Annotated in this window: 48 protein-coding genes and 1 other annotated feature (1 of these 49 running past the window's edge); of the genes, 3 read left to right on the plus strand and 45 right to left on the minus strand. The window is 45.2% G+C overall.

Annotation, left to right across the window (positions count from 1 at the left end; genetic code table 11):
- Positions 1-359: 359 nt before the first annotated feature.
- The 8 genes from AB4Z50_RS28320 to AB4Z50_RS28355 all read right to left on the minus strand — a co-directional run bounded on the left by AB4Z50_RS28320 (position 360) and on the right by AB4Z50_RS28355 (position 9,456).
- Entirely contained in the window at positions 360-896 is a 537-nt protein-coding gene (locus AB4Z50_RS28320; protein WP_441884624.1) for a hypothetical protein, read from the minus strand.
- 163 nt (positions 897-1,059) lie between these two features.
- On the minus strand, positions 1,060-1,587 hold the full coding sequence (locus AB4Z50_RS28325) for a GNAT family N-acetyltransferase (protein WP_441884626.1): 528 nt from the start codon (positions 1,585-1,587) through the stop codon (positions 1,060-1,062).
- A 149-nt stretch (positions 1,588-1,736) separates the two neighbouring features.
- Positions 1,737-3,461 (minus strand): assimilatory sulfite reductase (NADPH) hemoprotein subunit, encoded by a 1,725-nt coding sequence (gene cysI, locus AB4Z50_RS28330; protein ID WP_076269293.1) that lies wholly within the window; start codon positions 3,459-3,461, stop codon positions 1,737-1,739.
- A gap of 52 nt (positions 3,462-3,513) precedes the next feature.
- The gene (locus AB4Z50_RS28335; RefSeq protein ID WP_441884756.1) at positions 3,514-5,376 is read right to left on the minus strand and encodes an assimilatory sulfite reductase (NADPH) flavoprotein subunit; all 1,863 of its coding nucleotides are present in this window, start codon (positions 5,374-5,376) and stop codon (positions 3,514-3,516) included.
- A gap of 340 nt (positions 5,377-5,716) precedes the next feature.
- On the minus strand, positions 5,717-6,505 hold the full coding sequence (locus tag AB4Z50_RS28340; RefSeq protein ID WP_441884629.1) for an undecaprenyl-diphosphate phosphatase: 789 nt from the start codon (positions 6,503-6,505) through the stop codon (positions 5,717-5,719).
- Between the two features lie 51 nt (positions 6,506-6,556).
- The gene (locus AB4Z50_RS28345; protein ID WP_441884631.1) at positions 6,557-7,870 is read right to left on the minus strand and encodes a hemolysin family protein; all 1,314 of its coding nucleotides are present in this window, start codon (positions 7,868-7,870) and stop codon (positions 6,557-6,559) included.
- A 30-nt stretch (positions 7,871-7,900) separates the two neighbouring features.
- Positions 7,901-8,260 carry a Lin0512 family protein gene (locus AB4Z50_RS28350; RefSeq protein ID WP_076269289.1) on the minus strand — a complete coding sequence of 120 codons (360 nt, stop codon included), beginning with the start codon at positions 8,258-8,260 and terminating at the stop codon, positions 7,901-7,903.
- A 47-nt stretch (positions 8,261-8,307) separates the two neighbouring features.
- Positions 8,308-9,456, minus strand: coding sequence for a DUF3900 domain-containing protein (locus AB4Z50_RS28355; RefSeq protein WP_441884633.1), 1,149 nt, complete (start codon positions 9,454-9,456; stop codon positions 8,308-8,310).
- Between the two features lie 250 nt (positions 9,457-9,706).
- Here AB4Z50_RS28355 and AB4Z50_RS28360 point away from each other — a divergent pair, with 250 nt between their 5' ends.
- Positions 9,707-10,633 (plus strand): methyl-accepting chemotaxis protein, encoded by a 927-nt coding sequence (locus tag AB4Z50_RS28360; protein ID WP_441884635.1) that lies wholly within the window; start codon positions 9,707-9,709, stop codon positions 10,631-10,633.
- A gap of 128 nt (positions 10,634-10,761) precedes the next feature.
- Here the strand turns inward: AB4Z50_RS28360 and AB4Z50_RS28365 are convergent, their stop codons facing one another.
- The 21 genes from AB4Z50_RS28365 to AB4Z50_RS28465 all read right to left on the minus strand — a co-directional run bounded on the left by AB4Z50_RS28365 (position 10,762) and on the right by AB4Z50_RS28465 (position 31,157).
- The gene (locus AB4Z50_RS28365; protein ID WP_441884637.1) at positions 10,762-11,256 is read right to left on the minus strand and encodes a shikimate kinase; all 495 of its coding nucleotides are present in this window, start codon (positions 11,254-11,256) and stop codon (positions 10,762-10,764) included.
- A gap of 129 nt (positions 11,257-11,385) precedes the next feature.
- Positions 11,386-11,868 (minus strand): hypothetical protein, encoded by a 483-nt coding sequence (locus AB4Z50_RS28370; RefSeq protein ID WP_441884639.1) that lies wholly within the window; start codon positions 11,866-11,868, stop codon positions 11,386-11,388.
- Between the two features lie 255 nt (positions 11,869-12,123).
- Entirely contained in the window at positions 12,124-12,498 is a 375-nt protein-coding gene (locus AB4Z50_RS28375) for a VOC family protein (protein WP_441884641.1), read from the minus strand.
- Between the two features lie 184 nt (positions 12,499-12,682).
- Positions 12,683-13,762, minus strand: a complete 1,080-nt coding sequence (locus AB4Z50_RS28380) for a nitric oxide synthase oxygenase (RefSeq protein ID WP_441884643.1) — start codon at positions 13,760-13,762, stop codon at positions 12,683-12,685.
- A 14-nt stretch (positions 13,763-13,776) separates the two neighbouring features.
- The gene (locus AB4Z50_RS28385) at positions 13,777-14,610 is read right to left on the minus strand and encodes an EcsC family protein (protein ID WP_441884645.1); all 834 of its coding nucleotides are present in this window, start codon (positions 14,608-14,610) and stop codon (positions 13,777-13,779) included.
- A 77-nt stretch (positions 14,611-14,687) separates the two neighbouring features.
- Entirely contained in the window at positions 14,688-15,350 is a 663-nt protein-coding gene (gene modB / locus AB4Z50_RS28390; protein ID WP_441884647.1) for a molybdate ABC transporter permease subunit, read from the minus strand.
- Positions 15,351-15,400: 50 nt separating this feature from the next.
- Positions 15,401-17,482, minus strand: coding sequence for a HelD family protein (locus tag AB4Z50_RS28395; RefSeq protein ID WP_441884649.1), 2,082 nt, complete (start codon positions 17,480-17,482; stop codon positions 15,401-15,403).
- Positions 17,483-17,562: 80 nt separating this feature from the next.
- Complete coding sequence (locus AB4Z50_RS28400) at positions 17,563-17,853, minus strand: DUF1294 domain-containing protein (RefSeq protein WP_339209079.1); 291 nt, start codon at positions 17,851-17,853, stop codon at positions 17,563-17,565.
- 66 nt (positions 17,854-17,919) lie between these two features.
- Positions 17,920-20,460: an ATP-dependent helicase HrpB gene (gene hrpB, locus AB4Z50_RS28405; protein ID WP_441884652.1), complete on the minus strand. Its 2,541-nt coding sequence runs from the start codon at positions 20,458-20,460 to the stop codon at positions 17,920-17,922.
- 27 nt (positions 20,461-20,487) lie between these two features.
- On the minus strand, positions 20,488-21,312 hold the full coding sequence (locus AB4Z50_RS28410) for a hypothetical protein (protein WP_441884654.1): 825 nt from the start codon (positions 21,310-21,312) through the stop codon (positions 20,488-20,490).
- Between the two features lie 22 nt (positions 21,313-21,334).
- Positions 21,335-22,285, minus strand: coding sequence for a magnesium/cobalt transporter CorA (gene corA, locus AB4Z50_RS28415; protein WP_441884656.1), 951 nt, complete (start codon positions 22,283-22,285; stop codon positions 21,335-21,337).
- Positions 22,286-22,460: 175 nt separating this feature from the next.
- Complete coding sequence (locus AB4Z50_RS28420; RefSeq protein ID WP_441884658.1) at positions 22,461-22,904, minus strand: GNAT family N-acetyltransferase; 444 nt, start codon at positions 22,902-22,904, stop codon at positions 22,461-22,463.
- Positions 22,905-22,948: 44 nt separating this feature from the next.
- Positions 22,949-23,662 carry an adenosylcobinamide amidohydrolase gene (locus AB4Z50_RS28425; RefSeq protein ID WP_441884660.1) on the minus strand — a complete coding sequence of 238 codons (714 nt, stop codon included), beginning with the start codon at positions 23,660-23,662 and terminating at the stop codon, positions 22,949-22,951.
- A gap of 86 nt (positions 23,663-23,748) precedes the next feature.
- Positions 23,749-24,849 carry a threonine-phosphate decarboxylase CobD gene (cobD, locus tag AB4Z50_RS28430; RefSeq protein ID WP_441884662.1) on the minus strand — a complete coding sequence of 367 codons (1,101 nt, stop codon included), beginning with the start codon at positions 24,847-24,849 and terminating at the stop codon, positions 23,749-23,751.
- A 21-nt stretch (positions 24,850-24,870) separates the two neighbouring features.
- Complete coding sequence (gene cobS / locus AB4Z50_RS28435) at positions 24,871-25,683, minus strand: adenosylcobinamide-GDP ribazoletransferase (RefSeq protein ID WP_441884664.1); 813 nt, start codon at positions 25,681-25,683, stop codon at positions 24,871-24,873.
- Positions 25,665-26,645 (minus strand): adenosylcobinamide-phosphate synthase CbiB, encoded by a 981-nt coding sequence (gene cbiB, locus AB4Z50_RS28440; RefSeq protein ID WP_441884666.1) that lies wholly within the window; start codon positions 26,643-26,645, stop codon positions 25,665-25,667. Before cbiB ends, cobS begins: the two co-directional genes overlap by 19 nt.
- Positions 26,642-27,232 (minus strand): bifunctional adenosylcobinamide kinase/adenosylcobinamide-phosphate guanylyltransferase, encoded by a 591-nt coding sequence (gene cobU / locus AB4Z50_RS28445; protein ID WP_441884668.1) that lies wholly within the window; start codon positions 27,230-27,232, stop codon positions 26,642-26,644. The genes cbiB and cobU overlap by 4 nt, the downstream gene beginning before the upstream one ends.
- A 10-nt stretch (positions 27,233-27,242) precedes the next feature.
- On the minus strand, positions 27,243-28,319 hold the full coding sequence (gene cobT / locus AB4Z50_RS28450) for a nicotinate-nucleotide--dimethylbenzimidazole phosphoribosyltransferase (RefSeq protein WP_441884670.1): 1,077 nt from the start codon (positions 28,317-28,319) through the stop codon (positions 27,243-27,245).
- Positions 28,320-28,345: 26 nt separating this feature from the next.
- Positions 28,346-29,128 (minus strand): heme ABC transporter ATP-binding protein, encoded by a 783-nt coding sequence (locus tag AB4Z50_RS28455; RefSeq protein ID WP_441884672.1) that lies wholly within the window; start codon positions 29,126-29,128, stop codon positions 28,346-28,348.
- Entirely contained in the window at positions 29,125-30,162 is a 1,038-nt protein-coding gene (locus tag AB4Z50_RS28460; protein WP_441884674.1) for a FecCD family ABC transporter permease, read from the minus strand. Before AB4Z50_RS28460 ends, AB4Z50_RS28455 begins: the two co-directional genes overlap by 4 nt.
- 2 nt (positions 30,163-30,164) lie before the next feature.
- Positions 30,165-31,157: an ABC transporter substrate-binding protein gene (locus tag AB4Z50_RS28465; RefSeq protein WP_441884676.1), complete on the minus strand. Its 993-nt coding sequence runs from the start codon at positions 31,155-31,157 to the stop codon at positions 30,165-30,167.
- A gap of 1,109 nt (positions 31,158-32,266) precedes the next feature.
- Between AB4Z50_RS28465 and AB4Z50_RS28470 the strand changes: the two genes are divergently transcribed.
- Positions 32,267-32,710 (plus strand): FixH family protein, encoded by a 444-nt coding sequence (locus AB4Z50_RS28470; RefSeq protein WP_441884678.1) that lies wholly within the window; start codon positions 32,267-32,269, stop codon positions 32,708-32,710.
- A gap of 4 nt (positions 32,711-32,714) precedes the next feature.
- On the opposite strand, the gene AB4Z50_RS28475 is transcribed toward AB4Z50_RS28470, so the two are convergent.
- From AB4Z50_RS28475 to AB4Z50_RS28490, 4 genes are all read right to left on the minus strand, one after another.
- Positions 32,715-33,401, minus strand: coding sequence for a sulfite exporter TauE/SafE family protein (locus AB4Z50_RS28475; RefSeq protein WP_441884680.1), 687 nt, complete (start codon positions 33,399-33,401; stop codon positions 32,715-32,717).
- A complete protein-coding gene (locus AB4Z50_RS28480; RefSeq protein ID WP_441884682.1) occupies positions 33,398-35,674 on the minus strand; it encodes a heavy metal translocating P-type ATPase in 2,277 nt (758 codons plus the stop codon). The genes AB4Z50_RS28475 and AB4Z50_RS28480 overlap by 4 nt, the downstream gene beginning before the upstream one ends.
- 94 nt (positions 35,675-35,768) lie before the next feature.
- Entirely contained in the window at positions 35,769-37,640 is a 1,872-nt protein-coding gene (locus AB4Z50_RS28485) for an arginine--tRNA ligase (protein WP_441884684.1), read from the minus strand.
- Between the two features lie 46 nt (positions 37,641-37,686).
- Positions 37,687-37,923, minus strand: a binding site (T-box leader).
- A 76-nt stretch (positions 37,924-37,999) separates the two neighbouring features.
- Positions 38,000-38,536: a hypothetical protein gene (locus AB4Z50_RS28490; protein ID WP_441884686.1), complete on the minus strand. Its 537-nt coding sequence runs from the start codon at positions 38,534-38,536 to the stop codon at positions 38,000-38,002.
- A 120-nt stretch (positions 38,537-38,656) separates the two neighbouring features.
- Here AB4Z50_RS28490 and AB4Z50_RS28495 point away from each other — a divergent pair, with 120 nt between their 5' ends.
- Positions 38,657-39,022, plus strand: coding sequence for a VOC family protein (locus tag AB4Z50_RS28495; RefSeq protein ID WP_441884688.1), 366 nt, complete (start codon positions 38,657-38,659; stop codon positions 39,020-39,022).
- 119 nt (positions 39,023-39,141) lie between these two features.
- On the opposite strand, the gene AB4Z50_RS28500 is transcribed toward AB4Z50_RS28495, so the two are convergent.
- The 12 genes from AB4Z50_RS28500 to AB4Z50_RS28555 all read right to left on the minus strand — a co-directional run.
- Positions 39,142-43,575 carry an endo-1,4-beta-xylanase gene (locus tag AB4Z50_RS28500; protein WP_441884690.1) on the minus strand — a complete coding sequence of 1,478 codons (4,434 nt, stop codon included), beginning with the start codon at positions 43,573-43,575 and terminating at the stop codon, positions 39,142-39,144.
- A gap of 298 nt (positions 43,576-43,873) precedes the next feature.
- A complete protein-coding gene (locus AB4Z50_RS28505; protein WP_441884692.1) occupies positions 43,874-44,278 on the minus strand; it encodes a hypothetical protein in 405 nt (134 codons plus the stop codon).
- Positions 44,279-44,729: 451 nt separating this feature from the next.
- On the minus strand, positions 44,730-45,476 hold the full coding sequence (gene map / locus AB4Z50_RS28510) for a type I methionyl aminopeptidase (RefSeq protein ID WP_441884758.1): 747 nt from the start codon (positions 45,474-45,476) through the stop codon (positions 44,730-44,732).
- A 196-nt stretch (positions 45,477-45,672) separates the two neighbouring features.
- Positions 45,673-46,599, minus strand: coding sequence for an aminoglycoside phosphotransferase family protein (locus AB4Z50_RS28515; RefSeq protein WP_441884694.1), 927 nt, complete (start codon positions 46,597-46,599; stop codon positions 45,673-45,675).
- A gap of 171 nt (positions 46,600-46,770) precedes the next feature.
- Positions 46,771-47,130, minus strand: a complete 360-nt coding sequence (locus tag AB4Z50_RS28520; protein WP_441884696.1) for a rhodanese-like domain-containing protein — start codon at positions 47,128-47,130, stop codon at positions 46,771-46,773.
- A 58-nt stretch (positions 47,131-47,188) separates the two neighbouring features.
- Positions 47,189-48,265 (minus strand): CHAP domain-containing protein, encoded by a 1,077-nt coding sequence (locus tag AB4Z50_RS28525; protein WP_441884698.1) that lies wholly within the window; start codon positions 48,263-48,265, stop codon positions 47,189-47,191.
- A 214-nt stretch (positions 48,266-48,479) separates the two neighbouring features.
- The gene (locus AB4Z50_RS28530) at positions 48,480-51,257 is read right to left on the minus strand and encodes a VWA domain-containing protein (RefSeq protein ID WP_441884700.1); all 2,778 of its coding nucleotides are present in this window, start codon (positions 51,255-51,257) and stop codon (positions 48,480-48,482) included.
- The gene (locus tag AB4Z50_RS28535; protein WP_441884702.1) at positions 51,241-53,229 is read right to left on the minus strand and encodes a vWA domain-containing protein; all 1,989 of its coding nucleotides are present in this window, start codon (positions 53,227-53,229) and stop codon (positions 51,241-51,243) included. Before AB4Z50_RS28535 ends, AB4Z50_RS28530 begins: the two co-directional genes overlap by 17 nt.
- Positions 53,230-53,317: 88 nt before the next feature.
- Complete coding sequence (locus AB4Z50_RS28540; protein ID WP_441884704.1) at positions 53,318-54,325, minus strand: DUF58 domain-containing protein; 1,008 nt, start codon at positions 54,323-54,325, stop codon at positions 53,318-53,320.
- Positions 54,322-55,311 (minus strand): AAA family ATPase, encoded by a 990-nt coding sequence (locus AB4Z50_RS28545; protein ID WP_441884706.1) that lies wholly within the window; start codon positions 55,309-55,311, stop codon positions 54,322-54,324. Before AB4Z50_RS28545 ends, AB4Z50_RS28540 begins: the two co-directional genes overlap by 4 nt.
- Before the next feature lie 15 nt (positions 55,312-55,326).
- Positions 55,327-57,306, minus strand: a complete 1,980-nt coding sequence (locus AB4Z50_RS28550; protein ID WP_441884708.1) for a hypothetical protein — start codon at positions 57,304-57,306, stop codon at positions 55,327-55,329.
- A 132-nt stretch (positions 57,307-57,438) separates the two neighbouring features.
- Positions 57,439-57,671, minus strand: the final stretch of a protein-coding gene (locus AB4Z50_RS28555) for an ABC transporter permease (RefSeq protein WP_441884710.1). It continues 673 nt past the right edge of the window; 233 of the gene's 906 nt are visible here — the last part of the coding sequence; its start codon lies beyond the right edge, outside the window; it ends in the stop codon at positions 57,439-57,441.

Here is a 57,671-nt window from a genome sequence, read left to right on the forward strand (position 1 = left end):
GTTGATCGGACTCCACACCTTGGTAAGATAGGACGAAGGAATGTAAGGGCTTAGACCCGTTGAGATTTGGGAGAGTGAATCCCAAGGACCTTGTGGAGAGAGGCGTGCAGCAAATCTTTCTGAGGAAGATGTTGTAAATAGACCAACACTTTCTATTCCCGCATGCCCTCAAACGGAACTGCCTAGCCCATGTTATGTAATCATTTAAACTCCTATTTAAATCTATATGTGAAATCCTGCGAATTCGCGAGTATTCGTGAGAAAAACCTTATTCTCTGAGGGAGCTTAATAAGAAGAGCAGGCCACTAAGCGCCTGCTCTTCATGTGCGTTATTCAACTATCGTTCTTCGTTAGTTCAATCATTTCCTACTTTCTTCTTCAAACTCCTTGATTAACCCTTGGGACCTTTTCATTGCTTCCTGCCTGTCTTTCGCTGGTGCTGTAATCATATATCCGTTTGATGGGGACCACTGGCCATCATCATTCATAACTTTAATTGTAAATTCAGAGAATTTATCATCAGTATATACCCAACCGTATGTAAAAATATTAGGCTCTATTCTACCTTTATCATCTATGATTCGAAAAGCGGAAAAAATGGTTGTAAAATTATGACCATCGTAATGCAACTCTAATTTTGTTCTATCTTTAGGAATTTGAGGAACCTTACTTCCTTCAAAGTCAATTTCACCTTTAAAGCTTCTTTTTCCATTTATATGATTTTGCAATTTCCCATCAAGATGTACTTTTATACGCTCGGTTATTTCTTCCGTTCCTAATTGATAATATACACCATTGATGGTCTCTGAGTACTGCTTAGGTATCAAGTACCAAATAGAGAATACACTTAGAATTATTGCAAATGCAGTAAGTACAACAGTAATTTTTCGCTTCATTACACACCCCCTTTATTTTTAGGCTCTTCCTTTAATAATCATAAACATATTCACTAAGTTGCACTATCCTGCCCGTTCGCTTCATGAAGCATCGTCAGTCTAACACTTTATTTTTCAGTCTAGAACTTTTTTTTCTTCTGACAAGAATAGCTAGCTGCATTGATTATAGGTCTATCCAAAACCTATTAATAATATTGCCATTTTCCTCTACAAATTCTGATTCCATCACGCCACCGTTTTTTAAAATCGTTTTTTCAGAGCCGATATTCCCTTTATCACAAACAACTAGCACTTTTTGATGGCCCCAATCTTTTAACAGCTCCAACGTATTTGATAATATGATATTGGCATACCCTTTTCTTCTCTCCGATGGACGAACGCCATATCCGATATGGCCGCCTTGATTGAGCAGTTTTTCATTTAAGCGATGCCGAATATTAACCGCTCCTACAATTAAGTTGTCCTCACTAACGAGCCAATAAGTGGAATGAGGAACACGATCACTGCTTGATATTTTGGATTCAGTATCTTCAGCATACAAAAAATCTATCATGGCATTAAAATCTTCCGGTTCTCTCTCAATGACCCACGGCACCATATCTTCACCGCTCTTTATCCAGTCCTCATAAAAGGATATATACGCGTCGCGGTATTCGATCGTTGGTTTAATTAATATCGCTGATTTTAGCATAAGCACGCTCCACTCCGATGATTTTTACCAAATTAACACATTTAATGAATAGGGTCAATCTTATTTCATCGATGATTCATCGTGCTCTTCATAACAAAGAAGACTAAGGCATATCGCCCTAGTCTTCTTTTGCTTAAATTATACTTATATTAGTTATGGAATTGTTGACCATCATGAACAGCCTTTACATAACCCGCACGGATTACGAAATCTCCGAAATGCTCGCCCGTTTCCCGTTCCTTCGCATACTGATTAATAATCGGTTTTAAAGTATCGAGAATTTCGGTCTCGTCGATATTTTCTCGGTAAAGCTTGTTTAGTCTATCACCTGCATAGCCCGCGCCCATATACATATTGTATTTGCCGAGTGCCTTGCCGATAAATGAGATTTCTCCAAGCGCTGGTCTTGCGCAGCCGTTCGGGCATCCAGTCATCCTAATGTTGATCTCCTGGTCACGCAGTCCTGCTTCATTAATAATCGGCTCCAGCTTATCGATCAGTGTTGGAAGGTAACGTTCTGCTTCCGCCATAGCAAGACCGCAAGTAGGCAACGAAACACAAGATAATGAGCTTCGGCGCAGCGCAGAGTGCTGCGTACCGTCCGTAAGTCCGTATTGCTCTGCTAGCTCCGTAATTTTGCGTTTCTTCTGGCTGCTAACATTACCAATAATAAGATTTTGATTCGGAGTAATGCGGAAGTCGCCAGTATGAACTTTGGCGATTTCGCGTAAACCCGTCATCTGCGGGTTGCCTTCTTGATCCTCTATACGTCCGCTTTGGATAAACAACGTCAAATTCCATTTGCCGTTGCTTCCCTTTAGCCAGCCATAACGATCTCCGTTATTTTGGAATTGATAAGGACGCACCTCTTCAAGCTGCCAGCCAAGACGGTTTTGCAGCTCGGTTTTGAACCATTCAATTCCATGTCGGTCAATCGTATATTTAAACCGCGCGTTTTTGCGAACCGAACGGTTGCCATAGTCACGTTGAATCATAACGGTCTTCTCGGCAAGCTCCACAATTCGCTCCGGCGGACAGAAGCCAATCACTTTACCAAGCTGCGGATAAGTCGTTGTATCGCCGTGTGTCATCCCCATACCGCCGCCAACGGAAATGTTAAAGCCCTTCAGCTTGCCATCTTCCACGATTGCAATGTAGCCGATGTCTTGAGAGAATACATCTACATCATTAAAAGGCGGAATCGCAAATCCAATTTTGAACTTACGCGGCAAATATACAGGTCCGTAGATCGGCTCTACTTCCGCCCCATCCTCTTTACCATCAATTACCTTTTCTCCATCCAACCAAATTTCATGATAAGCGCGAGTACGCGGTGCCAAATGATCATTCACTTGACGTGCCCAGTAGCTTACTTCCTCATGATGGTTCGATTGAAAAGGATTTGGACTGCACATAACGTTCCGATTGACGTCACCGCAGGCAGCAAGTGTTGTCATCAGCTCGCTATTGATTTTTTGAAGCGTAGGCTTCAAATTCCATTTCAAAATGCCATGCATTTGGAACGTTTGACGTGTCGTGAGACGCAAAGTCCCGTTGCCGTACTTGTGAGCTAATTCATCCATGGCTAGCCATTGATCAGAGGTTGCTACACCGCTTGGCAGTACCACCCGGATCATGAATTGAAATGCCGGCTCCAGCTTCTGCTTTTCACGTTCATTGCGCAAATCTCTGTCATCCTGCATATAACTTCCATGAAACTTCAACAACCGATTGTCATCCTCAGGTAAACCGCCTGTAATCGGATTGCTCATCGTTTCTACTAATGCTCCGCGCAAATAGTTGCTTTCGCTTTTGATATGCTCAACTTCACTCGGCGGTCCACCGATAGGTTTTACCAACTGCTCTTTCGCCATTGTTGCTGTCTCCTCTCGCAATCATTCAAGTACTCATGTTGTTATCTATTTATTAATAAACATCACGTTGGTAGCGTTGTTGATCCTGCATATCATTCAAATAAGCTGCCGCTTGCTCAGCGCTTAATCCGCCCTCTTGCTCAATGACAGTTAATAGAGCCGTATGCACATCATGTGCCATATGTTTCTCATCACCGCAAATATAAACAAAAGCGCCGGCTTGAAGCCATTCGAATAGTTCACGGCTCTTCTGCAGCAAACGATGCTGTACATATACCTTCTCTTCCGTATCACGGGAGAAAGCCACATCAAGTTTGGTCAAAACGCCGTCTTTAAGCATTCTTTGCCAATCGGTCTGATATAGGAAATCCGTAACAAAGTGGCGATCACCATAAAATAGCCATGATTTTCCTTCTGCGCCAATTTCCTCGCGCTCTTCAAGGAATGCACGGAATGGAGCAACACCAGTACCTGGACCAATCATAATAATCGGAGTATTCGTATCCGCAGGCAGCTTGAAATTCGGATTTTGTTGAATATAGATCGGCAGACTGTCGCCTGGTTGTACACGCTCTGCACAATGGACGGAGCATACCCCATAACGCTCACGACCATGAGACTCATAACGAACAGCTCTCACGGTAAGATGAACCTCATCCTCATTCGCTTTAAAACTGCTGGCAATGGAATAAAGTCTTGCAGGCAGCTTACGCAAGATAGTAACAAATTGTTTTGCGCTTCCTTGCCAAGGCTCAAAATCCTGCAATAAATCAAGCAGATCCCGACCGTTAATGTAGCTTCTAAGCGCTTGTTCTTGCCCTTGAGCTAGCAGTTCACGAAGTGCTGAGTTTGAAGTCAGTTCGGCTGCTTGCGTGATCAGCGGTTTCGTTAGAGCTGTAATTTCATAATACTTAAGTAGAGCTTCACGCAATGAGCCCTGCTCACCGCTCTTATTGACCGGAACAACTTCTTCAGCATTCCAATTCATTTGCTTAATAATTGCATCCACTAGCTCTGGATGATTTTCCGGATAAATACCAAGGCTATCCCCTGGTTCATATTGTAAATTAGAGCCTTCAAGCGACAGCTCCAAATGACGAGTTTCCCGATCAGAGCCTCGGCCATTCAAGTTAATATTCGCAAGAACTTCAGCCTTAAAAGGGTTGTTTCGCGAATAGGCGGATTGTTCTGGCGTTGTTTCGCTGCTTGTTTGCGCTATAGCTGCAGTCGTTCCCGAGGCAGCATTCAAACGATCATTTAATGAGCTGATAACCTCTGCTGACCAGCCAGCAACAGCCTCATCGTAATCGAGATCACAATCTACACGAGGAACAAGACGTTTTGCACCAAGCTCTTCAAGACGTTGATCAAAGTCTTTACCCGTTTGACAGAAAAATTCATACGACGTATCGCCAAGCGACAAGACAGAAAAGCTTACGTTTTCTAACTGTGGAGCTCGCTTGCTGTAAAGGAACTCATGGAAGCTCTTCGCATTATCCGGCGGTTCTCCTTCACCATGAGTACTGACAACCAAAAACAGGTTTTCGACTTTTTTCAAATTATTCGTCTTAAACTTGTTCATTGGCGCAAGTGTTACTTGCAGACCCTGCTCTTCCAGCTTGCGCGATAAGCTGGTAGCTACCCGCTGGCAATTGCCGGTTTGAGAGCCAAACAGTACAGTAACCTCACGGGAAACCACTGGTTGACTGATAGCCGAAATGACTTCTGCAACTGCTGCTCCCTCGGAGACAGCGTGCACATCCGCACTAATCGTTAACGGACCTGCTGATGCTTGACGAGCGAACAAATAACCTGTGAGCCAAATTTGCTGAGACTCCGTTAGTGATGGTACAAGGCGATTCAGAAGGTCAACTTGCTCTTGATTAAAAGGACTGTTCGTTACCTGAAGTTGCAACAATATCCACCTCTCATAAACATAAAATCATCATTAGTTTTCATAGTTAACTTAAAATTAGTGCTTCAGTAGTGCTTCAATAATTATTAACCTAACATAATCAGACAAATCCATCAACGATGATTTCATGCTCCTAAATTACAATTTTATGGAAAAAGATCGTTATTCATCCACAAAACAAAGAAATCAGGGCAATTTGCCCTGATTATCTCGGATTTATTAGAAAAAATGATCGATTGGATATAAATTAATGATAGTTGATCCAAGCGAATATTTGCTACATTATATGTAGTTGAAAATCATTCTCGATAATTTTGTCGAAAAGCAGTGTTTTCTCCATTTATAAAATAATAAAATAAAAAAGTGCTGCGAGCGCAAAACGATAATAAGCAAACCATGAAAGCCTAATTTTTTTCATCATGTTTATGAACGTTACGACCGCAATCATACCTACAACAAATGCAGCTATTAGTCCAATTAGAAATAGAGGCAAATCCGACATCGTGAGAAACTCTCGGCTTTTAAGTAGGTCTATTCCGCTCGCTCCAGCCATAATCGGGACGGATACTAAAAAAGTAAACTCTGCCGCAGCCTTCTGGCTTACACCAAACAGCATGCCGCCAGATATCGTCGAACCTGAACGCGAGAAGCCCGGCCATAATGCGAGTATCTGAAAACATCCTACAGCAAAGGCTTGCTTGTAAGTAATGTCATCAAGCTCCTCTGCAGTCGGCTTCTTTCGTACACGATCGGCGATAATCATCAGTATTCCGCCCGCTACAAGACCAATCAGCACTTTCTCAGCAACGAACAACTCGCCTTTTATAAACGAATGAAGCAGAACAGCACAAGCTCCCGCCGGTGCCATTGCAATAATGATGTGAAGAGCATTCAAACCCGAATTTTTGCCTACCTTGAAATTAAGTAAACTCGCAAACCGATTTCGGTATAACACAAGCACAGCCAGCACTGCGCCAAATTGAATGACCACCTCAAAGGTTTTCGCTCGATCACCTGTAAAATTCAACAGCTCCGCTGTTAAAATCAAGTGACCCGTTGATGAAACTGGTAAAAACTCAGTAAGGCCCTCCACGATACCCATAATAATCGCATTAATTAGATCGCCCAACGCCCAATCTCCTCCTAGAAATAGACTGAAAATTACTCACTCTATACAAGCCTATGCATGTCCGTAGGTTCCCATTTCATTTTCGATCAAATCGGTATGAATTTCGATTTTTCGGATTCGATTGTCGTCACGTTCACGAATAATGAAGGTCATATTCCCATAGGTCCACGGCTCTCCGATAGGAAGCTCGGGCTTCTGATTAAAGAGCCAACCGCCTACTGAATCTACTTCTTCACTTTCAAGATCAGTTCCTGCAATTTCGTTCCAATCACTAATTAGCGCCTTGCCGTTAACCAAATAACGCTGCTGCTCAATGTATTCGATTTCTTTCACTTCATCCTCATCGAACTCATCACGGATTTCCCCTACAATTTCTTCTATGATGTCTTCGATAGTGATGAGCCCCGCCGTTCCACCATACTCGTCCAATAGAATTGCAATTTGAACGCGTTCCTGCTGCATTTTGCGGAGCAGCTTATTGATCGGCATGACTTCAGGAACTGACATAACGGGCTGAAGCAAGGACGTTACATCGATATCTCGGTTTGTTTCATAGCGGAGAAAAAATTGCTTTGTATTTAATATCCCAATGATGTTGTCTTTGCTTCCTTTGGCCACAGGGAAACGTGTGTATTGCTCTCTTATTATAATTTCGAGGTTCTCCGCGCGAGTTTGATCCACATACAAACAGGCCATATCCGTCCGAGGAACCATAATTTCTCTCGCAAGCCGCTCATCAAACGCAAAAATCCGGTTTACATAGCCATACTCACTTTTATTAATTTTCCCGCTCTCATAGCTTTCCGACAAAATAATGCGGATTTCCTCTTCGGAATGAGCCTCATGCTCATTCGCTGGCTTTAAGCCCAGCAATCTTACCAAGGAGTTCGCAGATCCGTTGAGAAGCCAAATAAACGGATACATCACCTTATAAAAAACGATTATAATTGGAGCTGTAAACTGACTGACTTCTTCCGATTTAATGATGGCTAACGTTTTGGGAGCAAGTTCTCCTAGCACGACATGCAAGTACGTTACAATGATGAAGGAAATGACAAACGAAAGCACCGAGCTTAGCTCGCCCTCGATATGTATCCGATCAAATAACGGGTGCAATATAAGCTCAATCGTTGGTTCTCCCAACCATCCAAGGCCAAGCGCTGTAATCGTAATGCCGAGCTGGCAGGCAGATAAATATCCATCGAGCTTGCTCGTTACCTGCTCAACCGCTCTAGCATTTTTTATGCCCTCTGCTACCATCTGATTGACGCGGCTTGATCGCATGCGAATAATTGCAAATTCAGTCGCGACAAAAAAAGCTGTAAATACAAGCAATAATACGAATAGTGCAAGCTTTAAAACCATCGTCTTCTCCCTTTTGCAATGGAGATGCTACTAGTAGCCCACCTCAACCGATGCATTAACGATGTAAATCAAATCGTTTTTATCATCTTTGTCCGGCAGTACTACACCGCTAGTCGTCAGCATGCCGCCGTGTATGACTTCTACAGTCACTTGTCCATACGGCAGCACTGCTTTCACCTGCTCAACGTCAAGAAGCTCATGATCACAAGGAAGTGCAAGCCTTACCCGCACCTTCATGTTATCAAGCGTTCCTCCTGGCAGTACGGATCGCAGTCCGGGCATCGAGTTATGATGAATCGCGTTTTGTACCGCGCGCACCGATGCCTTTGTAATATTTTGACCGTGTAGATCGCATCCCATGCCTATTTCTATAAAAAATAAGTTGTCCACTTAAATATCCTCTCCTTCAAAGTGAAATTTCATACGTACTAGATGACTTACCATGGAACATCATCGTTATTGCCTGAGCCTTCTCCAGCAGGGGTGTAGCTATATCCGGAATCCGCATCCTCAGCAGGCTTCTTGCTTCCGATACGCGGCATAACATCAACCAGATCAAGCGGCTGGACGAGCTCAACCGGCGACATGCCTTTATCGAATTGGAAGGAATCCCCTTCAATTACGACGACGTAACGTCCGTTATGCTTGGCAAAATGGATGCTGTCGCCAAAGTCAGCAAGCAGTCCTTTTACTGTAACGTCGCCTAGTTTAAATGTAAAAGGTAAATCCGGCTTCTGCTCTACTAATGCCGCTGCTGCAACTTCTACCTGCTCCGGCGTCCACCACTCCTGAAGGTCGCGCTTCTCACTTGCCGCCCACACCTCAACCGCATTTTCTTCCTCGCGGCGCTCCGAGCTTTCATCCTCTTGCCACTTATCCGCAATATATTGATGAACCATCTCCACCACTTGCTCACCCATGACCTCAGGCAAAGGCTTCTCATAAGAAACATATTTTAAGAAATCTTCAAAATATCGAGCGTGCGACGCCTGATGAATTTTTAGCTCCCAATGCTCTAGCATGCCCTCCTCTGGCATATGCGGATACTGAATCGATTTGATACTGCGAGCAGATATCGCCATCTCCACCTGGGAGATTAGGCTTTTTTCATCCGAAATACGAGCAATCTTAGGCTCAAAATCACATTTCAGCAAAAATAAAAACGGCTCATCGAAATACGTATTAAGCTTGGATAACGCAATAATAAATGCGCCTCCTCTTACTGCACTCGTATCCATGTAGATTCGAACGAGCTCGTCGGCAATGCCGATAAAGCGCTCCTTGGAATCCGCGTCACGCAGCCGCTGAAATAAATTGTAGTTCTGATTGCTGCCGAGTTCATAACCGGGCTCAACCATAAATCGTCCAATCTTCGTTGGCGCGCCTGCTGAGTTAGGATTGCGCTCTACTTTTCTTTTGACGATCCGTTTAAATTCATCATCCAAAAACCTTTGAATTTCACTATCTTCATATGTGTCCTCTTCTAAAGTCTGATAATGTTTAAACCGTTTTCCTGATGATGAGGCACTCTCTTCACCATCGGTATGAATAACGAAAAAGGATAAATATTGCATATTAAAATCCACGTTTATAATTCCTCCAAACAAGCTGATGTCATCTACTTAGAATAGCATATCTCGCCTCTTCGCGACATCAGATGAGAGAACCAATCACATTAATCTCTCAACTGAATCTGATAGAATTTCAAACATGTTCCAAGTGTATTTCAAACCCTTGATAATAATATCTTGCACAACATGTACAATGTTTGTAGAATGTTGTGAAGGCTATTTTTGCTTACTATAAGCATTCGAACGAATGAAGGAGAATCTCGACATGACAGAACGTAACACCATGCTACATATGACTACCCAGGTATTGGACAAGCGAGCTGTTCTTACAGCTATTGAGCAGTCGCTCGCCATGATCGAATTCGATGTTCAAGGGAAGGTTTTATGGGCAAACGAAAATTTTGCGCAAGCTATGGGATATCACTCCTCAGAAATGCCAGGCATGCTGCATAAGCAATTTTGTTCGCAACAATTTGTGAATAGCACTGCGTATGCCAAACTCTGGGAAGACTTGCGCAATGGACTACCCTTTCAGAATAAAATTTTGCGGATTACAAAAACCGGAAATGCAATCTGGCTGGAGGCCACTTACATGCCGGTCAGAGATGAAGAAGGCCGTGTTATTGCGATTTTAAAAATGGCAACCGATATTAATGCCCGCGAACAGGCTACTTCTCAGATGACAGAAAATTTGCTAAAAATGTCCGAGGAGCTGCTCAGCCGTGCCCAAGAAGGGATATCACACAGCCAAGAAGTGGAAGCGGCAATTGAAAGAGTGGCTGTAGGTGCAAGCGATAATATGACTGTTCTCCACCTTCTGGAACAACAAACAAGCTTCATTCGTAAAATCGTTCGTACCATCCGCGATATTGCTTCGCAAACGAATATTTTATCTTTAAATGCGGCAATCGAAGCTGCACATGCCGGTGAGCATGGCCGGGGCTTCAATGTGGTCGCGATAGAGGTGCGCAAGCTGGCTGGTCAAGTCCAGGAAGCAACCAAAGAAGTAAATGGGTATGTGGAAGATATCGTAAACCATGTTCATGAGGTCGTAAACGGCACCAAACTCTCACAAGAGGTCGTTGCGGAAAGCCAGCTGCGCATTCAACGGGCTGTCGATGAATTCATCAGCATCGGAGAAGCGGCGCGGCAGCTGGATATGCAGGCGAAAGAGCTTAAAAATACGATATAGCAATCATCTTCAGCATGGCCCGAAATGAGATGAATATTATTCTCCCGTACGGCCTCAAGCTGTTTCTACTCCCCTTACACGAGTAATTATGTAATACATGTTAACATTAGGTGCGCTATTTCGCTCCTTTATTCCTGCATGCTCTCTATAATCTCACTAACACAACGTTCGATATCCTTATTTGAGCAATCAAAAGTTTTATCACTATACTTCATGTATAGCGGCAATCTTTCCTCATAAACGTCCTTCAGGCTATTTCCTTTCTTCATTACAATCCCTCTGGTTGTTATGTTTATGAGCCGCTTTTGAATTTCTTCATATGGGACATGCAAATACACAATCTGCCCAACCTGTTTCAGGGCATTCATAGCTTTATTTGAATAGATAACACTTCCACCTGTAGAAATAACACAGTTTTTCAGTTTCAATTCAGAAACTATTTTCTCTTCGATTTCCATAAATTTGACGATACCATCATGATCAATTATTTCTTGCAGCAACCTACCTTCTTGTTGTTGAATAACAAGATCTGTATCGATAAAATCCATTCCTAAAGCTTTTGCAAGCAGCACACCTAAAGTGCTTTTACCCGCTCCTGACATACCGAGTAGTACGATATTCATATTTTTCCTCACCTTTGTAATGCCTCCATCTTCCCCTTTAAATAAATCGAACTAAATCTCAAAGTAGCACGGGAAGGCTGTCATCCTACCGACTGCCTCGTTCAGTTAATTGTTCAGATCATTGTTAACCTAATCCTTTACACCGTTTGTCAGCCGCTTGTTGATTAACTCATCAATTTGATTGATCGCTTCTTCACTTAAGAAATATGACTTTTGTACTTCAAGATCTGTAATCATTTTTAGAGGTTTGCTATTCCAGTATCGAAATCGTTGCTCAGAGGATGTATATTTTAGGACAATGTCGTAGTTCGGTCCGATAGCAACAACATCCCCTGTAGCTCTAACCGCATCTTTTATTGCATCTGAAAATGCTTGAAATTCATTTTTCTCGGTAAGAGTCGCTAGTGGTTTAGGCATTGGCTCTAAATCTATGCCATCAGGTTCTATGATAACTATTTCCTTTATTTCATTCACTGGCAATTGTGACAATGGCAAATTTTCTTCAACTACAGTATTTTCAGAAGTTCGGTCTGATGCTGCGGGATCAGACTTTGTGGAACAACCAGATATACAAACCGTAATAAACAATACCAAGCAGACAAACTTTTTCACAAGAACCCCTGCCTCTCTAACATTCAAATTAAAAGTACACACATCTACTTCGACGTATATTCATAATTTTATGTTGCGTAATTTTTGAGGATCTCCTGCTAAGATTCGCTCGATTTAAGCTTTTCTTAGCAATCGTTTAGGGTAATAAAAAGAGCAGGCTGATTAGCGCCTGCTCAACAATTTGTGTAATTAAGTTATGATACCCCAGCTAATAAAAGTCTATCAGTTGATTACAGTTTACCAAAATTAACATTCCTAGATAGTATGTGCGACCAACATATTGCCATCAGGATCAAAAAATTTCAAAAACCTTCTTCCTTCCTCGCCTTGCGGTGATTGTGGGTTACCGTGTACCTTAACGCCAGCTTCAGATAGCTTTCTGCAAAGCTCATCCATATCCTCTACCTGAAAACCGATGCTCGGAAACGGTTCGCCGTTAACTGTAAACGTTGATGATTCCTTATCTGAAGACTGCCATAAAAAGATATGTGTTTTATCTTCCTTAAAGCCTATAATAGCAAATTCACCGAAATTAGCATGTAACGTACAATCGAGATTGGTAATATACCATAAAGCTGCATCCTCCAAGTTTTTCACTGGAATCTGTACATGACTAATAAATTTTCCCATAAAGAGCCTCCTTATTTTTTTAGTCTCCTATTAAAACAATCAGGCATTCATAATTTTCTCTGCAAAAGCCAGTTCATCTCAAAATTCGACTTCACATGCTTAAAATAAAAAAATAGAGGAGATTAGCCCAATTCATGAGCTAACATTCCTCTATTTATCTTACTACATTTCATACATTATTTCCTTAATATGGAGCAGCTTGCGCTCGATAAGCAGGCGTTCGTTCCGTATCATCAAAGCTGCGATGCCATATGCCCGTTGTAGCGGGTGACATAGGCGGTATAAGCCATGACCAACGACCGGTCACAGCTCTACCCTGCTCCTGCTCTTGCTTCTCAAAACGTAGAAACTGCTCCGATGCTGTATGATGGTCAACAATGCTGACGCCCTGCTTTTTGAATGAATACAGTACAGCTACATTAAGCTCCGTTAAAGCACGGTCCTTCCATAACGAAGTATTCGTTGACATATCAAATTGAAAAAGCTTTGCAACATTCGGCAGCTGATTATAGCGACTGGTGTCCGATAGGTTTCTCGCTCCGATTTCAGTACCCATGTACCATCCATTAAAAGGAGCAGCCTTATACAAAATTCCACCAATTTCAAGCTCCATATCGGATATAAAAGGAACGGCGTACCACTGCAATGCGAGCTGCTCGAACTCCTGATTTTCAGGATGCGTCAACGCAACCTCTAGCACGTTCTCTTTAGGCAGTTCATACCATTTAGGCGATTTTCCTGAAAGCGAAATGACTAGCGGAAGCACGTCAAATCGACTACCTTCCCCCTTCCAGCCCAGCTTCTCACAAACAGCTGTAAAGGCTGCGGAGGCAGGATCGCCAATAATAGCTTCCCCCTCGCGGTAACCTGCATAACGTACAAGCTGATGATTCCAAATTCTTACGTTATTTTGGGAGTGGCTGGCTGGAAAAATCGTAATAGCTGGCCTAATCCTACCTCCATTTGTTGCATAGCTCATATGTTGGAAGATTCGTTTTGCAGCGTCTTGTTCATCCACTATATCGCGTGCATCGAATACTTCCAGCGTCTGCCAAAACAATCGACCGATACAGCGGTTATTGTTCCGCCACGCCATCTTTGCACCATGCCTTAGCTCTTCATACGTATGTGTATAATAACCAGTATCCTCTAATTGCTTCAGCACTTCATCAATTCGCCGCTTCGCTTCTTCTTCGGTTTTTCCAAGCTCATAATACGCTTCACCTAGAAAAGCAATCGCTTGCTCGGCTATGGTCTTTCTCATGCTGCTCGTCGTCATTATGCTTTCGCCTCATTTTCCCCCAGCTTTATCAATACTCTGCGTTTTCGATACAGCATGGTTGCTGCTTCTGCAACATCATTCAACATGCCCCGATTAATGAACGCTCCGAATAACATGCCTGCCACAGGTATCATTTGAAATAGCTTCTTCCAGCCAAAATTGTCCCGATAAACAGCAACCACTTCACTCCAGCCCTGCAGCTGCGACAGCATTTGATTGCTTCGGTTCACTTCCTCATAAGCACTGAGCTCATCAAGTATCGCTTTTTTTCCTACAATATCTGAAGAAGCAAATTGCATTACTTTAACTGCAAATACACGTTCTTCCTTGCTTTTTGGATCAAATCCGTAGCAAATCGCAATTTCTTGAATGATCTTCAGCGATAAACCGAGTATTGCTGGAATATCGATCGCTAATGTAAAAATGCCGCCAATTCCTGTCGTTGCCCCTTGAAGCGTGGCCATTTTCGAACGACTGGATGCCAATTGCTCAGCAGTTAAGTTTAAAATAGACAACGGCATATTAGCTATATCGTTAATGGTCGTCTCTTCATGATCGGCTCCAAGAAGCACATCGTTCTGAGCCGCATTTTGATGCAGTTTATCAATAACCGAACGCTCCGAAATCAAATATTTCCCGCCATTTTGAATATAGCTTCCGATCTCATCCACTGCAAGTCCAAGTTTTTCCTGTATAAACTTTGGAGTAATTTTGTCGAGCAGCATAAATGGCAAACGCCCAAGCTTTTCCCAAAACCATAAATCCTTCTGTTCTTTTTCCCATTTCTCTATTTCAAGCAAAGCAGATTTCAAATTTTCTGGTGAATCCATGACAGTAGGCATCTTCGGGCACGCTCCTTCTCCGCAAGTAATACGCAGAAAAACTGGATTCGGATTCGTCCTTCACATTATTGTTCCAATTTGCGTCCCGTAAACAGCAGCATGACAAAAGAGAACGAAATGATAGCTATCGTCCAAGCCCAAGCCATTCCCATTTCACCCGTCTCAACAGCGATGTAAATAGCAGTTGGTACTGTCTGCGTGCGACCTGGTATATTTCCTGCAATCATCAAGGTTGCGCCAAACTCGCCAAGGCCTCTAGCAAATCCTAGCAGGTATGCCGTAGTCAGTGATCGTTTAGCAAGCGGCAGCGTGATATATCTCAGCACCTGCAGCTCACTGGCTCCTGCTGAACGTGCAGAATCCTCAAGATGGCGATCGACGGAAAGAAAACCAACCTTCATCGTCTGATAAACGAGCGGAAACGCAACAATGACCGCCGCGATAACCGCGGCGATCCATGAGAAAACGATAGGTTGAGCAAATAACCACTCGTACGCTTTACCAATCCAGCTCCCTCTTCCAAGCGTTATGAGAAGAATGAACCCAACGACGGTTGGGGGCAGGACCAGCGGAAGCATGAAGAAGGTTTCTATGATACTTTTGCCTTTAAAAGAATGCCGTGACATGAAGCGTGCTACGAGCATTCCAATAATGGCAACGATAATGCTAGCAATAATAGATACTCTCAAAGAGAGCCATACTGGCGGCAGCCATTCGTCCCAGTTCATAAATAAGTAGCCTCCGGATAGACGTTATGTTGCTGCCTATTATATCGAAATTAAGCTTCGTCGCCCAGCAGTATTGTGAGTTTTCCGCGATAAAACAGCTTAAGCTTATGCAAGGCGCGCGTGCATCCGACGTACAATAGCTTYGCATCAAGCTCAGAATAAGCTTCCTCGCTCGCATCTGCTACAAGAACGGCATCGAATTCCAAACCTTTAGACAAGTAGACAGGTACTACAGACAGGCCGCCGCCATATGCAGGTTGCTTGCTCTGCACTAACGAAGCATCCAAACCTTGCTTAATCAAGAAGTTATAAATTTCTTCGCATTCAATCGCTGTACGGCCAATGACAGAAATCGTCTCATATTCCGCCTTCGATTGCCATTCACGGATAGTACCTTCAATGGAAGCTAACCAATTATCGTTTTCAACTGGTACTGCAAGAACGGCATCTCCGCTTCGGAAAACAGGCACCGCAGGTTTGACTTCACCGATCATGCTTCCTAAAATTTTGTTGGCAAATTCAATAATTTCCATTGTCGAACGATAGCTTCGATTGAGCTCATAAAAGTCAATCTGCTCTTCATTAAACAAAGCGGTAAGCTCTGTCCAGCTTTGTACGCCTGCGTAGGCATGAATTCCTTGCTGCAAATCGCCTAGCACGGTCATCGATGCCGTTCTTTGACACAGCCGCAGTACTTCCAGCTGAAACGGAGAATAATCCTGTGCTTCATCTATAACGATATGATCGAAAAACTGCTTCGGCAATCCAAATAGCTGAAGCTGGATATAGGCGAGTGGTGCCAAATCCTCCGCAGCAGCCATTTCTTTCTTTAATCGTTCGGCAGTTGCAGCTGCGATAACCTTAGGAATACGGCTCTCAAGCTGTTTGCCGCTGAATAACGAAGCATATAGCTGTAAAGAGGTATAGGCCGGAATTTTTTTGGTGTAGCTATTAAACTTAGTGAGCGCCTTCGCTCTTATTTTTTTATCAACAATCCGCTTCATCTTAAGCTCGGACTCCATCCAGCGACGAATTCGACTAACCAGTCGATCCCGTTTCTTCATGAGCGTCTCTTCGCCATAATCGGTATCATACCACTCGCGAATTTGCTCTGGCGACAGCTCAAGCCCGTCAATTGGCAAAAAAGATGTCGTTGGCACAATCCGTTGCTCAAAGTTAGCGATCCGCTCATCTATAATTGCTTTAAAATCGAGATTCCCTTTAAAACGTCCGGATGCATTCTCCACTTCTGAAGCGGTTCTGCGTTCTTCGAACCAATAAGCCATCGTTTCAGACGGATCGCTGACAGTTACTGTTTTCTCAAGGAGCTCAAGAGACCAGTCACTGAATGTCGTTTGCTGAATATCACCCACGCCTAGCTCTGGCAATACACCGGATATGTAGTCTAGGAACATTCGGTTAGGTGCAAAGATAATCATACGCTCCGCTCGCATCCGATCAGCGTACTGATAAAGCAAGAAAGCAAGTCTATGCAGCGCAACGGTCGTTTTACCGCTTCCCGCGACGCCCTGTATAAACAACGCTTTGTTACGATCCGCACGAATAATACGATCTTGCTCGCCTTGAATCGTAGAAACGATATCACGCAGCTTATTATCCTTGTTCTCTCCTAAGCGATACAAAAGGAATTCATCCGTTACCGAGCCTTCTTCTTGGCCGCGTACATAACTATCAACCAGACGAATGATTTCTCCCTGGCGGATCATGAAATTTCGCTTTAAATGGACATATCCTTCAATTTCTCCGTCAGGCGATTGATAAGAAGCTGGCGCTTCTCCGCCTGTGAAGGAATAAAACAAGCTTGCTGCTGGCGCACGCCAATCGATGACAAGCAGCTCATTGCTGCCTTGCTTTGCCACACCGGCTTTTCCAATATATAAGGGCTTTGTTTCGCCCACTGGCAACTCTTGAAAATCAATGCGGCCGAAATAAGGCTCACGCTTCGATATTTCAAGTCTAAGTCTACGTTCCTCTTGCTGTAAATCGAGCATTTGCTCTGTGAAATCATCGCCTTTGTAGCGTGGACCAATTTCTTGAAGCTGATTTACAATATCATTCAGCGACTCGGTTAATCGATCCTGCTCTTCTTGATAGGCACTTTGAACGGTCATGTCAGTTACCTCCTAAGTTTGTGGTGTGCAAGAAAAAAAAGAGAAGCCCCAATATACCATAGGAAGGCTTCTCAAAGCAATCAAGAGTTTACAGTCATTCCAATAAGCTTGGCAGCTCCTAGAATGAGCAATATATTTAAGACAAACAGAAAAGGAATTCCTACTGTAAACGAGCGATGTTTTGTTTTATGACGCCATTTTTTCATCGCAAGCCATGTTCCGCCTGCACCGCCAATGGCACTCAGCAAAAACAATCGTTTCTCGGGAACACGCCTGCGCTGCTTCTTAGCGCTTTTCTTATCAAAGCCCATAAGCGCAAACGTGTAAATATTTATAAACAGCAAATATAGTATGACTAAATAAATGATCATTGCTTTGGCACACATCCTCTCAGAATAGGGAGATTTCTCGTGCTTAGGCAGAAACAGCTGAGTCCCTTATGTGTTTCTCGGCTTCGCTCGATTCGTCGGCATCGCTGTGTAAGGATCATCCGGCCAATAATGCTTCGGATAACGTCCTTTCAAATCCTTCTTTACCTCGAAATACGTATTCTCCCAAAAGCTGCGCAAATCACGCGTGACTTGAACCGGTCGCTGCGAAGGGGATAAAAGATGCAGTGTAACCGGCAACCTGCCCCTTGCTAGTCGTGGTGTATCCGTAAGGCCGAATAGCTCTTGTAACCTTACAGCGAGCACAGGCGACTCCGGATCACTGTAGTCTATCGGTATGCGAGAACCGCTAGGCACAACGATATGGGTAGGAACCTGCTCATCAAGCTCCTGTTTTTGCTTCCAGCTAAGCTTGCCTTCAAGCAGCTGAAGCATGGAGAGCTTCTGTAAATCAGCACGGCTCTTCATCCCAAATAGATGCGGCTTCAGCCACTCTTCGAGCGTGCCGAGCAGCGCTTCATCGGAAGCATCGGGCCAATCATCGCCAGCCAGCGCCATGAGCCTCATCCTTGCTTTCAGCTGCTGCGCTTGCTTGCTCATTGGCAGCATTACAAATCCAATTTCCTGAATCGCAGTAATCAAAGCATCCGCTACAAGTTGTTCATCCGGTTTCTGAAGAATGGTTTCTTTCATCACAATACTGCCAAGTCGCAATCGCTTTCTAGCACGAACAGCTTGTGCAGCAGCATCCCACTCTACGACCTCTTCAGCTGTTATATAGCCACTTAGATAATGCTCGATATCGCTTAGATGAAGTTCAGCCGCTAACCGTATCCGGCTTTCGGAGCCTGTATCATCGAGCTCGCAAGCAGCAAGATAAGCTGAACGCGATAGCGGCTGAAGTTCAGGCAGTACAGCTCCTCTGCCGTTAGCTAATAAATATCGGCCATCGCTGCGCCTTTGAGCGATTCGGTCCGGATACGCAAATGCCAGTAAAATGCCAATTGGAATAGGCGACTTGTGCTGAGCTGTTTTTTCAAAAGCTGTCTCGGCAGCGGTTTGCGCTGACAATTTCCGCTCCCATTGATCCGCTTGCGCGATAATTCGGCGTACTGCGCCTCTGCTGGGATGCTCGGAGCTGCCGCCCATCAGCAGTTTGCCATCTTTTCCGGACAGCTGATATAACAAATCCAACCGTAGCTGCACATCTACATTGCGCTCCTGTGGAAGTAAATCACGTTCGCTTAGCAAAGCTGCTGCATCACATGCGAGTCTTGCAGAACCTAGCTCTGAAGCCTGCAAAATCATGGCACCGAGCCGCGGATGCAAACCAAACTGTGCCATTTTCACTCCCGCGGCTGTTGGTTTACTGTCACCGTCTATTGCGTTTAGCTCTTTCAGCAAAGCAACCGCTTGCTCATAAGCAGCTGCAGGCGGCGGCGTCAACCAATTAAGCTCCAGCGGATCTTTTATTCCCCAAATGGCTAGCTCAAGGGCTAGGGAAGCAAGATCTGCCTCAAGCAGCTCGGGTGTACTCTGTTTCGGCAAATAAACTTGCTCTTGCTCTGTCCATAACCGATAACAAGCACCTTTAGCCAACCGTCCAGCTCTCCCTCGGCGCTGATCCGCGGAAGCGATCGAAACAGGCAATGTTTCCAGCCGAGTCATGCCTGTTCTTGGAGAAAACCGGGGAACTCGCATTAAGCCGCTGTCTACCACAACCTTAACTCCTTCAACGGTCAGACTTGATTCTGCAATGGAAGTCGCAAGCACAACCTTGCGTTCGCCATCAGTACATGGAGCAACAGCCGCATCTTGTTTCTCGAGCGGCAAGCTGCCATGCAGCTCCTCTACTCGAGCAAATGAAGATACGCCGCTCTCCATTAACCATCTGGCTGTGCGGCGTATCTCTGCAACACCTGGCAAAAACGCTAATACATCTCCATCAAACGAAAGGAGCGCTTCCATAATCGTTCGTGCCATGTGGGGCTCTATAGGTCCCGTAAGCTTTGCTTTCATGTACTGTGTCTCAACAGGGAAAACCCGGCCTTCACTGCTAATAATTGGTGCACCCTCAAGCAGCTCGGCAATCGGCTCTGCATCCAGCGTCGCTGACATAATAACGAGACGTAAATCATCTCTTAGCAATTGCTGTGATTGCAAGCAAAGCGTTAAGCCAAGATCGCCATGCAAGTGCCGTTCATGGAATTCATCGAACAAGATTGCCCCAACCTGCTCGAGTGCGGGGTCCTCCTGCAGCATGCGCGTTAATACACCTTCCGTCACCACTTCAATGCGTGTAAGCGAACTAACCCGAGAATCTAATCTCACCCGATAACCAACCGTTTCACCAGCCTTCTCGCCAATCGATTTTGCCATAAACTGAGCGGCTGAACGTGCGGCGAGTCTTCGTGGCTCAAGCATTATTATTTTTTTGCTTCCCAGCCATGGCTGATCAAGCAGCGAAAGCGGAACACGTGTCGTCTTTCCTGCTCCCGGCTCTGCGATCAGCACCGCATTCACACCGCTTTGGAGAGCCAATAGCAGTTCCGGCAATACCTGATCAATCGGCAATTGCTGTTGATTCATGCTGATTGCTCCTTATCTTATCTCAACTCATTTTACGATCCGGATCATTTGTACAACCGGTCTGTTATCTCCAGGCAACGATGCCTTGCTGCCAAAAAGCTGGGACGACCCGTCACCATCTAGAAATATGCCGTCAACCAGCTTTCCATCGCCAACGCTTGATATAATCGCTTCTCTAAATACAGCAAGCGAGTTTTTCGTTTCACTAACAATTAAATATAACGCCCCTGCTTGATCGTACACCGCTGCCGATCGCAAGCGATTGTCATCTGGGAACGGCGCATTTTCCTTAACCGACTGCTCAATCCAATGTGCATCATCGCCTAAGCTCATGCTAATACCGCCTTGTGCCCAGAAACGTGTGTGATCCTTCACTTTTATCTCGGACGCTTGGCTTGCAACTTGAACGCTTAATGAATCAGAAGCGCCGTCCCAAACGAGTGTGCCACGCGCATATTTTACGTTTTCGCTTCCCGTTCCGAAATTGCCAATTTCCTTATTAACCGGAATGCTATTCACGACTCCGATGCTTAACAGCTGGTTGCCGTAAAAAAATCCGCCGTTAATGCCGACCTTCCCGGTAAGGGTAACATTTGTATTGATCGTTTCAAGCGTGACATATGCGGGCTTTGTTTGCAGTACGTGCAGCTTTACCCCACTAGTTGAAGTCTTTGAAAAATAGGAGTAATGCAATGCTTGCTCAGACTTTGAGAGATTAACCGCATTGCGATTTCCGAGTGAAATAATCATTAAATAAAGCATCACGACGAGTACAAGCATAATGCCTGCCATAATGCCGACTATGGTGAACAGCCGCTTTTTGCTCATCCGAGCAGGTTCTTTCATTTCCATTGCTCTCCAAGCTCCTTAACTTTCATTTAAACCAACCTTTGCTTCGGAACCAAGCATACATGCCAAGCCCGATGACGAGCATAATCGTTATGACAGCAAAATAACCCCACGTCCACTCCAGCTCAGGCATATTTTGAAAGTTCATGCCATAAATGCCTGCTAAAAAAGTGAGCGGCATGAAGATCGTCGTGATAACGGTAAGAGTTTTCATAATGGAGTTCATCCGATTGGAGTTAAAGGAAATGAAGCTGTCACGAAGATCTGCCGTCATCTCTCGACTTGAATCCATCATTTCAGTCAATTTGAGCAAATGATCATAAATATCATGATAAAAGGCCATATAAGGCTTCAGCCCGTCAATGCGATCGGAATTCGTTATACGATACAATAAATCACGCATGGGGACAATCGTTTTGCGCAAACGCAGCAGCCTAGAACGTATGTTGAATATATCGCTCATAGCCGTTTGACTTTGTTCGTCGCCGCTTCCGATTTCCATGTCAAGAAGCTGGTCTTCCAGCTCATGAACCGCAGGAAAATATTGATCAACCAGCTTGTCTATTACGAGATATGCCGCATATAGCTGGCCTTTGTCGCCGATCTTCGTGCTCGATAATAGCTTAGTTTGAGCTTCCTCAATCTCTGGTGATCGCTCATAATGAAACGTAACAATAAACGATGGACCGATGAACATATTGATTTCATTTACGGTCAACGTCTTACGCTCAATTTCGTGCAGCACAAAAAAATGAATATCGTCGTAATGATCTACTTTCGGCCGCTGAAGCAAATGGTAGCAATCCTCAATAGCGAGCGGATGAAAATGAAAAAAGGTATCGAGTAGTCTGCACTCCTCTTCCTTCGGGTTACTAAAGTCGACCCAATACCAGTCAAGCTCAGGCGAGTTTAGATCTTCTATCGTTAAATCAGTTAACCATTGCTTTTGTTTTGTATAACCTACTATTTTAATCAAAGGATGTTCCTCCGTTCTAAGCGGCACACGATCGATCTTATGACCGATTGTTCAACTTTATCATTTTACACGATTTCACAATCGCTGTAATGTAACTCCGCTATTTTATTCCGCTGCTTCTTTTATATTTATCAATGAGCATTCCCTCTAATTGGCGCCTTGCATGTACGCTGTTTCATTGTTTAAGCTGCATGTTCGTATAATAGGGTTCAAAACCACAATTCGTCCAAAATTGTTGCCCTCGCGGATTGGAGGCCAACACATCAATCGTTACTTTGGCACCGCTAGGAAATGAGTCGCGGACTAATTGTTTTAATACTGCGCTTCCATAACCATGGCTCCGATGCAGTCGAGCGATGTAGTACTGTCTGAGATTAACATTTGACTCCTCTGGATAAAAATCATCTTCCCTGATTTGATATACCGCATAACCTAAAATAGCAGAATCCTTCTCAAACAATGAAATCTCCCAATCGCTTGACAGCCACCCAAGAAATCTCTCTTCAAGCTGCGCGAGAGTCATTGGATTACGGCTGCCTTCATCCTCGATAAGCTCTTTGTTCATTTGAGAGAGAAGCTTAAGATCATCGATCGTCGCTTTTCGTATCCAAAATTCCAATTCGCATACCTCCTTATAGAAATTATGGCGAAGGTCGTTAATCCTTAGTCATCATGCTGCGTTCGTGTTGCTTCTAGTACAGTCTCATAGACCGCTTCTCCAATCGCGCACCCAATTGTCGTAGCTGCACCAGCATACGCATGAACCGCATTCCAGCTTGCTGCTTGACTAACCGCTACGACAATGGCATCCGTTGTCGTCCCCGTAGCTGATTGTCCTGTTTCCATCTCAACGATGCCTAAATGCTGTAATGCTGCTGTTTTTGCTTCAGTTGCTGTTATGACCGCATTCACCATAGCTGATTCAGTCATTTGACCATCGATTAAAATAACAATATTGATCGTTCCTGGAGAATAAGCAGAGAAGGTACTTCGCGGCATACCAGATCTTGCTGCATTTCGTGTGCCTACCGTCGTACAGCAGATAAGCTTAAACCGATCGCCTTCCATTTCAGTGATTGATGCATGTGTCAGCTTCGCTGCTGTTAATAATCCTACAGTAGCTTCTGGTTCGCAGCCCCATTCCGTACATTGATTAATGATGTCGAGAACAGGATCTTCACATTGATAAGTAAGCGGAACTTTCCAATTAACAATACGATTGGTATAAGAAAAGCCGCCCGGATGAATCGCGCTGCTTAGCGCATACAAAGGAACATTGCTGCTTGCTTCAATGCGGTCCTCAAGGAGCTGTAAGCTTACGCCGCACCACAGCTGTGATTGATAATAATGCTGGTCTTTGCGAAAGGGCTGTGTCAATGCTTTCCCTCCTTTGGCTGTCACAGAAGCTTATGCATGAGTTTAATTTGGAATGGATAGGAACTTTGCAATTCGTTCAAATTTCCTTATCCGATTTGGTTTTCATTCCATTTCAAGCAATGCTTAAAAGCAGCGATCAGCTGTTCATTTTGCTGCCGAAGTTTAATGGCAACCCGGATATACGTATGATCAAGCCCTGCAAATCTCGATGCATCGCGAATAAGCACCCCCTGCTTGCCCATCTCAAGCTGAAGCATGCTGGCACTGAGACCCGCATCGCTCGGAATCCGAATGAGCAAATAATTGGCCGCACTTGGGTTAACTTCAAAGCCGATCGCCTCAAGCTCAGACATGAGCCAAGGTCTTTCCTGCTCTAACCAAGCAAGTGTACGCTCTGCATAATCCTTCTCATCCAGCACCGTTTCCCCAATCAACTGCGCTAAAGAATTAACGCTCCATGGTATTTGCAAGCGTCGCAAACCGCTTATCGTTCTAGGCATGCCAACGATATATCCAAGTCGAATGCCGGGTATCGCATAAAATTTTGTCATTGAGCGGATGACGAACAACCGTTCATGCTTAGTTGCTTCTTGAACAAGGCTGTACCGTGCTTCATCAGGCACAAAATCCATAAACGCCTCGTCAACTACGACGTAGGCTCCTTTACTTAAGAGTGCTCGAATTAGCTCTGGATCTACGAGCTGACCCGTTGGATTGTTTGGCGAACCGAGCATAACTAATGATCCTGTTGCGGCCGCTTCGCATAAATGCTCGGAATCCAAGCTAAGCTTAAATTGCATGTGAGATGATAATTTAATTTCATACACAGCTCCGCCAATTTTCCGAATGGCATCGCCATATTCATCAAAGCACGGAATGGCAAGCGTCGTTAACTTTGGTTGCAGCGTACGGACGATAAGATCGATTAGTTCTGCCGCTCCATTTCCTACTACGATGGATTGAGCATCAATATTATGTAGTTCAGCAAGCTTCTTTCTTAGGCCGCGAACGGCTGGATCAGGATATTGCTCTATCATATCTGCATAGGTAAGAAGCGCTTGTTTAACGCTTAACGGCGCTCCTAGCGGATTCATATTCGAGCTGAAATCAACAAATTTATGCGCAGGTATATCGAACGCTTCTTCCGCGGTCCGCAAATCGCCGCCATGACCATATCTTTCTAACATTTTACAAAAACAACTCCTTTTCTATTGCGCATATAACCAGATGACCGCCGCAAGCAGCAATAACGCTTCAATCGCTTCGTTCATCGCACCATATGTATCCCCAGTTAATCCGCCAAGCTTCCGATTTAACCATGCTGCTATAAAACCACCACAGCAAATCGTTAAGATGACGATAATAAGCAGCATTATTAATGCTACGTTTGTACCGGTGCCGGCGATCCAAAAAGTAAGGACAGAAAGAATGGCTGCCATCACAAAAGAAGCAGTCGCCTGCGGCCATTTGACCTCATTAAATAAAACAGCAATCCCGTCACCCTGACGGGCATTCGGCCACCCTGCAATAGCTGCACTCATCCAAGCACGGCTCCAAATCGGCGCGATGATAAGCAGTGGTCCATATTGCTCAAAATGGCCACCATTCAGCAGTTCTGCTAATAACGATGCTTTGAGAAGAAGGAGCAATACTGCGGCAATGACGCCCATCGCTCCTACTCGGCTATCCTTCATAATCTCTAGCATACGCTCGCGAGAGCGGTGACTCAGCACGCCGTCTGCAGTATCCATCCAACCGTCCAAATGCAGGCCCCCGCTTAATGCAGTCCATATCGCAAGAATCAGTACAGCACATGGCCAAGCAGGGACAAATAATGCTAGCAGCCACGTACATGCAAGGAGACAGATACCGATAAACGCACCAGCTACAGGGAAATATACGACACTTCGCGAGAGAACAGATCCTTGGAAAGGAACCGTGATGGGAACTGGAAAACGAGTTAGAAATTGAAAAGCAGCAATAAGTGCTTGGAAATGCAGCTTTAATTCACGACGAACCATACGGCGATCACCCCCGCAAATAATATAAAACTAACGCTGTACAGTAACCGCACGCTTAGTACAATATCGTTTGGTTCCAGTTGGCGAGTTGGCCATCCCATCCTTGCTCGTTCACTGATTACGCCAAAATACGAATTCATACCGCCAAGCTCAATGCCTAGCGCCCCTGCAACCGCTGATTCCGGTATGCCGCTATTTGGACTAGGATGAAAATGAGCAAACGTGCGAATGGCAAGCCACGCCTGCTTCGCCTTCATTCTCTGATCAAACAGCGAAGACAGCGTAAGCAAAACGCCAGTTATTCTTGCAGGGATATAATTTAACACATCATCCGTCCGTGCCGAGCACCAGCCAAAATACTTATATTTTTCATTGCGATATCCGACCATGGAATCCAGCGTATTCGTTGCACGGTAGAGCATTGCAAGCGGTGCGCCTCCAATTAAAGCGAACAACAACGGTGACACGAGCGCATCTACCGTATTTTCAGCAACCGTCTCAATTGCAGCGCGCGATGCCTCCCGCTCATCCAGCTTTGCAGTATCTCGGCCTACGATATAACCAACATATTTACGTGCTTCATCTAATCTGCCTTCCACTAATGGATGATAAACGAGCATGGCTGCTTCCTTTAAGCCCTTCACCGCTAGTGTTGTAGAAATAAACCATGCGCTCACCGCATAGCCTAGCCAAGTATGTATAGCATCTGCCGCCCAAATAATGAACCACATTGCGCCGCAGCTCACAACGAGTGTGACAACGGTCAACACTACACCTAAAACTCTTACAGCAGCCGGATGTTCCTTCAATCGTTCTGGAGCAAGCAAACGTTCCAGCAGTCGAATGAGCCTACCTATCCAGATGACGGGATGAGTTGGCCATTTCGGATCACCAACGATCCAATCTATTGCAATGGCTGCTGCTGCGAGGAGCAGGAGCTCCTTTATTGAATAAATCATCATAATTGATCCCAGTTAAAAGCTTGCGATTTCAATTCAACTGGAATGCCTGCGGTGACGAGAAAAACCCGCTCGCATATCGCAGCAATCTGTTGGTTGAACCTCCCCGCCTCGTCTCGAAAAAGCCTGCCTAGAGGATATGCCGGAACAATGCCATCTCCTACCTCATTGGTTACAATGATTAATGGATATGGATAGTTGTTAATAGCTTCGAGAAGTTTCTGCTGCTCCATTTTCAGCCTCGTATCTTCATACGATTCTTGTTCTATTCGCATAAGCCAATTCGTCAGCCATAACGTTAAGCAATCGAGCAATACGACAGCAGGCTGCTGTCCGTTTGAAATTTCTTTATCGATTTGCTCTTTCAATCTGTAAAGCTCATTTGCTGCTTCATGCGGATCTTCGATGGTCTGCCAGCGGAAGCCTGCATCTTCACGATCCTTGCGATGTTTTCCTATTCGCTCGCGCATCTCCGTATCATACGGCTGACAGGTCGCAATATAAAATCCACGGGCTGCAACCCTCATCGCATACTGCTCGGCAAATCCGCTCTTCCCGCTTCTTGCTCCGCCCGTTACTAGAATTGCCATTCACGCTCACCTAACCTTTGGATACGCCTGCACTCTCAAATGTTGCCATTTCATTCATGAGATGGAGCGCAGCGTCTATAAAATGAAAACATAATACAGCACCAGTGCCTTCGCCAAGCCGCATCTCCAGCTGCATCATGGGAAGCAAACCTATCGATTCAAGCAGCTTCAAATGGCCTTGCTCTTGAGAGAGGTGGGAAGCAATCATAAAGGGAAGCGTCTGCTCCGCTATCCGCGATGCGACAAGCGCCGCAGCAGATGAAATATAACCGTCGATGACGACTGGGCAGCCGTTTGCTGCAGCTCCGATAATAACGCCAACAAGCCCTGCGATTTCTGCACCGCCAACCTTAGCCAGCACATCGATTGGATCGACACTAGCGCGGTCCAACTCGTTGACAGCAATTGCGCGTTTGACTACCTGCACTTTATTTGCCCAGCTTTCATCATTTATGCCAGTTCCTCGGCCAACTGATTCCTCAGGAGATAGGCCTGTCAATACGGTCGTTAACGCTGCACTGGCTGTCGTATTGCCAATACCCATTTCGCCTGTTGCAAACAAGCGGCAGCCGCGCTGCACCTGCTCGTTAACCACTTCAATGCCAACAATAATAGCTTGGATGGCTTCTTCGCGAATCATCGCTGGCTGCTTGGCCATATTGGCTGTTCCCCGCACCACTTTACGGCTTACTAGCTGCTCATGCTCCAAATCCGCATTTACACCAATATCCACACAAACAACATCTGCGCCAGCTTGTCTTGCCAGCACATTGACAGCTGCTCCTCCGCTGAGAAAGTTTAGCACCATTTGTGGTGTCACCGCTTGTGGAAACGCACTGACTCCTTCATCGCATACACCATGATCACCCGCCATGACAATAACGGCTTTATGTGACAAATCCGGCCACAGCTCGCCTGTAATACCGGCAAGCTGCCTGGCGATTGTCTCTAGCTTGCCGAGGCTGCCTGGCGGTTTCGTCAATGAATCAGAATGCTTCACAGCTAATTCTGCTGCCTCTTCATTAAATGGTTTGATTTGTTTGATCGTCTCTGCAAGCTGAGTTTCCAATGCATGTTTCAATTTCATAACTCCTTCAAGCGTATTATAAGCTTTTATATTTTCATATTCGGTTGGAGCAATATTTGCGGAGCACCCGTAACAGGATGGGCGATCACAGTTGTATCCGCCTGATAAACCTGCTTAATAAGATCTGCAGTTATGACCGCCCTGGGTGTTCCAGCTGCTGCAACTTTGCCTTCATGAAGAACGACAAGCTCATCGCAATAAAGCGAAGCCAAATTAAGATCATGCAAGACGGCAATAACGGTCAGTTCACGATCACGCTGCCAAGCACGTACCGTATCCAAAAGCTGAATTTGGTAACCAATGTCCAAATAAGTCGTCGGCTCGTCCAATAATATAATAGATGGCTCCTGCGCCATAACCTTTGCCAATGCAACACGTTGACGTTCACCGCCGCTTAGTTGATCCATTTTGCGATGCGATAGCTCTTCGAGTCCCATGGTCATTATCGCTTTATCAATAATTTCCTCTGAATCATGTTTATCGCTGCCAAGCCAGTTTTGGAAAGGGTATCTTCCCATGCTAACAACCTCACGCACAGAGAATCCTACCTGAGGCAAACCGCTTTGCTGCAAAACCGCCATCCTTTGTGCGATTTGCTTTCTTGGATATGCCGAGATGCTCTGCCCCTCGAATAAAACTTCACCTTGCACCGGCTGTTCAACGCCTGACAATACATGCAGCAGCGTTGATTTGCCAACACCATTAGGTCCAATAACACCGTACATCCGCCCTTTTTGAAATGAGCAGGAAAGCTTATTGAGCACAGTCCTCCCTTGCACCGTCTGAACGATGCTGCGCACCTCAATCATAACGCCCCTCCTTGCTTCAGCTTCCGCCGATGCAGCAAATACGCAAAAAATGGCGCACCAAGCAGAGCCGTAACAACGCCAAGCGGTATTTCCTTAGGCGTCAGCGCCATGCGCGCAAGCGTATCAGCCCATAAAATAAATATGCCTCCACCGATAGCCGATAAAGGGGTAATTAATCGATAGTCGGGGCCAACGAGCAAACGAATGAGATGTGGAACCACGAGTCCAACAAAACCAATTACACCAGAAACAGAGACTGCTGCTGCCGTCAGCAAGGTAGAGCTGATTAAGACGATCAGCTTCGTTCTCTCGACACGGATGCCAAGATGCGCTGCATGGCGTTCCCCCAGTACAAATAAATTGAGAGATTGCCCATATGCAAGCAGAAGTGGAAAGCCTACCGCGAGAAAAGGAATAAGCATATATACATGTTCCCAGCTTCTCATCGCAAGCGACCCCATTAACCAGAACAAAATTTGATTCACGACGCCCTCTGAGACGGACACCATGAAGGATACAAAAGCGCCTAAAAAAGACTGGATGATAACCCCAGATAAAATTAGCGTTTCAATATGTATAACACCCTTGTTGCGAGACAACCAAAAAACACCAAGCAGCGTCAAGGTTCCTGTAGCAAAGGCAACTAGCGGTATCGTCCACATGCCAATCGCTGACTGCAAGCCAAATAAAATAATGAATGATGCACCAACTGAGCTCCCCGAAGACACTCCTAGAGTATAGGGATCAGCCAGCGGGTTTCGAAGAACCCCTTGAAAGCCCGTGCCAGCAAGTGCGAGACAAGCTCCAACGAGGACGGCAAGCAAAATACGCGATAGACGTACTTGCGTGACGATCGCTATTTCGGCAGGTGTATAAGGGACTGAGTTATCGGCAAGCCAAGGCAGCTGATGAAGCAAAATACCCCAAACATCTCGAATGGAAATACCAGCCGAGCCAATCGACAAACTTACAACGATAGAAACAGCAAGAAGGAGCATAGCTGCTCCTCCATACCAAACTAATTTATAGGTCATCATTATTTTACGAGATCCGGGTGAATCACTTTCGCAAGCTCCAGCAAACCATCTGCAAGTCTCGGCCCTACACGAACAAGCGGATCCTCCGTTACTGCATGCATTTGCTTATTTTTCACCGCATCAATGACATTCCAGCCTGGACGGCTCTCAATGCCAACAACAATCGGATTCGGCTCCTCCTTCAATGCAGGGTATATAATGAGCTCGGGATTCTGAGTAACAATCGACTCTGCACTCACCTCATACCAGCCTGGAGCAGCTCCAGCAACATTCTCGCCGCCAGCCAGTGCCAGCAATTCGTCAAGGAATGTGCCAGATCCAACGGTCCAGCCTGGGGAAAATTCTAAATACACTTTCTTTTTCACTGCATTCTTAACTGCATCCGAAACTTGTTGCTTCACCGAAAGCATGTGGCCTGCAACCTCAGCCGCTTCGGATTGTTTATTCATAATATGACCTAAATTTTCGATTTTGGCAATAACTGCATCATACGTGAGAGGGTCTGTCGCATAGACCGGAATTTTCAGTTCTCTGAGCTTCGTGATTGCCTCTCCATTCATTGAAGAAGACGCCAGCACGAGATCCGGATTGAGAGCTGCAACAGCTTCAATATTCGTCGTCATATCGCCAACCTTTGCCTTGCTTGCCGCCTCCTCAGGATAGTTGCTTGACTCATCAACACCTACCACACGGTCACCTGAGCCGATTGCATAAATAGCTTCGGTTTCACTAGGAGCAAGCGAGACAATTTTAGTTGGCTCTTGCTCAAACGTAATTTCCGTACCTGTATCATCCTTTAAAGTTAGTGGATAAACGGTCGATTCATTCGCCTTGGATGGCTCGTTAGTTGCAGCTTGACCAGCATTGTTCGTTGTTTTTCCCGGCTCGTTAACTGTGTCCTTATTTGCACCGCATGCTCCTGTGAATACGAGCATCATCACGAGCAGCAAACCTACTAGCGTTTTCATTGTACTTTTATGTAACCTTTTCATTTTCCTTACTCCTCCTGCGTCATATATCGTATTAAAAATAGCATCCCCGACCTTAAGTCAGAAATGCTAGTATACGCTTTTTCTAATTAGGCTAAGCGAACAGCTTCTCCAACAATATCGGATCATGCAGGTGAAGATATGGTGCATCTATCCCCGTCCATCATCTATAAAATGATCCGTTGTTACTATACAACGTCTTGTTCTATTTGTCTAATGACATCCATGCCATACTCATCCTAATTATCAACGTTCTGCTTCACTCATTTGCCGCATAGGTAACGTAATGGGTCTATTTCTTAGCGCGCGTTTTTTTAACCATGATGAGTGCGTTTAGCCTTGGCCTGAACTGAGCAGCAAGATGTAATTTTCAAGAGTCCGGCTCATATTTGAAGCTAACGGACATAGAATCCTCCGCTATTTGGGCTTACGGCTGCTAAAAACTAACTGGTGGAGCCAAATAAGGGGGCTTCTATGTCCTTTACGGTTGCGTATACAGCCAAAATGAGCGTAATAGCGTATCTGATGTCCGTTAGCTTTTCGCAATAGTCACTTCAAACCTCTAACGGACATACATTACGCTATTTTCAACAATCGGGCTCATATTTGAATCTAACGGACATAGGATCCGCTATTTGGGCAAATGGGACCTAAAACTAACTCTTAAAGCCAAATAAGGGCTTCTATGTCCATTACGGTTGCGAAAATAGCAAAAATGAGCACAATAACGTATCTGAGGTCCGTTAGCTTTTCGCAATAGTCACTTCAGACCTCCTAACGGACATACATTCCGCTATTTTCTAGAATTGGGCTCATATTTGAGTCTAACGGACATAGGATCCGCTATTTAGGCAAACGGGAACTAAAAACTAGCTCTTAGAGCAAAATAAGGGCTTCTATGTCCGTTACGGTTGCGAAAACAGCGAAAATGAGCACAATAGCGTATCTGATGTCCGTTACCTCTCCTTGTGACTTCTTCGCCCGTGCTATGCTTTTACTTTCTTCTATCCACTCGTTCCATAAACAGATACTACATCCGGTTCAAACACTCATTCTTTTTATGAAATCTAACAAAAGAATTTGCAACTCATAAAGGAGGTTATTTCCTAAATATGAAAGCAGAACACAAACCAAATTATAATACGCTAAAATTCACTATCATTTTACTGGTTGTGGCAATTGTCGTTGGCATAGTTTTTACTTGGCTCCGTAAAGGCGAAGAATTATCGCCGCCTATGACTGAACATGTATTCGACAAAGGCGAAGCTAAATGGTCCATCGATGGTTATCCAGCGAAGGTGCTTCACAACAACTTATTTAAAATCGAGCTTACTGATCTCTCAGGCGCCCCATTACAAGGAGCTGAGCTATCAGTCAAGCTTGAGATGATGGATATGGTTTGCGGCGATTACGAGTTTAAAATGACGGAAGCTGATCCTGGAACATATACGGGCGAAGGCGTACCACTGATGGCTGGCACATGGAAAGCGACTCTAACACTCAAGACGGTTGATCAAACGTATACCATCGACAGATTACTGCGAGCGGTTCATTAGCAAATTACCAAAGCCATGGATTAATCGACGGAATGACACCATTCACCGCAAGCCCGCGCAAAATCGAGATGACTCCCACAGCAATCGCCGTGACTACACTTGCTTTACGCATAAATCGCCGCCATTTCTTATTAGCAAAAGCAGCGATCGACGCGGCAGCCGCTAAAGCAGGGAAAGTCGATAGCCCAAACAAGGCCATGACAGCCGCTCCTTCAAGTCCTGAGCCAGTGGAGGCTGCCGTCATTTGCATCGCATAAGTTAAGCCGCATGGCAAAAATCCAAAGGCTATTCCAGTTGCGAGCAAATGGAACGTTTCCTGCTTAGCAGAGCGAGAAGCACCGCCTACTAATCTTTTGTGCAGAAAGCTAGACAATCGGTTCATGAGCGGCAGCTGAAATCTCCGCCAAAGCCAGAGCAGCAAGAAACAGCCGCCAATAATGGACGCCAATCCTTGAACCCCTGCAAATTTACCTGCGACATCCACAAAAGAACCTACTGTTCCCATTACAGCCCCTAATAAGGAATAAGAGAGAATGCGGCCTGTATTATATAGAAGCATTGATTTTTTGACTGGCGCTGAGGAATTTAATGAGACGGTTGATACAATCCCCCCGCACATACCGATACAATGAGGTGCGCTGAATAAGCCTGTTAAAATAATGAATCCAATCAGCTGCCAAGTCAGCGTCATCTGCTTGCACCAACCCGGCTCTTGCTTTGCAACTGACCAGAAAGCCGAAGCGCATTGCTTACAACAGAAACAGAGCTAAGCGCCATCGCCGTTCCAGCCATCCAAGGCTCAAGCAAACCAAAAGCAGCAAAAGGGATGACGATAACATTGTATAGGAAAGCAAAGGTTAGATTTTGACGCACATTTCGAATCGTTAATCGGCTAATTCGAATCGCTTCTGGAATGGCATGCAAACGAGAGAACAGCAATGTCATATGGCCAGCGCTAAGAGCTGCATCGGTTCCTTCACCCATCGCTAAGCCAACATCAGCAGCAGCTAGTGCAGGTGCATCATTCCATCCATCCCCTGCCATAGCGATTCGTTTACCGCGACGCTTTAACTGCTCCACCAGTGCCAGTTTGCCCTCGGGAAGCATGGAAGCATGTATGCTTGTAATCCCAACCGCTTTTGCAGCAGCAAATGCCGGCGCCTTGTGATCACCTGTCGCTAGAACAGCGGAAACCCCTAAATTTTTAAGCTCTTTCACTGTCTCTCTCGCATTTTCCTTTATCTTATCGCTAAATGCCATTGCACCAGCAATCTCATCGTCTATTGCTGCATATAGCACGGTTTCACCCAAATCCTCACGCTGCCTTGCGAATGCAATGATATCGACGCTCAAAGCCCATTGGCGTTCTGCTGCAAACCGAGCGTTTCCGATAGCGAAGCGCTGCTTTTCAATTATCGCTTCAACGCCTCCGCCTGGCGTGAAGACATGATGACTGGAAGCCGGAATAATCAGCCCTAGTCTGACCGCCTCCTTCTCAATTGCTCTTGAAAGCGGATGTGTGGAGTCCGCTTCAGCAGCTGCCGCCAATCTCAGCAAAGCATTACGGCTTCCTTTAATAGCTAGTGAAGCACTTATATGAGGCTTGCCTTCCGTTAATGTTCCTGTTTTATCAAAAATGATCGTTTGAATACTTGCCAAACGTTCTAGCGCACCCGCTTCCTTCGTAATAATGCCTTGTTTCGCAAGTCTGCTGGCTGCGATGACAAGTGAGATCGGTGCGGCTAGACCAAGCGCGCATGGACAGGCTGCTAATAAAACAGCAATGCCGCAGATGAATGCTCGGCTCCAATTGCCCGGCTCAAGAAATAATCCCCACATGAAAACCGTTGCTACGGCGAAGAGAAGCATAACAGGAACAAACCAGCTTGCAGCCGCATCTACATTTCGCTGAATGGCTGATTTCGAGCGTTGTGCTTGACGAACAAGCTCCTGTATGCGGTTGAGCATCGTATCATGGCCTGCCGCCTTCGTACGAATGCGAAGCTGCGAGCTTTCATTCCAAGTTCCCGCCCACACTTGATCGCCTTCCCGCTTTGCAATCGGCAGACTCTCGCCTGTTAGCAATGATTCGTTGGTTGCGGAGTGACCGCCGCATACAATGCCATCGACCGGAATCGTTTCTCCAGCCTGTACGATAACAATATCGTCCGCTCTAACAAATTCGGTCTGAATATGTATCACTTCACCTGCCCGTTCAACCGCCGCCGTCTGACTTTGCAGCTTGCCGAAGCCGTCTGATCCGCGCTGCGCCCGCAGCGAGGCGGAAACTTCAATGTATTTACCCAGCAGGACAGCTGTGATTACGACAGCAGAAGTTTCAAAATACAATGGCGGTGCATGAGCAGCCACCTCTGAGAGCGGCCGAAACAAGCCGTTCTGAAATACGACATAATGGCTGTACAGATAGGCGGCTGTCGTTCCAATAACAACAAGCACATCCATATTGGCGCTTCGCTCGCGTACCGCATGATATGCGCCGAAATAAAAAGGCAAGCCTATAGCGAATTGAATAATCGTGGCAAGTATGAGCTGCAGCCATGGAATAGTGAGCCAAGCAGGCAAATAATCAAGCATCGGCCTTAAAAACGGCAGATGCTGCATCATCCCAGTTAATAACGGTACCGTAAGTACCGCTGAAGCAATGAGTCGCAGCTTCAATATACGATGCTCCTTGTGCAAGCCTTCTTTAGCTGTCTCATTAAGCATCGCTTCAAAACCTAATTGCTTGACACGCTCAGCAATTTGTTTCGCTCCGAGCCGCTCAGGCTTAAACTGCACCCAAGCGGTGCGAAGCGGAAAGCTGACGGCAGCCAATTGAACACCATCCATTTTGCTGACGGCTTTCTCTATTCTTGCCGCACAAGCTGAACAGCTCATGCCCTGAACCGCAAAATCTATCGTAAGGTCGCTATCCTCTACCTGATTATCATGTACCTGCTCCATTTGCAGCACCGCCCTTCGTTCATCGCTGTTAATGCCTGTACCTCTGCGTTAAACTATATGACGGGCAAGCCAATTGCATGATTGGAACATCTGTTTACATTCTATTTGGCGCAGGAAGTCCCAGTATGTGAAGTGCATCCTGCATCGTTTGCTTATAACGCTCGGTGAGCCAAATACGCAAGCTTTTCGCTGAGCCTTCAACCTTCAAAATAGGACATGTTGCGTAGAAATGGTTAAACAATGCGGAAAGCTCATATACATACGTACAAAGCTGATTAGGAGACAGCTCCAAAGCGGCAGCTTCTAGCGTTTCTGGCCAATAAGCTAAATGTCTCAGCAATGAATGCTCTTGATTCTCAAGATCGCTAATCTCAGCTAGAGCTTGTGGGTTAAACTCAGTGTCGCCTGCTCTCTTCAAAATACTGCTGGAGCGAGCATACGTATACATCAGATAAACACCTGTATTGCCGGATATTTCGGTTGCTTGATCAAGATCAAACACAACCTCTGTTTGCAAATGAAAACGAAGCAAGTAATAACGAATCGATGCTGCTGCTATTGTACGGCTTGCCAAGCCGCCTTTACGGGATCTTTTTGCGTCTATGATTTGTTCCATTCTTACTAAGAAATCCGCTATTTTTATGCCGATTCCTTGCCTGCCTGACATCGCATACGCATGCTTGCCGTCTGACGTATCGATACCTAAACCATTTGCGGTATTAGGGCTTAATGCAACAACACCATAACTGACATGCTTTAACTGCTCTGCTTGCTCCTGAAAACCCAAAGCGAGCAATGCTTGTTTAACCATAGCCTGCGGATACTCTTGGCGCTGATCAATTACATTTATGACCATATCCGCATGACCGATTTTTTTCCTTACACCACTCGTATGCGTTGACCACAGACCATCAGAAAACTTCTGGTAACGGAAATCGTTATCGAGCAATCCAAACTTCCACAGATGGTAAGCAATATCCTTGGCCGTATAAGTCAAAATTCCGTTTGAGCGAACGAGCACTTTATCTGCGTGGAAATCCGATTGTTCCTCTTGTTCTCCGTTTTCATCAGAATGCTTCAGCACATAACAGCCCTTCAGCTTCCCTTCTGTTTCCTTGCGGAATATTCCCGTTGACTGCAGCAGTTCAAACGCGCGAGCCCAGAAGCCTTCACGCACAATATTGCTTTCCCACACCAGAACATCATACGTGATGCCAAACTGCTTCATTTCCTCGACATGCTCGCGTACAATTCTTTCTGCTACCAACAAGCCCATCCATGCTACATTCGAATGCCCTTCTTCCAGCTCTGCAAGAACCTTGGTACGTTGTTCAAGCAATTCTGGCTGCTCTTTATAAGCTCGATTAATGCTTGAATACGTATCCCAGCAAAAATCCCCAAAACGCTCGTAAGGCAGCACCGACTTTGTCTGAAGAATGCCTACCACCGTATCCGCTAATTGGTTGCCTAGATCATCAATGTAGTTGTGCACCTCAACCTGATGACCCGTCCTTCTGAGCATTCGCGCAATCGTATCGCCTACGCAGGAATTACGCAAATGACCAATATGCGCTGATTTATTTGGATTGATAGATGTATGCTCAACAAGCACTTTTTTGTTAACTGTCGTTTTCTGCGAAGATAGCTGATCTGCATTGACTGCCCACCAAGACCAATTCACATAAAAGTTAAGAAACCCGGGTGAAGCAATTTCAATCTTTTTTATGGATGAGGAAAGACTTGGATGCTTGATTAACTTTTGTTTGAAGTCGTCTGCAATCAATGAAGGTGCACGTTTTAAAAGCCTAGCAAGCTGCATCGCAATATTGCTGCTATAATCGCCATGCGCTAAGTTAACGGGATGCTCGACCGCAATTTTGAGATTTTCAGGTCGCTCTGTACGTCCCTCTTCCAGCATGCCTTGTGTTATTTCTTCAATTGCTCCAATAATCAGCTTATGAATCATTGTAATTCCTCCTATTATCAAAATAAAAAAGGCCCCCGTCTCTAAAATAAGAGACGAGAGCCATAAAGATCCCGTGGTACCACTCTAAGTGCCAAGCCTGATAAGYAGCTTGACCCCTCATTTTCGTAACGGTCAATGACCGGATTTGCCTACTAAGTAACTTCGTTCGTTTCGGCAAACCATTTCATGGGCCCGCTTCATCTAAGACATCCGTACCGGCTTCCACTAACCCGGCTCGCTGCAACTATCGGTCCTAGACTACTGTCCCAATCGCTAATGTTGTTATTTCTAACTCATATGCTTAGAAGTATTTATACAGGAAGTGTATCTCGGTGTCAAGTCTCGCTGCATTTTTCGAACTATAACTTCCATTTGTTCAACGGTTCATCATCCCACACTTGCACTTCGATGTATCTTTCTGGTCCTCTTTCTCCCTTGRCATTCCATTCTTGTGGCAATCCAAATTCTCTTACTACTTCAAAGATCTCGTTCATAGTATAGACCTGACCTCGATAAGGCTTTCCGTCTTGGAACCTCATCGTCGGAAACAAATCTCCATAAGTAAAACTAATCGTATTTGACTCGAAATTCGACATTGGAACTTGCAGTACTTTACCTGCTGGATACCATTCTAAGAGCCATGGACATTTCCCGAGAGTCATATAATGGGGAAACTTCCGAATGGGCATGCCGCCTTTATCTATAAATAAATCTCTTGCTTTTAATTCGAGACTCCGTCGAATTTTCAAATAATCCGTGGACCGTTTGCTGGCGAAGCCTTTATTTTGAACTATGATTTCGTTTAAAACACGATCTGCTTCCTCGGGATTTAAGTCTGATAAATTGCGAAATGGACCAGTCGATTCATCATAGTAGTGATACAAGAATTCAAGCATGCCTATATTCCCCCAATTCATAAAAAGTATAATACTGATTATGGTTGCTTTTCAATATGGAAAATAGTAGAATTCTTTAAAGAACATATGTTCTCATTAATAACAAAGGAGTTGCACCTTATGTTTAAGAAACTAGAATGCGTTTGCATTCACACGATCGAAATTGAGAAATCTCTTGCCTTTTACACTACGATGGGTCTAACTGAAAGCTGGAAAATAGAACGAGCATTAGAGGATGGGTTTGTTTGGAAAATCATCGGTCTAAAATTTCCAATGAAGGACAGCTCTGAACTTGTTCTTAGCAATCATCCTGACAACAAATTTACTGAAGTTGAAATTCTGGTTGAAGATGTCCGTGAAGCACACAACGAGTTAAGCAAAAATGAAGAAATTCAATGGATTAGAACACCCTTTGCTACGGAGTCAGGACATGTCGCTGTATTCGAAGCCCCTGATGGCAACGTTTTCGTTCTAGTTGGAAAATAAACCAAGAGCCGTTAAGAAGAGTTGTATATGGGCCAACCTCGAATGGGTCCAGCACTCATATCCCAACAAACATCTTATCGGCTCTTTTTTAACTCATTTCTATTAGAAATTCATAGAAGTTATTTCGTAGATTTTTGCAGCAACTGATATAAAATGACAGCTGCTTGTGCACGGCTTGCCGTTTGATTTGGTGCAAAGCTGCCATTGCCCATGCCGTTAATTGTACCCGCTGCTTGCAGCATGTCTACAGCCTCTTTGGCATATTCAGCTATAGCTGCTGCATCGTTGAACTGGGCTTTATCGTTCACTTGTTCTAACGGAATGCCCGCTTTCTGCAACGCTCTGTATGCCATTGCTGCCATATCCTGACGGCTTATTTTGTCATTAATGCCGAATGTCCCATCTGACAACCCTGTAACAATGCCTAATTGCTGAGCTGAAGCAACTGAATTATAATACCAAGCGCCTTCCTTCACATCATGGAATGTGCTGATCGCTCCTGCTTGCTTCAGGTTTAGCGTTTGAATAAGCATATGGATAAACTCTGCTCTCGTCACTGAACGATTAGGCTCAAAAGCTTGTGAAGATGCACCCGTAACGATGCCACGAGCTGCAAGCCCGATAATACTGTCTTTCGCCCATGTAACAGAAGTTATATCTTTAAAGCTTACATCGATTGAAACAGCAGCATATTTACTAAAATGAGTCGTAATAAACTTGGCTATACCTGTAACAGCATCGTATCTGCTATTCGCAAGCACTTCAAGCTTCCCATCCTCAGAAATATACAATATGACGATTTGATTTGCATTTTCGCCATTCTTCAACTCGTAAGGCACAGATACATCTACAGACAGACCATTTCCAAACTGGCTTATCATCTTGCCGCCAATGATTAAGCTGAAATCATAAACCGCATTCGTTCCAATCTGTTCACGAACCTCGCTAGACATTGTCTCGGCTGCGATTTTATTAACAATGAGTTCAATATTTCCTGTCGATTCAGTGGCTTCGAATAATGAAATCGGCAATTGAACAGTAGCAAGGCCAGCGTTGAATTCGATGGTTTTAATACCTGCCGTTTTCGCAGCTTGAACTTGCTCAACAGAAATATTGAAAGCGACCTGCTTCGCCTTATCCACAGCTTTAGCCTGGAATTTCAACAAACCGGCTTTAGCATCTGCAATAGCAGCTTTCACATCGGCAGCACTGATAGATGCCTTAGCATTGCCGTTCGCATCTATAGTAACATTAATTTCCCCTGGTTTATTAGCAGGAATGCTGCCTGTGTTGCCGTTGCCGCCAGGATTAGGGTCTCCGCCGCCATTAGGCTTGCCAGCTAATACAAGCACACCGAATCGTGAGGTGTTCTCATAAGACTTTCCTGTTGGATCGTTCCACATCCATACGCTATCTCTTTTACCCGTGCCGTTATCGTCATTGTTGACCTGAAGATCAAAACCAATGATCGTCTCGTTGCTTGGAGTGATCAAATCCAAGTTGATTGCAGCCTCTACAATGTAACCCGTAGCAATATTATCAGTCCCATAAACTGTCTTCGTCACCGAAGTGTAGTTGTCATGAGAGGCATGACCGCCTACCGTATGCAGATTTTTGTAATTAATTCGATATTGACCATCATCACCCTCATAAGCGCTAGTTTTTCCATTGTTTTGGTCTACGAAAACTTCAATGGAATCATGTTCCCATGGGTTTGGACTCGCATCCGACAATTTTTTGTCGGTTACCAAAGCATAAACATAAAGATGCTTATCGTCCCACATCGTATAAAATTCAGCTTTAGATCCTTCGCCGCCTTCTACTTTAACTTGGGTAGCAAGCTTGCTGGCGCTCGCCCACATTGCATCCATTTCACCGTCGAGAATAGGCGTGCCGTATTTTGCAGTTGATACTTTTGTTCCTGAGATAAGCGTCAACTCGCCATAACCGCTGCTATTCTGATCTTGATTGTTTCCAAGATCGCTCCACGAAATGATACTGCCATTCTTGCCATGCTCAGTACCGTCATCTGAACCAGAATCTGTGACGCGAATATCAAAAGATACTTTGCTGTCCACTGCGCTTCCGCTTAACGGAATAGCAGCAGTAATTGTATAACCTTTATTCGTTTCTACAGCGTTAGCTGCCCCTCTTTCAACCTGTACCTTTTTAATTTCATTTCCGCTCTTCACGAACAAATCGACCTTATCACCAGCAAATTTCGATGGATCAGTCACGATTGCCTTTACATAGATATTATTTTCATCCCACAGCACTTTCATAGCAGCTTCTAATACGCCGCTCTTCTCCAATGAAATAGCTGGAATTGTACTCCAGAAAATATCATTGATGTTGCTTGGGTTTGGACTTCCATTTGCAGCATTTGCAGTTTTCTTCACCGCTACCAGCTTCGTTGGATCAACCATTCCCCAATAAGCAGGTTTCGCTTGGAAGTTTTTATCGAAAGCAAATGGCGCGTCTTGACGAGTGACCGGACGATTGTGGAGCCATGTATGGTCGTCAGCGATTCCCCAGAAGGTAACATTACTTATCCAGCCTTCCGGATTTTCAGCTGTCCTGCCCATATCATCCAATTTCTTCAATTCTTCGAACAACTCTTTAAAACGGTAACCTTGTTTGGCAAGCAAATCTTGAGGCACTTCTTGATAGGCATCCGTGTTGTTCGAATAAACCGAGACATCAAATTCAGTTAATTGGTTGTCGAAGCCGGCCTCACCGAACATCTTAATTGAATTCGAAATTTGCTGAATTGACGGTCCGCTAATGTTAATATGAGTTTGGTGGCCAACCGAATCAATAGGCACACCTTCTGCTTTTAATCTCTTTACAAGGGTTAATAAAAAGTTTGCTTTTTGCGGATTATTTGTTCCGTAATCATTAATAACTAGCTTGGAATCCTTAGCCTTTGCATATTTTATCGGGTCCTGCGCATACAACTCATCGAGCAATCTACGCGTTTCAGTAAAGGCAACTTTAATGAAATCTTCGCCTGTTAATTGATACCATAAACTATTACGCATACCATTCGGTCTGCCCTCATCAATGACCTCATTCACGACATCCCAATCCGTCGCGACGTCTGCATATCTTGGTACCACTGCGCTTAAGTAATCTTTTAGCCGACTGAGAACAAGCGCTTTGTTTTCTGGAGTTGGACTCAATACGGTGCCATTATCATCGTTAAACATCCAGTTTGCTGCTTGTTCATGCCACACAAGCGTGTGGAATCGCATGTTTACTTTGTTGTCTCTTGCGTATTTGGCAAGCCTATCCGCACTCTCGAAATTGTAAGTTCCCTTTGTTGAATTAATTGAACCAGGCTTCATTGCATTCTCAGCAACGACTGAACTGAAATGCATATCTAGAAGTTCTCTGCTTTTCCCTTCAAGCTGAATCGGCTCTAGCGCTGCCCCTACTTTGAAATAATTTTGATAAACATCCTTCAGCTTCGCTAGATCTGTCTGAACAGGTAGGGATGTCTTAGGCGGCGGTTCCATCATTAAGACATTAATATCGTCGATATAATAAGCGTCACTTACACCCGAACTTTCAACATAGAAGCTTAAATCTGTTAAATTCGAATTGAAACTAAATGTCCCCTTAAGCTGTACCCAATCTGTCGAAGTTACTGCTGCTGAGGCAATGCTTACCCAGCTATATGAACCACTTGCATCCAGTTCAGCCGATAACTTTATCGTTCTGGAAGCGGAAGGCGTTTCAGTAAGCTTGACGAAAGCTGTAACCTCATATTTTGCATTTCTGGTCATTTTGTCGAATACACTAACGGCCGGCCCGTTCCAGTCCAACGAACGGCCTGTCGTTTTCAAGCTGTATTGGCCTGACTTTTGCTGTTCTTGTGATACCGCTACGGCTACGCCCTCTCCCCTTGGTTTCCAGCCTACTACTGTACCGCCATCAAAGTTATAGCCGAATTCCAATGGCCCAATCGGAGTACCTCCACCACTACCAGGGTTTTCAGTTGGTGTATGATCTACGATCAAGAGATCATCAATAAACACGTCAGCAGTCGACGAAACTGTCTCCAAATACATCGTCATAGCTTTTGAGCCAGTAGGTCTCGTATACGATGTTTTCGAGAAGGTTGTCCAGCTTTGATCATCAATGTTTTGGTTGCCCACGATCCAATCAAAGTTATTCGTTTGATCGGTCATTCTCATCGTAACATGCGCTTGATCTGTACCTGCTCCAAGCTTTACTTTAAACGAAATATCGTAACTATGTCCCTCTTGAAGCAAAGCATTGAGCTCAATGCTCGGGCTGCAGCTAACACTCCCCCGCCCAGATAACTTCAAAGCTTTTGATCCCGTTGCGGCCTGCTCTGAAGAAACGGCTGCCTGCGGAGTGCCTCCGCTGCAATTAAACGGCTGCCAGCTGCCAGCATTTCCATCCTCAAACCCATTTTGAAGCACTGTTGTAGATGCTGCTTGAGCTGTGTTCCCGAATCTTCCTATCGGCGTCAGCATACCGAAGAGCAAAATGAACGCCAATAGCATACTTAACTTCCTTCGCATTTCCATCCCCCTTATCTTAATACGAATTGATAACGCTTACACAAAAATCTTATCAAAGCAGAAAGGAATAAAATACCTGAAGAAATATAGATTGTGCTCTAAAAATAATAGTTATATTTATTACTTTAACTAGAGATTTACAGTTTACAAGGGATGAGTTCCACCCAAAGCAGTCGACAATTATCCGCACAAAAAAGACCCTTATCTCACAAATGAGAAAAGGGTTTAACCATTATTATCATTACGTTTAGTTAAAATCGCATAATACGGAACTGCACATTAGAGAGATCAACAAGCTTTACATACACTTTTGTTCATTCTCTGTAACTCCATTATTATCAACGGTTAACTTCGTGCTCCCAGAAAGGGATTCTGTATAACCGCAAGCAACAGTCTCCTTCGTCATTCCCCTGTCATCCGTATATTTCAAGTATACGGCACCTTCACCTGTTAATTTCAATTGCGGTTTTATTCGAACCGTGTCGCCAGCTTTTATTATTTTTGCATAGCTATGCTTTTCAAGGCTTGAAATAATTCCAGTTTCAACCGAAACGATATCATAATCCGATTGATTATTAATCGTCACAGAGAAGCTCTGCAGCATTCCGAAATTGTCAGTATTTGTTCTAAGCCAGTTGAATAAAAAAATGACAAGCAGCAAAGAGAAAACGCCTAATAACATATATCCCATTTTTTTGCTCAATATGGCTCCTCCCTCTCTTCAAGGTATTCATCTGATTATCGATGCGTTTTTCCGAAATATGCATGAAGACTAACTTCTTCCTGATATGTAATAAGACACTCTTCCTATTAAAAAAGTAACATGTCGTTAAAAAATGTTTAAAAAGAAGGGTGTTTTAAAAAGTTAACTTCGGAATCCATACCCAAGCTTTACATCTATTAATTTTCGAGAAAAGAACCTTCGTTTCCACTTTTACAGTTTATTGGAAGGTTCTTTCTACATCCATAAAGTCTACTCACTCACGCCCTTTTGGGGACAGTTTCTAAACTTAGAATTTTGTTCTATAAAATAAAATAGCCTGTGGCCTGTTGTTCCACTAGGAACAAACAGGCACGCAGGCCAAGTACAATGAAATTTATAGTAGTGGCCATTAGGCCATATTAATTTGCTATAGTCTGTTCATTTATTAAATCTATTGCTCGGTTAAAATAATCGGACCATTTTCTGTAATAGCAAGCGTGTGCTCGTATTGCGCAGATAAACCGCCATCGATCGTTCTAGCCGTCCATCCGTCTTCATCGATTTTGCTGTGGTACTTCCCAGTATTAAGCATAGGCTCAATTGTCAAAACCATCCCGGCCTTTAAACGTGTACCTCGATTCGGCGGGCCATAATGAGGCACTTGAGGCTCCTCATGCATTTTCTGACCAATACCGTGACCTATAAAATCTCTTACAACCGAGAAGCCTTGTGCTTCAGCAAAAGCTTGAATCGCATGAGATATGTCGCCGATTCTGTTTCCGACTACAGCCTGCTCTATCCCTTTATACATGGATTCCTTTGTCACATCAAGCAGCTTTTGTGATGTTTCCGATATATTGCCGACTGCATAAGACCAAGCGGAATCTGCTAACCAACCGTCTAGGTTGACTACCATATCAATGGTTACGATATCACCATCGACTAATGCCCGCTCACTTGGAAAACCGTGGCATATTACATCATTAACCGAGGCACATGTTGCAAAAGGGTAGCCGTGATATCCTTTTTGTTCAGGAGTTGCTCCATTCTTTTGCAAAAAAGCTTCGACAAATTTATCAATCTCTAATGTCGTTTTGCCTGCTTGAATAAATGTACGCAGCTCTCGGTGGCAAGCAGCTAAAATTTCACCAGCTTTTTTCATCTTTGCTATTTCTTCACTCGTCTTGATAACAATCATTTCAATCACCCAATCCTTTACTTCATGGACAATGATGCCTGAAGTATTTTTCTAAAAAACAATGTGATTCTAAGGATACCTCAAATGGTAAAAAAAATATATCCAAACTGCACAAAAACCGTCAGCATGTTGTCAGTTGCGTGTTCTCATTATATGTGCAAATGTCTCTGAGTGTGTAGAGAAGCATTATAAGGTTTTATCCCTTAGGGAGAGATAGCAGCTTATCACGAAGCTCGATATATGCATGATCCCAGCCCATTTTCGCAAAAAAACGAAGACCGTCCAGACCTTTAAAGTATCGAGCTCCAATAAGCCGTTCTTTAAAGTTTTCAATTGGTTTGCCTAAATGCTCATAATGAACACGGAATGCTTCACCCAAATCTATACCAGGTACAGCTTCTTCTATCGTCGCTATATCGATCATAAAGTCGCCATAGATGAAACCTGCATCTATAATTCCGGTAATGCTGCTGTCATCAGAAATAATATTCCACTCATGACAATCATTATGAACAAAATGTCTATGTGCTGCGTTATAGCTGCAAAATGCCAACAGCCTCGAATATATCTCTTCAAAAACATCACGCTCTAAACATGTCGTGCGATACAGCTCATGCCAGTTTTCCCAAAAGGTTCCCTCCTGATTCTCTGCAAAAAACGCTGCTACAAATGACTCCCAATCCGCATATTGACCATTTTTCCCGTCGATGACCGGGCCATATCCTGTTGTTTGTCCTAATTGAACCTGATTCATCTTGGAAATGACATGAACCAGATCCGGCACAACGGCCATTTTTTGCTCAGCCTGCAAATCCGCCAGTACGGTTCCAAGCTTTCGCTCTGAAATACAATAGGAGAAATGCCGCTCTTCACCGATACCGCAAACTTTCGGATAAGGCAACTCTTGTGAAGAAAGCAGATTTGATATCGTCTCTTCCTGCAGAAATGATTCTTTGGATGAATTGAAGCGTATCACATATGGTTCATTTGCCCATTCGAAGAAAAAAACGCTGCTGAAATTACCGCCTTCATTAGCCATAATATGGCTTACTTCACTTCCAAAGTGACGCTGCAGCACCGTATTCACTTCTTGAATCGATAAGCTCGGTTTCGTGTGCGACATAATCAAGCCCCCCTATAATTTGGATTAAATATAGCTTGATTTCGTTAATCGCAGCAAGAGAAACAATAGATATATTCATTTGATACTGTTACCTCAGGTGATCTATTCCTGCATTCGAATTTGCAAATAAAAAAAGCCCGCATTGGGCTTTTTTAGAAACCTATTATTCTATTATTCTCCAGTAGCTACTTCGCCTTGCCATTGAAGCATGCCGCCAGCTACGTTTACTACTTTATAACCTTGAGATTCGAGGTAATCACAAGCTTTCCCGCTGCGGCCGCCGCTGCGGCAAATAATAAGGATCTCTTCTTCCCCTTGCTGAAACTCATCAATCCGCTCTTGGAGCGACGATAGCGGGATGCTGCGTGCTTCTTTAATATGGCCTTCTTGCCACTCCTCTGTTTCACGAACATCTACTAGATTTAAGGTTTTACCTTCCTTCAACTGGCTCTCTAACTCGGCTGTCGTAATCTCTGAGTACATGTTACCCATCCCTTCAAGCGTTGCATTTAAATTTTCATTTACAAGCATTGTAACGCTACGGCCAGCTCATGTCTATCTTGATTAATCCGCTTAATTATTAATAGCATTAATTAATTGGAACATACTCGCCGCTCCATTCATATTGGTAGTCATTGCTTATCCGTATGTACCCTAGTATAAAGCGTTGTCTTTCCCTGTAAAAAACATCTGAGTAGTTCTGATTGTCTCGATTACCCTCAGCTACGAGTAACTGAGTATCCTCGCAACTCAAAATGATGCCAATATGATCATGAGGCTCATCAGATAGCAGCTTATCGTAAATGACAATATCGCCTCGCTGAGGTGTAAATCCTTCCTGCCCATCCTTATAAAAAAATCCGATTTCAGGCAGTTGTCCCCATTCCAGCCAAGCAGCTACACCCGCAAAACGACAAACACCATTCGGGTAACGAATGGGGAGACGAAATCCTGCCAATTTGCAGCAATAATAAACAAATGCAGCGCACCAGCTATTTTTCAACACCTTATGGATATCAGAGTCCGGCCAATATCGGCATATTTCTCTATACCGTTCATCGCCAGGAACGCCAATAATATCTTTAGCCGCAAGCGACTCTGCGATGTCAGCAAGCAGCTCGCGCGTAGTTGAACGCTCATCCGTCCCGCCAGTATCACAGTTTATTAACGCTCCTACAAACTTGGCAGGAATCATAAGTTCATTTAATACCTTTTCAAGTCTACTTTTACCGTCCTGATCAAAACAATGATTTGGCTGGTGAAGATACAATTGCAATAAATAGGCGTCCTTTAAAATTTCTTCATAAGGCCCTTGGCTTCTGCTTCTGTCTTCATAATAAAAGATCGCTCTAAGAATTGTATTTTGCTCTTCCTTCGTAAACAGATCCAAATCCCGAATAAAAGGTCGTACGGATTCTGCGCTGTTAAGACCAGAAAACTCACTAATACCGGTTTTGTAATCATAATATCGGTGAAGCAATGCTGCGATTGAAGCGAGCTCAGCATCCTGTCCTCTTTTCATTGCCAACATGGAGGCCAAGCTAGCAACGCCGAATAAATGAATAGACGCTTCTTGTTTTTTCACCTCATTATTGATCGATGAAATCAATTCTTGGACAAAAAAACGAATGCTTTCCATTCGATGTTCTTTTTTTATCGTGTTCAAATGGGCACCTCCTCCGCATTAATAGTAGTATACTAACGCTTCTTTCTGTTTTTAGCTGCAAGTAGACGATTGATCGTGGCTCCGTTATCTGCTTTACCTTGCATATTAGCTCGACTCGAATCTAGTTCTCTTGCAACACTGGGATCATTTTCTTGCGTGCGCTCCACCTCTCTGGTTGGCACTTGTACGCTCGTGTTCCTTGCAATAGAAACATTCACTTTTTTTCCTCATCGTCTCGTTTGCCCGAAGCATCTCCCGATTGACCTTTTTCTTCACGATATCGTGGATGGTTATCTCCGCTATAAAAACGGACTGCTTCTGACTTTCTTTCCTTTAAGCGACTCACAGAGCTTGACGAATGGCCACTTAAGGCTCTTTCGTTATCTCGCTGGATTGATAACTTCGTTTTTCTAGTTTGGATAAGCAGCTGAAACCTACGTTTCCATGAAATAGACAATCTGCGAATGGCGATATCGAGCAGCCATAGCAGCAGTGCTGCCACGAGAAGGCCATGTGTCCAGTTATAAACTTGCCGTGTAAGAACAGGTTCAAATTGGAAGGCTTGCTTTGGGTCTGTTGGATCTAACATTCTTCCACTAGTTGTGGCGGCCACCTGTTCAAGCAGCTTTAAACCATCCTGATTTGCGATTCGATATTCTGGCGAATAAGGGATCACAAATCCTGCCGTATTCCCATTTTGAATAGACGAATGACTATCCCCTTGACCAATTTGCGCCAAATAAACACCGGGTTCAGTAACCGTTAGCTTCGTTTCAAATTCACCAGGTGCCACTGGCATTAACCGCTTCCGTTCGCTTTCTCCCTCTTGATTCAGAATGGCTGCGGAAAGCTTGCTGTCAGCCCCTGCTCCCTCTGCCTGTGAATGAACGGTTAACTTTGCTTCATTACCATCTACTTGTGCAGTAATGGAATAAGGAGCATGCTCAAACTGTGGAAACGTCCATTTTACCCAATCAACGAAAACTTTAGGAAGCTCAGCCCATTGCACCCATTGGCTTGACCATTTTCCGCTTAAATCACTAGTCCATGCAACCGTCCTTCCAGAACCATAAGACCAGCGTGCGAGGAGTGGATCGCCTTCGGGTGTCCATAATGCAATCTCGGCTGTTTCTTTCGGCGTAGTTGCTATATAGGCATGGATTGCAGGCAATCCATTGCGCCAAAGGGAAGACCACTCTCCTGCTTGACCGATACTTGGGGTGAAGGTATGCTCCACGACGTACGTTCTAGACATCATCACGGTCTCTCGGCTAAAAATAGCGGGAAGCGTGCTTTCGTCTTTCGTAAAGTAATACCGTCCTTTGGCATTTTTGGCCAGCTGCTCAAGCAGATTTTGATCAGAGCCTTCTCCTACAGCAACTGTCGACAACGTCATATTTTTCTCATTCATTGCATCTGTAATCGTATTGTAGTTGGCATTCGTAGAAGATTGACCATCCGTCAGCAAAATCATGTGCTTGCGCTGTGCGTCAAGCTTATTTAAACCTTCGTAACCTTCATTCAGCGCTGAAAATATTTCGGTGCCTCCTTCAGGCTGAATGCTTTGGATTTGATCAAGGACAGCTTGGCGATCTGTAAGCTTCGTCGGCTTTACAACCCACCAAGGCGAAGAATCAAACGCAACTACTCCTACTGTATCGGTATCTCGCAGCAGCTCAATCGTTCGCATGGCAGCTTCTTTCGCTAGGTCAAGCTTGCCATCCGACATGCTTCCAGATCGATCAATGACGAGTACAAGTCCTAGCGATGGAATTTGTTTTCTTCCTTGCAAGTCCATATATACGGGTAACGCACGCTCAACTGGCGTTTTGAAATAACCGCCAAGCCCAAAGCTTTCGTCACCTCCGACCATCATCAAGCCTACCCCATAATCGCTAACGGCTTTTGCAATCCATTCCATAGGCTTCTCAGCTATTCGCGCAGCGGATACATTATTCAAAATAATGCTGTCATATGCTGCATATTGTGCTAGCTCGACCGACAATTGCTCTGGCATGATCGTCTCGTAACGGATGACGGAAGCTTGCAGTGCAGCTTCTATGTTAGCTGAGGAATCAAGGACGCCTTCCACAATTAATACATTTGGTGGACCACTTACCCGGCTAAAGGCATGTGCTGTATTATTTGCCGGCTGTTCATCGCCTGCCGTAAATATTTCAGCTCTAAAACGGTGAAAGCCCGGGTCCAGCGCAACGCTTTGCAGCGAATAACGATTTTCGCCTCTTTCAAGCTGGATATCCGAAACTGAGAGCTCAGTATCATCTGCATATAGTCGAAGCTGCGCCTGACCCGCAATTGTACTGTTAATGGCAATCTCAAAGGTAAAAGTCTCCCCTTGCTTAAGAGCTGCCGGTACATTCAGTTCTTCAATCGAGGTATCCGTTACAACCGAAGTGTTGATATGGACAACATCAACGGAAATACCTGCATTTTTGAGCATACGTGCTTGTCGAAGTACATCACCTGTATTTTCTGCACCATCAGAGAGCAGAACAATACGTCCTCCGCCTTCTTTTTGCAGCATAGCTCCTGCTAACTGAAGCCCTTGTGACAGATCGGTATAGTTCCGATTGACATTCGCTTGGAAATTAAACTCGGTATCCCCTGCTAAGTCCTTATTCGTAACCGTCCGTTCAACTGCCGCATTCAACCCCGAAGAAATGATTCCTCCCCGATCAGCTTCTTCTTTAGCAGTCCACGCCTCATTTATCCACTGGCCTATACGTTTGTCGGCTCGCATGCTCTCTGACCTGTCAGCGACAAATACGAGGCTGCGCTGCTCTCGCTCAATAAACGGCTGGACTTGAGCTGCAATTGCAATCAGGAGTAACAGTATAATCGATCGTGTGGCAATAGACATTATTTTTCTGCGGCCGCGAAGTCGAAGGGTCATTTTGAACATCCAAACGATATATAAAAGCCAAGGAAGCAGCAATAGAAACGCGAGCGGGAACTCAGCCTGAAAGCCCACGGCGATACACCTCCCATTCAGCTGCCATTATGAAGAGCAATAAAATCACAATATACAATTGCAATGATATCTGCTGTTCATCTGTTGAACGATCTATGCCGGGAGCTGGAGTGAGCTCAGAGGTTGCGTTCGGCAAAAACACCTCTGCATCGGCTCCATTTTTCTGAAGCTCCTCATGATCAACCGTGACAGCGAGCATCCGACTGCTTACAGCCATTTGATCTATGTCGCTTTCTACGAGGCGGTATAACCCTGGAATGGAGGGTGCGATATATAATCCAGCTGAATCCAAATCAAGCTCTGCTGACTGACGAAGCAGCGCACGCTCAGCTCGGGAGTCTCCTCCTGTAAGCTCAACCGCTTCCCAAACCGCTTTAACCGTATTCGTATGTAGAGAAATTTCCATTAACTGCTCAGAAATGACAGAACCAAGCTCAAGGCGAGAACCGCCGCTCATCCACTGTGCAGCTTGAAGGATAAGAATCGGAAACTCTGGCCGGAGCGGCAAATCTGTATCTTGAAAATTAAAAGTAAAGCGAAGCTTCGCCTTGCCATTCTCCTTGCCTGCATAAATTGCTGGTATTCCGCCATAGCTAAGTACCGGCTCTCCCCATAAAAGCTCAGATGCATCAGGCTTCTCCAGTCGACCAATATGCGTATCAGCAAATGTGATATAAGTCGTAAGGGGATGCTCCTTCTTCTCTACTCTCGTGTTCGTTGGAATACTTGCTGTTTCATCCGATTGATCGGGATGATCGATCATCCATAGCGGCTTTGATTTAAGCAGCAGGGACCATTCAGAGTCGGCCAGCAGCCGTTCATTCATCCCATCTAAAATAATCCAATCCAGTCTATTAACCTGCTCACCTGTTGGAACGGCGCTGTCTGGACTTATTTTTACCGTTTGGACGCCTGCCAGCTGAAGTGCTTTCTCCAGAAACAAATTTCCTTCCGAAATGAGAAGTGCTTGCCTAGCACTTGGAATTGTCGGAAATTGAAATGCCGTGTTATCAATGACAACAGCATCCATGCGTTGTTCAATTCTGGCCTTGTAATAAAGGGCTGGAGGAAGATCGACGATCTCCACGCTTTCCCACTCGCCTGCTGGAACAATAACGGTTCGATTTGCAGCTAGAATCTGCTTTTTCACGTCACTCTCATCATTTGCAGCGAATACATCAAGGTTTACCGTCTGCTCCCGCTTGCTGTCATTTTTTATCGTAATCATACCCACACTTTTACCGCTATCGTTCGAATCTGCTTTGATGCCAAAATATAAAAGCGATACATTGCTGTCAGAGCTCGCTTGTCCTACGATTACACGCTCAACTTTTGCATGCAGGTTGAGCTTGTTGGCTTCTGCAGCATCTGACCACTGGCCATCTGTAAAAATTACGACCTCTCCATTTGAATCCTCTTGCAACAAAGAATCTGCTAACGAAAGGGCTGCGGTATGATCTGTTTTTCCATAAAAAGGTGTTATCGCTTGCAGTTGTCGTTTCATCTGCTCTTTGTTTCTTTGGCGATTCGTCAACACTTCAGGCTGCGCACCTGTGGCAACAATCGTAATCAATCGAGCATTTGATTGTTTGTCAAGCCAGATCTCTGCTGCTTCTATTGCTGATTCAAGGCTTGTCTTCGCAGTAAGATTGTTGTCTCCTGTTTTTGCCGACATGCTTGCAGAACGATCAATGAGGAGGACAGCATGACCAAATGGTGCTGCCTGCCTCATGACTATTGGCTCCATTAAAGCGAAAACGAGTATTAGAGCAACGAGCAGCTGCAAAATGAGAAGCCAGCGGCTGCGGAGCTTTTGCCATGGCCGATTCGCTTCCTGCTCCTGCAATACCCGTCTCCATAGCAGGTGACTAGCGATATGCTGGTTCTTATAGGTTCTCTTTAGGATATACATGGCAGCGATAGCTGGCAACGCAAATGCAAACCAAGCCGATGCCACGGACAAAAACTGCATCCAATACCCTCCAATCCATTCTAATCATGCTTTAAAGAGATCTAGGAAAGTACATATGCAAAAACCTTATAAAGCGATAAATTTGGAACTAGCTGTTAAGTACATACGAGGATAAAAAAGTGTGTCTAACCGTTTCCTCTAATGAAATACCAGTATTCACGAAAATATAGGAGGCGCCGCGTGCTGCGCATATGCTCTTCAGTTCATTTTGAAAGCCTGCAACTGCAATGCGGTATTCCTGAAGCAGCTTTTGACCTATCGCTACTTCCTTTCCCGTCCCCAGCTCGCTGTCAATTAGCTTGAGTTCTCCACTCAAATCGGGGCTCAACTCATCAGGCGACAATAGATGTACCAGCACGACCTGTTGACCTGCTGCTGTTAACGAAATGAGAGTCTCTTCGATTCCCTGTTCAAACATTGCATCTGTAAGTACCCATGCGGAACCAGAACGTCTCGGCAATGCAGCTGCCGTCTGGAATGGTGCTGCCATGTTAATGAATTTTGTTGCAGCAGAGGAAGAAGAATCGCTATCCATCTCCAGCTGCTGCATGGCATCTGCTAAAAAATGAAAAAGCTTTGATGAAGAAACACGCCCATGCAGCGGCTGCAGCTCCTTAATGATCGTATCACGAAACAAACGCACCGAAATTCGATCATCTCCGCAAAGCGAGATATGCCCTAAGCATGCAGCTAGTCTTAATGCATATTGAAGCTTGTTTGTATCCGAATGTCCAAAAGCCATGGATTGTGATACATCGATGTAGAGGCTAACCTGCAGCTCTTGTTCATCCCAATATTGCCGAATAAACGCTTTGCCTGTTCGGCCGTAAACATTCCAATCTATTCGGCGGATATCATCACCGGATGAATAAGGCCGATAATCAGCAAATTCTTGCGATCCGCCAAGCGAGCTGGAGCGCCTTTTGCCTGCCAGCATGCCTTTGATGCGGTTACCTGCACGAATACGCATTCGTTCAAGCTCCGTAAGAAAAGATAGATTAGGAAATAATAGCTTCAAAGCTTCCTGATTCGAAAGTCCGGCAGATGGAGAATAGGCATTCTGTAATGAGTTTGCTGATTCTTTGCTCACGCTCATCGCTCGGCCTCCACAGCCGTTAAAATGGCTTCAGACATCTGGTCGCTAGACAAGCCCATCGCTTGTGCCTCATAGCTAAGCACGAGTCGATGCCGAAGCACCGGCAAAGCCGTTTGCCGAATGTCATTCCAAGAAATATGAAGCCTTCCAGCTGATAATGCTCTAACTTTACTAACAGCGATAATGGCTTGAACAGCACGCGGCCCCGCTCCGAATCGTACGTATCGTTTAACCTCTTCAGGTGCGTCAGGCTCGCCAGCATGCGACATCATAACAACCTTAACCGCTAAATCAAGCACATCATCGGCGACTAAAATCTGTTTAGCAGACATCTGCAGATCCAATAATTCAGCCGCGGAAAGAACAACTGATACTTTGGGCTGAGTGATTGAAGTTGTGCGGAGCACGATTTGTTTAAGCTCCTCGCGGCTTGGATAATCCACTCCAATTTTGAGCAAAAAACGATCAAGCTGCGCTTCAGGCAGCGGATAGGTTCCCTCTTGTTCTATCGGATTTTGGGTAGCTAGCACAAAAAAAGGTTTTGGCAGCTGATGCGTCTCCCCGCCTGCTGTTACCGTACCCTCTTGCATAGCTTCCAGCAATGCACTTTGTGTTTTGGGCGTCGCCCGATTGATTTCATCAGCGAGCACTAAATTTCCGAAAATCGGCCCTGCTTGAAACCGATGTGCGGCTGCGCCTTGGGTACCAAAATCTATCAATGTTGTACCCGTAATATCCGAAGGCATTAAATCAGGCGTAAATTGGATACGAGAAAACTGTAAAGAGATGCAATCCGCAACAGTCCCGATCAGCATCGTTTTGCCAAGGCCTGGTATTCCTTCGAGAAGGGCATGACCCCCGGCAAGCAAACACCAGAGCAGCTGCTCCACAACGGCTTGCTGACCGACGATGACACGGCCAATCTCTTCTTTCAATGCAGCAATCCTCGCGGCAGCCTCATCTAACTGTGCTTTGGATTCAATCATATCGGATCATCTCCATTATCGGTTCGGTTGAATTTGATCAAAATATTGCTTAACCTTCTCCTGCATACTATCAGGCAGCTGTGAGCGTCCTAGCGATTGCTTCGCTTCTGCTGCATATTCGTTATAGACATCCTCATAAGGACGTGTCGTTCCATCGATCATCGGGGATTGACCGCCATTTACGGTCTGTCCCCCTGTTGATGGACCACCATCCTGCTGTACATTACCGGAGCCCTGCATCGTACGAGGCGTTGTGACCAAATTTCTACCGCCGGCTCCTGTGCCAGCTCCTGGTCCAGTGCCGGAGCCAGAGCTGGAGCCAGATCCGGATCCAGAACCATAGCCAGAGCCGGAGCCGGAGCCAGACCCGGAACCATAGCCAGAACCAGAGCCGGAGCCAGAGTTAGAGCTAGAGCCAGTGCCAGAGCTAGATCCAGTACCTAAGGCAGAGCCAATACTAGAGCCAGAGCCAGAGCCAGTGCCAGTGCTGGAGCCAGTGCCTAAGGCAGAGCCAATACTAGAGCCAGAGCCAGAGCCAGAACCAGTGCCAGTGCTGGAGCCAGTGCCTAAGGCAGAGCCAGTGCCGGAGCTAGAGCTAGGGCTAGAGCTAGAGCCAGAGCCAGTGCCAGTGCCAGACCCGGAGCCAGTGCCTGAGGCGGAGGCAGAGGCGGAGCCAGAGCTAGATCCAGTGCCAGAGCTAGTTCCTGAATCAGAGCTGGAACTAGAGTTAGATTGAGGAGCAGTGCCGGATGCAGCATAAGAGCTAGAGCCAGTACCGAGCGCAACGCCCGCGGCGCCTTCCGCAGCAAGCTGCTGTGCCAGCTGCTGCCCGCTTTGCCCGAGCTGGYCCGCCATACCTCGGGCCAACTGCTCCAGCTCTCCCTGCGATAATTCGCGGGCGAGCGCTTTCTCAAGCGCCGCGAGTGCATCGCCGGCGCTCTCGCCATCCGGGGCGGCTCCGCCGTCCGCCCCGGCATCACCTGCGGCGCGCACCTGCTGCGCCGCCTGTTCAAGCGCCGCAGCAGCAAGCTGTGCGGCGCCCTGCTCTTGCGGCTGCTCTGCTGCCAGCCGCTCAAGTGCACTCGCCAGCGCTTCACGCTGCGCTGGCGACAGTTGATGCAGCTGCGATCGCATAGCGTCGATCGCTTGCTGCATGCCTGCGGCGTCTCGATCCTGCAAAGCTTGACCGAGCTGCCGCAGGCTTGGCTCATTGCTCATCGTATTCGCCGCAGCTTCCAACCGCTTCGCCGTTTTTTGCGCAGCTTCAGCTGCTAATTCCAGCTTGTTAATCGCAGCCTCCAGCTGCTCTAGCGCCTCAGTTCCATCGCTGCCCAGCGAATCGAGCTTGCTGCGCAGCTCCTTCAGTGGTTTAAGCAGCTCCTGCTTCTGATCCTCTGGCAGCTCTGCTGCCTCCGCGAGATCAGTAAGCTTCTCCGTTTCTTGCTCCAGCGCCACAAGCCTTTCCTTTGCCGCTGCGAGCGCTTCCGCTCGTTCGTCAAGTGAATTAGGCAGGAATAGCAGTATCGCCAAAACGATCCATACAGCAGCTGCACTATAGATGAGCAAACGCCAGCTTCGCCAGCCTGGCCACGGCAGCGAAGAATGCAATCCGCTCACATATTTATCTGCAGCCTCTGTTGCCGCTTCTCGCTGCATGATAACGATCGGATGAGCGTGATCTTCTTCACGCATTAACCCATCAAGAGCAGTCGATATCGCATCCTCGGTTACTTGTTTATCCATCATTCTAGCTGCTTCCCTTAAGGAAGCACGCTTCCATAATCCAATGCCCGCACCAACAACGAAACCTAAACTGGCAATGATGAACACAAGCAGTCGAACATGCAAAATAGGCCACAGCCTGCTTGCACCAAGCAGCAAAAGGCCAGCAGCACTGCTTCCAAGTAAACCTATCAGCGCATAACGGCTCACTGTAAACATTGTCAACCTGCGTCTAACAGGATGGAGCAGTTCAACCAACGACTTTTTTTGCATAACTGGCCCTCCTATAAGTTTTGCAAAGCAAAACTTTACTTCGTAAGCATCATTTGCATTACAAAACCTTACTCTACAGCATGATTTGCTTCACAACTCTCTCTTTCGCAACCAAAATTTATTTTTCAAGCATTATTTTCGTCTCAAACGAGGACGAAGTCTACGAATACCCAGCCATAGAGCAAGGATGGAGAGAAGCGTATAGATAATAATGAACTCCTGCCACAATGCAAGCGGCGCATTATACCCTTTCTGTCCAATCGAATTTACAGAAAAGGCTTGATTTGAGACGAGCGGATCTAAAATGCTGTACAAAGCAGCCGCAGGATTCAAGGCAATAATATGACCGATCCAGCTATAAGCAT

The sequence above is a fragment of the Paenibacillus sp. 2TAB26 genome, assembly GCF_052115145.1.
Lineage (GTDB): Bacteria > Bacillota > Bacilli > Paenibacillales > Paenibacillaceae > Pristimantibacillus.

What these genes read in the sequence shown, in the direction of transcription:
- AB4Z50_RS28320 (WP_441884624.1), bottom strand. Translation starts at nt 896, where the DNA reads ATGAAGCGAAAAATTACTGTTGTACTTACTGCATTTGCAATAATTCTA.
- AB4Z50_RS28325 (WP_441884626.1), bottom strand. Translation starts at nt 1,587, where the DNA reads ATGCTAAAATCAGCGATATTAATTAAACCAACGATCGAATACCGCGAC.
- cysI (WP_076269293.1), bottom strand. Translation starts at nt 3,461, where the DNA reads ATGGCGAAAGAGCAGTTGGTAAAACCTATCGGTGGACCGCCGAGTGAA.
- AB4Z50_RS28345 (WP_441884631.1), bottom strand. Translation starts at nt 7,870, where the DNA reads ATGGTTTTAAAGCTTGCACTATTCGTATTATTGCTTGTATTTACAGCT.
- AB4Z50_RS28360 (WP_441884635.1), top strand. Translation starts at nt 9,707, where the DNA reads ATGACAGAACGTAACACCATGCTACATATGACTACCCAGGTATTGGAC.
- AB4Z50_RS28365 (WP_441884637.1), bottom strand. Translation starts at nt 11,256, where the DNA reads ATGAATATCGTACTACTCGGTATGTCAGGAGCGGGTAAAAGCACTTTA.
- AB4Z50_RS28375 (WP_441884641.1), bottom strand. Translation starts at nt 12,498, where the DNA reads ATGGGAAAATTTATTAGTCATGTACAGATTCCAGTGAAAAACTTGGAG.
- AB4Z50_RS28380 (WP_441884643.1), bottom strand. Translation starts at nt 13,762, where the DNA reads ATGAGAAAGACCATAGCCGAGCAAGCGATTGCTTTTCTAGGTGAAGCG.
- AB4Z50_RS28385 (WP_441884645.1), bottom strand. Translation starts at nt 14,610, where the DNA reads ATGGATTCACCAGAAAATTTGAAATCTGCTTTGCTTGAAATAGAGAAA.
- modB (WP_441884647.1), bottom strand. Translation starts at nt 15,350, where the DNA reads ATGAACTGGGACGAATGGCTGCCGCCAGTATGGCTCTCTTTGAGAGTA.
- AB4Z50_RS28400 (WP_339209079.1), bottom strand. Translation starts at nt 17,853, where the DNA reads ATGATCATTTATTTAGTCATACTATATTTGCTGTTTATAAATATTTAC.
- hrpB (WP_441884652.1), bottom strand. Translation starts at nt 20,460, where the DNA reads ATGAATCAACAGCAATTGCCGATTGATCAGGTATTGCCGGAACTGCTA.
- AB4Z50_RS28410 (WP_441884654.1), bottom strand. Translation starts at nt 21,312, where the DNA reads ATGGAAATGAAAGAACCTGCTCGGATGAGCAAAAAGCGGCTGTTCACC.
- cobD (WP_441884662.1), bottom strand. Translation starts at nt 24,849, where the DNA reads ATGTTAGAAAGATATGGTCATGGCGGCGATTTGCGGACCGCGGAAGAA.
- cobS (WP_441884664.1), bottom strand. Translation starts at nt 25,683, where the DNA reads ATGGTTCGTCGTGAATTAAAGCTGCATTTCCAAGCACTTATTGCTGCT.
- cbiB (WP_441884666.1), bottom strand. Translation starts at nt 26,645, where the DNA reads ATGATGATTTATTCAATAAAGGAGCTCCTGCTCCTCGCAGCAGCAGCC.
- cobU (WP_441884668.1), bottom strand. Translation starts at nt 27,232, where the DNA reads ATGGCAATTCTAGTAACGGGCGGAGCAAGAAGCGGGAAGAGCGGATTT.
- cobT (WP_441884670.1), bottom strand. Translation starts at nt 28,319, where the DNA reads ATGAAATTGAAACATGCATTGGAAACTCAGCTTGCAGAGACGATCAAA.
- AB4Z50_RS28455 (WP_441884672.1), bottom strand. Translation starts at nt 29,128, where the DNA reads ATGATTGAGGTGCGCAGCATCGTTCAGACGGTGCAAGGGAGGACTGTG.
- AB4Z50_RS28460 (WP_441884674.1), bottom strand. Translation starts at nt 30,162, where the DNA reads ATGACCTATAAATTAGTTTGGTATGGAGGAGCAGCTATGCTCCTTCTT.
- AB4Z50_RS28465 (WP_441884676.1), bottom strand. Translation starts at nt 31,157, where the DNA reads ATGAAAAGGTTACATAAAAGTACAATGAAAACGCTAGTAGGTTTGCTG.
- AB4Z50_RS28470 (WP_441884678.1), top strand. Translation starts at nt 32,267, where the DNA reads ATGAAAGCAGAACACAAACCAAATTATAATACGCTAAAATTCACTATC.
- AB4Z50_RS28475 (WP_441884680.1), bottom strand. Translation starts at nt 33,401, where the DNA reads ATGACGCTGACTTGGCAGCTGATTGGATTCATTATTTTAACAGGCTTA.
- AB4Z50_RS28480 (WP_441884682.1), bottom strand. Translation starts at nt 35,674, where the DNA reads ATGGAGCAGGTACATGATAATCAGGTAGAGGATAGCGACCTTACGATA.
- AB4Z50_RS28485 (WP_441884684.1), bottom strand. Translation starts at nt 37,640, where the DNA reads ATGATTCATAAGCTGATTATTGGAGCAATTGAAGAAATAACACAAGGC.
- AB4Z50_RS28495 (WP_441884688.1), top strand. Translation starts at nt 38,657, where the DNA reads ATGTTTAAGAAACTAGAATGCGTTTGCATTCACACGATCGAAATTGAG.
- AB4Z50_RS28500 (WP_441884690.1), bottom strand. Translation starts at nt 43,575, where the DNA reads ATGCGAAGGAAGTTAAGTATGCTATTGGCGTTCATTTTGCTCTTCGGT.
- map (WP_441884758.1), bottom strand. Translation starts at nt 45,476, where the DNA reads ATGATTGTTATCAAGACGAGTGAAGAAATAGCAAAGATGAAAAAAGCT.
- AB4Z50_RS28515 (WP_441884694.1), bottom strand. Translation starts at nt 46,599, where the DNA reads ATGTCGCACACGAAACCGAGCTTATCGATTCAAGAAGTGAATACGGTG.
- AB4Z50_RS28520 (WP_441884696.1), bottom strand. Translation starts at nt 47,130, where the DNA reads ATGCTTGTAAATGAAAATTTAAATGCAACGCTTGAAGGGATGGGTAAC.
- AB4Z50_RS28535 (WP_441884702.1), bottom strand. Translation starts at nt 53,229, where the DNA reads ATGCAGTTTTTGTCCGTGGCATCGGCTTGGTTTGCATTTGCGTTGCCA.
- AB4Z50_RS28540 (WP_441884704.1), bottom strand. Translation starts at nt 54,325, where the DNA reads ATGAGCGTGAGCAAAGAATCAGCAAACTCATTACAGAATGCCTATTCT.
- AB4Z50_RS28545 (WP_441884706.1), bottom strand. Translation starts at nt 55,311, where the DNA reads ATGATTGAATCCAAAGCACAGTTAGATGAGGCTGCCGCGAGGATTGCT.